45 protein-coding genes (1 of these 45 only partly in view) are annotated in these 57,671 nt (G+C 43.7%); 25 read left to right on the forward strand and 20 right to left on the reverse strand.

The annotated features are described in order from the left end of the window. Positions 1-55 precede the first annotated feature (55 nt). The 3 genes from F6J99_RS03760 to F6J99_RS03770 all read right to left on the reverse strand — a co-directional run bounded on the left by F6J99_RS03760 (position 56) and on the right by F6J99_RS03770 (position 5,015). Entirely contained in the window at positions 56-1,636 is a 1,581-nt protein-coding gene (locus F6J99_RS03760; protein ID WP_293111763.1) for a CheR family methyltransferase, read from the reverse strand. A 388-nt stretch (positions 1,637-2,024) separates the two neighbouring features. After that, entirely contained in the window at positions 2,025-3,503 is a 1,479-nt protein-coding gene (locus F6J99_RS03765) for a hypothetical protein (RefSeq protein WP_293111764.1), read from the reverse strand. Between the two features lie 108 nt (positions 3,504-3,611). Next, on the reverse strand, positions 3,612-5,015 hold the full coding sequence (locus F6J99_RS03770; protein WP_293111765.1) for a transposase: 1,404 nt from the start codon (positions 5,013-5,015) through the stop codon (positions 3,612-3,614). Between the two features lie 351 nt (positions 5,016-5,366). Here F6J99_RS03770 and F6J99_RS03775 point away from each other — a divergent pair, with 351 nt between their 5' ends. After that, positions 5,367-5,501 (forward strand): hypothetical protein, encoded by a 135-nt coding sequence (locus tag F6J99_RS03775; protein WP_267876340.1) that lies wholly within the window; start codon positions 5,367-5,369, stop codon positions 5,499-5,501. Between the two features lie 38 nt (positions 5,502-5,539). Next, on the forward strand, positions 5,540-6,835 hold the full coding sequence (gene purB, locus F6J99_RS03780) for an adenylosuccinate lyase (protein WP_293111802.1): 1,296 nt from the start codon (positions 5,540-5,542) through the stop codon (positions 6,833-6,835). A gap of 454 nt (positions 6,836-7,289) precedes the next feature. On the opposite strand, the gene F6J99_RS03785 is transcribed toward purB, so the two are convergent. Further along, the gene (locus tag F6J99_RS03785; protein ID WP_293082906.1) at positions 7,290-7,490 is read right to left on the reverse strand and encodes a hypothetical protein; all 201 of its coding nucleotides are present in this window, start codon (positions 7,488-7,490) and stop codon (positions 7,290-7,292) included. Between the two features lie 469 nt (positions 7,491-7,959). On the opposite strand from F6J99_RS03785, the gene F6J99_RS03790 reads away from it, so the two are divergent. Both F6J99_RS03790 and F6J99_RS03795 read left to right on the forward strand, forming a co-directional pair. Beyond that, positions 7,960-8,847, forward strand: a complete 888-nt coding sequence (locus F6J99_RS03790) for an Rpn family recombination-promoting nuclease/putative transposase (RefSeq protein WP_293111766.1) — start codon at positions 7,960-7,962, stop codon at positions 8,845-8,847. Further along, positions 8,829-9,077, forward strand: coding sequence for a hypothetical protein (locus F6J99_RS03795; RefSeq protein ID WP_293111767.1), 249 nt, complete (start codon positions 8,829-8,831; stop codon positions 9,075-9,077). The genes F6J99_RS03790 and F6J99_RS03795 overlap by 19 nt, the downstream gene beginning before the upstream one ends. Before the next feature lie 160 nt (positions 9,078-9,237). On the opposite strand, the gene F6J99_RS03800 is transcribed toward F6J99_RS03795, so the two are convergent. After that, positions 9,238-9,429: a DUF2281 domain-containing protein gene (locus F6J99_RS03800; RefSeq protein WP_365972551.1), complete on the reverse strand. Its 192-nt coding sequence runs from the start codon at positions 9,427-9,429 to the stop codon at positions 9,238-9,240. Positions 9,430-9,807: 378 nt separating this feature from the next. Here F6J99_RS03800 and F6J99_RS03805 point away from each other — a divergent pair, with 378 nt between their 5' ends. From F6J99_RS03805 to F6J99_RS03825, 5 genes are all read left to right on the forward strand, one after another. Then, positions 9,808-13,674, forward strand: a complete 3,867-nt coding sequence (locus F6J99_RS03805; protein WP_293111768.1) for a CHAT domain-containing tetratricopeptide repeat protein — start codon at positions 9,808-9,810, stop codon at positions 13,672-13,674. Positions 13,675-13,685: 11 nt separating this feature from the next. Next, positions 13,686-14,042 (forward strand): hypothetical protein, encoded by a 357-nt coding sequence (locus F6J99_RS03810; RefSeq protein ID WP_293108577.1) that lies wholly within the window; start codon positions 13,686-13,688, stop codon positions 14,040-14,042. Then, positions 14,042-15,412: a hypothetical protein gene (locus F6J99_RS03815; RefSeq protein ID WP_293111769.1), complete on the forward strand. Its 1,371-nt coding sequence runs from the start codon at positions 14,042-14,044 to the stop codon at positions 15,410-15,412. Before F6J99_RS03810 ends, F6J99_RS03815 begins: the two co-directional genes overlap by 1 nt. A gap of 387 nt (positions 15,413-15,799) precedes the next feature. Then, positions 15,800-16,666 (forward strand): DNA alkylation repair protein, encoded by an 867-nt coding sequence (locus F6J99_RS03820; protein ID WP_293111770.1) that lies wholly within the window; start codon positions 15,800-15,802, stop codon positions 16,664-16,666. A gap of 568 nt (positions 16,667-17,234) precedes the next feature. Further along, on the forward strand, positions 17,235-18,176 hold the full coding sequence (locus F6J99_RS03825) for a sulfite exporter TauE/SafE family protein (protein WP_293111771.1): 942 nt from the start codon (positions 17,235-17,237) through the stop codon (positions 18,174-18,176). Between the two features lie 39 nt (positions 18,177-18,215). On the opposite strand, the gene F6J99_RS03830 is transcribed toward F6J99_RS03825, so the two are convergent. After that, positions 18,216-18,788 (reverse strand): Uma2 family endonuclease, encoded by a 573-nt coding sequence (locus F6J99_RS03830; RefSeq protein ID WP_293111772.1) that lies wholly within the window; start codon positions 18,786-18,788, stop codon positions 18,216-18,218. 571 nt (positions 18,789-19,359) lie between these two features. Here F6J99_RS03830 and F6J99_RS03835 point away from each other — a divergent pair. The 3 genes from F6J99_RS03835 (at position 19,360) to F6J99_RS03845 (ending at position 22,103) form a co-directional block, all read left to right on the forward strand. Next, the gene (locus F6J99_RS03835) at positions 19,360-21,555 is read left to right on the forward strand and encodes a transglycosylase SLT domain-containing protein (RefSeq protein ID WP_293111773.1); all 2,196 of its coding nucleotides are present in this window, start codon (positions 19,360-19,362) and stop codon (positions 21,553-21,555) included. A 63-nt stretch (positions 21,556-21,618) separates the two neighbouring features. Further along, entirely contained in the window at positions 21,619-21,753 is a 135-nt protein-coding gene (locus F6J99_RS03840; protein ID WP_293111774.1) for a hypothetical protein, read from the forward strand. Then, positions 21,708-22,103 carry a PPC domain-containing DNA-binding protein gene (locus tag F6J99_RS03845; RefSeq protein WP_293111775.1) on the forward strand — a complete coding sequence of 132 codons (396 nt, stop codon included), beginning with the start codon at positions 21,708-21,710 and terminating at the stop codon, positions 22,101-22,103. The genes F6J99_RS03840 and F6J99_RS03845 overlap by 46 nt, the downstream gene beginning before the upstream one ends. A gap of 644 nt (positions 22,104-22,747) precedes the next feature. On the opposite strand, the gene F6J99_RS03850 is transcribed toward F6J99_RS03845, so the two are convergent. The 5 genes from F6J99_RS03850 to F6J99_RS03870 all read right to left on the reverse strand — a co-directional run bounded on the left by F6J99_RS03850 (position 22,748) and on the right by F6J99_RS03870 (position 30,179). Next, entirely contained in the window at positions 22,748-23,263 is a 516-nt protein-coding gene (locus F6J99_RS03850; RefSeq protein ID WP_293111776.1) for a hypothetical protein, read from the reverse strand. A 205-nt stretch (positions 23,264-23,468) separates the two neighbouring features. Further along, positions 23,469-23,693: a hypothetical protein gene (locus F6J99_RS03855; protein WP_293111777.1), complete on the reverse strand. Its 225-nt coding sequence runs from the start codon at positions 23,691-23,693 to the stop codon at positions 23,469-23,471. Between the two features lie 42 nt (positions 23,694-23,735). Next, the gene (locus F6J99_RS03860) at positions 23,736-28,583 is read right to left on the reverse strand and encodes a caspase family protein (protein WP_293111778.1); all 4,848 of its coding nucleotides are present in this window, start codon (positions 28,581-28,583) and stop codon (positions 23,736-23,738) included. A gap of 174 nt (positions 28,584-28,757) precedes the next feature. Further along, positions 28,758-29,789, reverse strand: coding sequence for a PfkB family carbohydrate kinase (locus F6J99_RS03865; RefSeq protein WP_293111779.1), 1,032 nt, complete (start codon positions 29,787-29,789; stop codon positions 28,758-28,760). A 150-nt stretch (positions 29,790-29,939) separates the two neighbouring features. Next, a complete protein-coding gene (locus F6J99_RS03870) occupies positions 29,940-30,179 on the reverse strand; it encodes a hypothetical protein (protein ID WP_293111780.1) in 240 nt (79 codons plus the stop codon). Positions 30,180-30,477: 298 nt separating this feature from the next. On the opposite strand from F6J99_RS03870, the gene selD reads away from it, so the two are divergent. Together selD and F6J99_RS03880 are read left to right on the forward strand one after the other, a co-directional pair. Beyond that, the gene (selD, locus tag F6J99_RS03875) at positions 30,478-32,811 is read left to right on the forward strand and encodes a selenide, water dikinase SelD (RefSeq protein WP_293111781.1); all 2,334 of its coding nucleotides are present in this window, start codon (positions 30,478-30,480) and stop codon (positions 32,809-32,811) included. Between the two features lie 405 nt (positions 32,812-33,216). Beyond that, complete coding sequence (locus tag F6J99_RS03880) at positions 33,217-33,789, forward strand: Uma2 family endonuclease (protein WP_293111804.1); 573 nt, start codon at positions 33,217-33,219, stop codon at positions 33,787-33,789. A 139-nt stretch (positions 33,790-33,928) separates the two neighbouring features. Here the strand turns inward: F6J99_RS03880 and F6J99_RS03885 are convergent, their stop codons facing one another. Then, positions 33,929-35,116 carry a transposase gene (locus F6J99_RS03885; RefSeq protein WP_293111782.1) on the reverse strand — a complete coding sequence of 396 codons (1,188 nt, stop codon included), beginning with the start codon at positions 35,114-35,116 and terminating at the stop codon, positions 33,929-33,931. Positions 35,117-35,142: 26 nt separating this feature from the next. Between F6J99_RS03885 and glmM the strand changes: the two genes are divergently transcribed. The 6 genes from glmM (at position 35,143) to hpsO (ending at position 42,290) form a co-directional block, all read left to right on the forward strand. Continuing rightward, entirely contained in the window at positions 35,143-36,405 is a 1,263-nt protein-coding gene (gene glmM / locus F6J99_RS03890; RefSeq protein ID WP_293111783.1) for a phosphoglucosamine mutase, read from the forward strand. A gap of 497 nt (positions 36,406-36,902) precedes the next feature. Beyond that, a complete protein-coding gene (locus F6J99_RS03895) occupies positions 36,903-37,355 on the forward strand; it encodes a hypothetical protein (protein ID WP_293111784.1) in 453 nt (150 codons plus the stop codon). A 159-nt stretch (positions 37,356-37,514) separates the two neighbouring features. After that, the gene (locus F6J99_RS03900; RefSeq protein ID WP_293111785.1) at positions 37,515-37,808 is read left to right on the forward strand and encodes a hypothetical protein; all 294 of its coding nucleotides are present in this window, start codon (positions 37,515-37,517) and stop codon (positions 37,806-37,808) included. An 18-nt stretch (positions 37,809-37,826) separates the two neighbouring features. Further along, positions 37,827-39,653 (forward strand): hormogonium polysaccharide biosynthesis protein HpsL, encoded by a 1,827-nt coding sequence (gene hpsL / locus F6J99_RS03905; protein ID WP_365972543.1) that lies wholly within the window; start codon positions 37,827-37,829, stop codon positions 39,651-39,653. A gap of 167 nt (positions 39,654-39,820) precedes the next feature. Continuing rightward, complete coding sequence (hpsN, locus tag F6J99_RS03910) at positions 39,821-40,816, forward strand: hormogonium polysaccharide biosynthesis glycosyltransferase HpsN (protein ID WP_293111786.1); 996 nt, start codon at positions 39,821-39,823, stop codon at positions 40,814-40,816. Positions 40,817-41,117: 301 nt separating this feature from the next. Further along, positions 41,118-42,290 carry a hormogonium polysaccharide biosynthesis glycosyltransferase HpsO gene (gene hpsO, locus F6J99_RS03915; protein WP_293111787.1) on the forward strand — a complete coding sequence of 391 codons (1,173 nt, stop codon included), beginning with the start codon at positions 41,118-41,120 and terminating at the stop codon, positions 42,288-42,290. A gap of 155 nt (positions 42,291-42,445) precedes the next feature. On the opposite strand, the gene F6J99_RS03920 is transcribed toward hpsO, so the two are convergent. The 4 genes from F6J99_RS03920 to F6J99_RS03935 all read right to left on the reverse strand — a co-directional run bounded on the left by F6J99_RS03920 (position 42,446) and on the right by F6J99_RS03935 (position 48,653). Beyond that, a complete protein-coding gene (locus tag F6J99_RS03920; protein ID WP_293111788.1) occupies positions 42,446-43,852 on the reverse strand; it encodes a glycosyltransferase family 2 protein in 1,407 nt (468 codons plus the stop codon). Between the two features lie 241 nt (positions 43,853-44,093). Beyond that, a complete protein-coding gene (locus F6J99_RS03925; protein ID WP_293111789.1) occupies positions 44,094-45,872 on the reverse strand; it encodes a fatty acyl-AMP ligase in 1,779 nt (592 codons plus the stop codon). Between the two features lie 239 nt (positions 45,873-46,111). Beyond that, positions 46,112-46,888 (reverse strand): SDR family NAD(P)-dependent oxidoreductase, encoded by a 777-nt coding sequence (locus F6J99_RS03930; RefSeq protein ID WP_293111790.1) that lies wholly within the window; start codon positions 46,886-46,888, stop codon positions 46,112-46,114. Position 46,889: 1 nt separating this feature from the next. Beyond that, a complete protein-coding gene (locus tag F6J99_RS03935; protein ID WP_293111791.1) occupies positions 46,890-48,653 on the reverse strand; it encodes a GMC family oxidoreductase in 1,764 nt (587 codons plus the stop codon). Here F6J99_RS03935 and F6J99_RS03940 point away from each other — a divergent pair. Next, complete coding sequence (locus F6J99_RS03940; protein WP_293111792.1) at positions 48,648-48,806, forward strand: hypothetical protein; 159 nt, start codon at positions 48,648-48,650, stop codon at positions 48,804-48,806. The genes F6J99_RS03935 and F6J99_RS03940 overlap by 6 nt on opposite strands. Here the strand turns inward: F6J99_RS03940 and F6J99_RS03945 are convergent. Next, complete coding sequence (locus tag F6J99_RS03945; RefSeq protein ID WP_293111793.1) at positions 48,758-49,528, reverse strand: aspartyl/asparaginyl beta-hydroxylase domain-containing protein; 771 nt, start codon at positions 49,526-49,528, stop codon at positions 48,758-48,760. The two genes, F6J99_RS03940 and F6J99_RS03945, sit on opposite strands and share 49 nt — an antisense overlap. A 163-nt stretch (positions 49,529-49,691) precedes the next feature. Next, positions 49,692-51,512: a fatty acyl-AMP ligase gene (locus F6J99_RS03950; protein WP_293111806.1), complete on the reverse strand. Its 1,821-nt coding sequence runs from the start codon at positions 51,510-51,512 to the stop codon at positions 49,692-49,694. Between the two features lie 430 nt (positions 51,513-51,942). Between F6J99_RS03950 and F6J99_RS03955 the strand changes: the two genes are divergently transcribed. The 4 genes from F6J99_RS03955 to F6J99_RS03970 all read left to right on the forward strand — a co-directional run bounded on the left by F6J99_RS03955 (position 51,943) and on the right by F6J99_RS03970 (position 57,138). Continuing rightward, positions 51,943-53,658 (forward strand): aminotransferase class I/II-fold pyridoxal phosphate-dependent enzyme, encoded by a 1,716-nt coding sequence (locus F6J99_RS03955; protein ID WP_293111794.1) that lies wholly within the window; start codon positions 51,943-51,945, stop codon positions 53,656-53,658. A gap of 492 nt (positions 53,659-54,150) precedes the next feature. After that, positions 54,151-55,740, forward strand: a complete 1,590-nt coding sequence (locus tag F6J99_RS03960) for a B12-binding domain-containing radical SAM protein (protein WP_293111795.1) — start codon at positions 54,151-54,153, stop codon at positions 55,738-55,740. Between the two features lie 107 nt (positions 55,741-55,847). Continuing rightward, the gene (locus F6J99_RS03965) at positions 55,848-56,309 is read left to right on the forward strand and encodes a hypothetical protein (protein WP_293111796.1); all 462 of its coding nucleotides are present in this window, start codon (positions 55,848-55,850) and stop codon (positions 56,307-56,309) included. After that, a complete protein-coding gene (locus tag F6J99_RS03970; RefSeq protein ID WP_293111797.1) occupies positions 56,242-57,138 on the forward strand; it encodes an SDR family oxidoreductase in 897 nt (298 codons plus the stop codon). The genes F6J99_RS03965 and F6J99_RS03970 overlap by 68 nt, the downstream gene beginning before the upstream one ends. Here F6J99_RS03970 and F6J99_RS03975 read toward each other — a convergent pair. Then, positions 57,135-57,260, reverse strand: coding sequence for a hypothetical protein (locus F6J99_RS03975; protein WP_293111798.1), 126 nt, complete (start codon positions 57,258-57,260; stop codon positions 57,135-57,137). The genes F6J99_RS03970 and F6J99_RS03975 overlap by 4 nt on opposite strands. 7 nt (positions 57,261-57,267) lie before the next feature. Next, positions 57,268-57,671, reverse strand: partial view of a D-alanyl-D-alanine carboxypeptidase/D-alanyl-D-alanine-endopeptidase gene (gene dacB / locus F6J99_RS03980; RefSeq protein ID WP_293111799.1) — the 3' end only. Its footprint extends 535 nt past the window's final position; the window shows 404 of its 939 coding nt (coding positions 536-939); its start codon lies beyond the right edge, outside the window — the gene reads right to left on this strand; it ends in the stop codon at positions 57,268-57,270.

Below are 57,671 nucleotides of genomic sequence, written 5' to 3' on the forward strand. Positions count from 1 at the left end.
CCCGGTTCTCTGTTCCCTGTTCCCTGTTCCCTGCTCCCTGCTCCCTTTGCTATAGTTAATAATCGTTTAATTCTGTTTCCATTTTGATTATTAGTTCAGCAGCCGTCAGATTATCATAGTCTTTTATTATAGTTTTGGGAGATAATTGCTTGAGGATATTAATAACTGCTTGCTTCATTTTTCTGGTTTGTTTTTGATTTCTTTCCTTCTGATAAATATGGCTCAGATATAAGTAAGGCTTAATAGAAGAGGGTTCAAGATAAATAATTTTTTTAAAAATCCGTTTGGCTTCTACTAGATTTCCTTGCTCTTCAGCAATTTGTGCTAACAAGTAATAGGTATTAACAGAAAGGTAATCTATATCTAAAGCTTTTTTACAATAGTTAATTGCTTCTTCATATTTACCGATATTGGCGTGAATTTGAGCCATCAGGTAATAAGCCTGAAAATTATTAGGATGTATTTTTAGCAAGTTTTTTAATTGTTTAATGGCTAAATCATAAGCCTCTTTTTGTAAAAGTATTTCTACTTCTATGATCACCTCCTGAGCAGTTTTTTGTAACTTTGTATTTTCTTGAGACTTGATTAGGTTGATAGGGGTATCATCAACCGACCATATATCTCTTGCAACATTAGTTTTTTGTGTATTACTAAATTCTGCTGTTATCGGTTGCCGTTCCGAAGGTGGTGACTTCTGCAAGACCTCTAATGATAAGTTTTTTACTTGAGGAGACTTTTCCTCACTGCTGAGGGATACCAGAGGAGGTGTTTTAAGGATTAAATTATCGGCTCTACGTTGATAGACTAGGGATTCTGGAAATACTTTTGTCTGAAACTTGCTTAAATTATGACCATATAGTTCAGCATGACCTGTGAGGAGATATCCTAAGGGTTTGAGGGTATCATAAAATTTCTCTAAAACTTTGGCTTTAGCTGAATCTTCAAAGTAAATGAAAACATTACGGCAAATAAGTAAATCAAGGTCTTTTAGATCATAGTTTTGCTTATTAAATGAATCTTTGACTAAATTAACCGTTTTAAACGTGACCATTTTTTTGATACGATTATCGATGTGATAGGAATTGTTAATGATCCGAAAATAGTCACGCTTTATGTCTGGATGGATATTTCTAAATGACCAAGAACTGTAAATTCCTTTTTTTGCAGTTTCTAGGGCATAGTTATTAATGTCTATCCCAAAAATTTTAACCTTCCATTTTTCTAAGTCAGGAATAATTTTATGGAGTAGAATGGCCAGAGAATAAGGTTCTTCTCCAGTTGAACATCCTGCACTACAAATCCGAATTATTTTATGGTTATTTTGCTGTTCAATTATTTCTGGTATAATGTCATATTTTAACGTTTTAAACTGGCCTTTGTCTCGCCAAAAATACGTTTCAGTATTAGTAATTAATATAACCAGCTTTTGCCATTCTTGATTACTTTCTATAGTGGGAGATCTTAAGAGTTGATAGTAACTTTCTGGGGAACCAAATTTGAGAAATTTCATTCTCACAAGGATGGTTTCAATTAAATTGTCTTGGTCTGCTTCTTTAATAACTAATCCTGTCTGCTTGGCAATTAATCGAAGAAAAGCTTGTTTTAACTCAACACTTAACGATTCTGTGTTTGACACGTTAATCCTGATTGACTGACAAATCCAATGTGGTTACAGTTATATAGTTCCCAGTCAATTTGCCCAAGTAACACTAATTTAACAACCTATTGCTACCTATTAATTGAAGTCCTTATGTTCGGTTGTTCGCCTTTGGCGAACAACCTGCTAACCTTCAACCTGCTAACCTTGGCCAATAGGCCACGCTACGCGAACAACCTGCTAACCTGGTAACCTGCTAACCTGGTAACCTGCTAACCTTGGCCAATAGGCCACGCTACGCGAACAACCTGCTAACCTGGTAACCTGCTAACCTTGGCCAATAGGCCACGCTACGCGAACAACCTGCTAACCTTCAACCTCTAACCTTAAACCTGTTAACCTTAAACCTGCTAACCTGATCGAGTGATTATGTCAATCCTGGTAAGTCCAAATTTGCCACGACTTTTGCAATGGCATCCCGACTGGCTTCGGCACCAAACCCCCAAGCCAGGAGGACTCCATAGTCACCCCAGAGGTTAGCGCCAAAGGTGGATTTATAGGTGTATAGCTCAATGAAGCCACTACCAGCAAGCAGGACGATTGCGATCGCATAACTGATTGCAGAGAAAATCCAAAGGCGAATTTTTGCTAGTCTTGGCTCTTGGATAACTATCCGTGGTGTATCGATCCCTGGTGCTCTCTGCAATAAATCAGGTTGGCTGATCAGGAAGCCTAACTTAGTGGAGTTAGGTGGTATTTGTTTGACTAGTAGAGTGATCGCTTTTTCGATTTGACCATTCAACTCCTGAGCAGCTTTTTTATCGGTAGGTTCGAGATTATTCAACTTATTGCGCAAATTCTTTTCCTGACGTTGCCAAGTCTGTAACTCTTGTGTTGATATTGTGGTTTCCACCAGCAGGTTGTCCAAGTCGCTGAGTTTAGCATCCAGTTGCAGGTATTGATTAATCTGTTTTGCCAACTCATCTAACTGCTCATACAAGTCTTGAGGATTTTGCTCAGGTGCCTCTCGGATTGCCTGTTGCAAATTACGGCGTACTGACTGTAGATAACGGGGGTCAAGATCCGGAGTGCTGGGTATTTTTTCTTCCAGGGTCTGAGCATAATTCAGGAGTGCTAGCCAGTCCTCACGACCTTTGCGCCATTTCAGCCACACTGACTCGGCTTGGGTAATTGCCTGATTACCATCGTTCCAACGTTCCCCCTGCAAAGCCATCTCGACATCTAGCAGATGGCCTTCAATTCGGGTCTTGAAGGGATTTGGTATAGAGTCGAATTGATCGGCTAGTGATGTATTAGCTAACTGGGGGTCACTGCGTAGTTGGGTACGCAATTGACCAACCCGCACCAGAATTTTGTCCCGTAGTTTCCCTCGGCTACGGTAGCCGGACACAGCTATGCTCAATATAACCCCAATGGATATGATTACCAGAGGTATGGGGAAGGGGTCTTTAATTCGGACTGTTAATGGTACGCTTAGTTCAGTTTCTGAGAACTTAATCAGTAATTCACCACTAAATTCTCCACTTTTGGGGGCATTGTTTAATTGAAACTCGATCGGGAGAGATAGGATACTATTGTCCTCAATCTCCTCGACTGATAAAGTAGGCTGAATCAAGTTGGCGGGGAAAATTTCTTGGCCATCCTGAGTATTCAGGTCTAGGGAGATTATTTGTAAATCCTTAACGGCGTTAGTCGTGCGCAAGAGTAAGCTGCGGGTGGTACTAGAACCCCTGGTACCTGCCACAGTCATACTTTTAGGGGTGATCGTGAGATCAGCTTGGGCAAGGGCTGGTGGGGCCGATAGGAGTATTAAAATTGGGATTATTAAAGCAATTAGAGCCCGTTTAGCCCATTTTAGGTGTTTAATCATACCTGTATTAGTCAAGTGTGACCTCCGATTGTTGATCTGGTACTAAAGCTTAATTTGACATCTCCGCGCTTTAAAAAACGGGGATTCTACAAGGTTGTTACGTGGCGGGTTGAAACCGTGCCACTATCGGCTTTCGCCGACGCTTTCGGCTTTCGCCGACGCTACGCGAACGCGAACACTTCTTGTGCGATATGATTTACTCAGTGAGGTGAACAGATCATATCGCTTTGGGAGTGCCAAAGCTCCCCTACCCACCTTGGTCAGGTTTAGACCTAACTGTGTGGCTACTTTTCGGGCTATGTTTGCAGCGCCGTTACAGTCTGCATTGATCAGCCATCCTTCAGAAGTTTTATACAGTCCACGCTTAACCCGTTTGCCCGACGGTATCCATCCTTTGGGTTTTTCACCATGTTTTGGGAGGCTGTCGTCGTCAAGGTAAGACGCTTTACTCGTGTACGCTTCCTCGGTAATTGTTAATTTAATCCCGTACTCATAGCAAAGTTGTTTTAACCGTTCGATCAATCTTCCGGTGGGGATAACTGCGAAGTTCTGATTACCACGCTTGCCCATATTGGAACGATTCTTCTGCCCTTCGTTCCAACCAATTACCAGATTCCCAATGCAATCATTCAAACAGCGATTAATAATCAACCTAGCTGCTTTATTGATCGCATCTCTGATTTGGTTGTTGCGTTTCCGTTGTACCCGGTCAAGGTTAGAATCCCAGTAAAACTCTGGCTTGCCCTGTTTGTACTTGGCTACCAGACGACAATAACCTTGGTTCATTGACTTAAGCTTACGACCATCAATAATCAAGCTTTTCCCACAGGTTGAAACTCCAGTCAACCAGTTGGTTCCACCGTGATCAAAGCTCCAGGCTTGAGTGTAGTCAAGGTTTGGGTTGCTAGCAATCGCTTCTTTCCCGTTGTCGATCACCCAATCAATCCATAGCTCTCCTAAATACGGGCGAACAGTAACCTCTTTCACCCAGTCGGGATCTATAAAATCTGGTGGTTCTAATGCGATTTCAGTTATTAAATGAGGCTTAGTTTCTTTGCTTATTGACGGATAAAACAAGCCTTTTTTGTAGTTGAGTGCTTGTCGGGGAAAAGTTACAGCAGCCAATCCCCCTTTTTTTCTGTACCTAAGCAGTCTTGGTCTGTCAACTTTGCCCTTGTAATAAAGACTTACTAATTGGTTGTAACTGGCAATGGACTCACCTACTGTCTTTAGGGTCTGTTGAGCCGACTGGGCAGCCATTGCTTTGTAATGGGGAGTTAACTTTAAAGTTTTATCTAGTTCTGGGTACTTTGTACTGCACTTATAGGTCTTCCCGCCATACCTAAGCTCATCATCCTTCCAGTAAGTAGTGAATGATTCTTCTTGCTGTTCAAGCCAACTGTAGTGTTTTTGTTTGGTGTAATAAATTGCACAATTAATCAAGCTATTTGCTTGCTCACACTGAAAGACCCAAAAAGCTTTATCTTCATCAGTAAATGACGCTTTAACTGGAATTGTTCTATACAACTTTCTATCACCTCCTATCCTTTATTATAGACACGGCGGGTTAAAACCCGTCGTGTCCGTTTCATCCCCTCCTTAAAAGAGAGGGGTTCTCACGTTCCCGGATATTTGGATAGACCCAGCATTGAGAGGAAAATTGGTCATGGTAGGTGACAATAGGCATGCTAGCAATAGGCAATAGGTAGGCAATAGGCAATAGGTAGGCAATAGGCATGCTAGCAATAGGCAATAGGTAGGCAATAGGCATGCTAGCAATAGGCAATAGGGGATTTGAGGAATGATTAATCAATTATATAGCGTTTATCCTCATGATGCCCTAGATTCAATACCTTGTAAGCCTTGTGCAGAAACACTTTGACCACGCTACCTCCCGACTCCCGACTCCCTCGGTGCGCTTTCCGTAGGCGAATTAAATTCGCCACGGGTCGCACCGCTCCCGACTCCCGACTCCCTAAAACCCAAAACGAAAGTCCCTCATCCGATTCATAACTGCTACAATAGTAAGGTTGTGTTCTGCGATATTGGAATTGATTGAGCGCTACACCCTACCCGAGATGGGGGAATTGTGGACAGACACCTACAAGCTCAAAACCTGGCTTCAGGTGGAAATAGCTGTTTGTGAAGCACAAGCGGAACTGGGTAAGATTCCTGGTGAAGCAGTAGAGGAAATTAAGGCAAAGGCGAATTTTGACCTCAAGCGGGTGCAAGAGATTGAGCAAGAAGTCCGCCATGACATGATTGCCTTTCTGACTAATGTGAATGAGTATGTAGGGGATGTGGGACGCTACATTCACTTAGGCTTGACTAGTTCGGATGTTTTAGACACTGCCTTGGCACTGCAACTGGTTGCTAGTCTAAATATTATCCTCGAACATATCGAGAAGCTTGCTCAAGCAATTCGCTACCAGGCACAACAACATCGCTACACGGTGATGATTGGTCGTTCTCATGGAATTCATGCTGAACCAATTACTTTTGGTTTTAAGCTGGCCGGTTGGTTAGCAGAAGTTTGCCGCCATCGCGATCGCTTAGTGGCTCTGCGTGAAAACATATCTGTGGGCAAGATTTCTGGTGCTGTGGGAACCTATGCGAATATTGACCCTCAAGTGGAAGCGATCGCATGTCGAAACCTGTCACTGCAACCTGATACTGCTTCAACCCAAATTATTTCTCGCGATCGCCATGGTGAGTTTGTCCAGCAGTTAGCTCTGTTAGGGGCAACCATTGAACGGTTTGCTGTCGAAATTCGCAATCTCCAAAAAACCGATGTCCTAGAAGTAGAAGAATTCTTTTCTAAAGGACAGAAAGGTTCTTCTGCTATGCCACACAAACGTAATCCAATTCGTTCTGAACGGCTAAGCGGGATGGCACGAATCCTGCGGGGTCATGCGGTAGCTGCTTTAGAAAATGTTGCCCTATGGCATGAGCGGGATATTTCTCATTCTTCTGTAGAACGAGTCATTCTGCCAGATGTGTGTATTTTAACTCACTTCATGTTAGTGGAAATCACAGATTTAGTGAAACACTTGTTGGTTTATCCAGAAAACATGAAGCGGAATATGAATGTTTATGGCGGTGTAGTCTTTAGCCAAAAGGTGTTGTTAGCCTTAGTAGAAAAGGGCATGAATCGGGAAGATGCCTACAGTATTGTTCAGTCTTGTGCCCATCAAGCCTGGAATCAACCTGAGGGAGACTTCTACAATTTGATTACTAAGGATCCTGATGTTACGAGTAAGCTAACCCCTTCTGAAATAGAGGAATGTTTTAATCCCGAGCAGCATTTGCAACATTTGGACGAGGTTTATCAACGGTTGGGAATCTAGCTGTTATTTATAGCAGTTCTCAGAGGTTGTCTGAGAAGTCTCATTTGCTACATTCAAGCCCCCTAAATCCCCCGAGCGAGCAATCCCTCGCTCGGGGGACTTTTAGCAATAAATGGATTCTTGTTCCCCCCAGAATTGGGGGGCTAGGGGGGCAAAACCATACCCAGAATCAGCAACGCCATATAGTTAGTCTTTGCCCTGAATAGGAGTAGAGTGGGCATCCTGCCCGCCCGGAAATATATTGAAACTGGCAAGATGCCAGTTCCACTCCCGATTCCCGATTCCCGATTCCCGATTCCCGATTCCCGATTCTAAATTCTTAATTCTTAATTCTTAATTCTTAATTACCAAAAAAAATAGCCGTAGAAATACTATCCACGGCTATTTCAATCACATATGTCAGAAATTTCCGAAACCCAAGGCCGGGGGGAAACCCCCCCAGAATTTTAAGGTGTTATGGCAACAACCAATACTTGGTCATAGTAGTAATTACTTCTCCTGGAATCTCAGTCGGTTCTAGAGGAGTCCACTCAGCTATTTCTGCATAACCTAGGGAATACAGCATATGCATACTATTGATTACTGATTCACGAGGTCCTTTGAGAGTGTGCTGAGTGGGTTTTTTCTTGAAATTGCGAGTAAATTTGTCTGACATTGTGAAAAAGTTCAACTTGGTTTATATATATAATAATAATGATTATATTTTTGTTTGTCAAGGGTTTTTAAAAGTTTTTTTTGGGGTTTTAGAGTTCGTTAAAGAAAGTTATTGCATAGAATTAATCAATCAGATATTATAGTTTATTTAATTTCTAATATTTTCAAATAAAATGTTAAAAATATTAACTATATCTCGATTATTTATTAGTTATAAATGTGTTATTATTGAATAATAATACCCAACAATAGCAATCATTTTATATGGGTTTTATACCCCGATATACCGTTAATGATTGTCGGGGTTTACTGGGAATTTCAAGAGTTAGTTAAGTGGCTAATATTTCCGACATACCTTCCCATGGATTTATTGAAGATGATTTGGGATAGGTTCGAGTGGTCGAATTTGTGGCTCTTAACCCTCTTTTCAATTAGTTAACCAGAATTGACTTAGTTGTCTTTTATATGTAATGACTTACGATAGTACTCTAAAATATCTTGTTGAACAATATCCCCAAGCCTTTACTCGTTGGTTGTTTAACCAAGAATCAGCAGAGGATATCGAAATTCTAAACACCGAATTAAGCACAGAACCAATTCGGGCAGATGCCTTGTTTTTTGTGCGAGTTGCTGATGCTATTTTGCATTTGGAATTTCAAACTCTACCCCAATCTGAACCTCCCTTACCCCTGCGGATGCTGGATTATTGGGTCAGGTTATATCGGCAGTATCGTTGTGATATTGAACAGGTAATAATTTTTCTGAAACCAACCCGATTAGCCGGAGTATTTGTAAATCAATTTACCGAGAGGAACCTATCCTTCCGCTACCGGGTGATTCGGATTTGGGAATGTGATCCACAACCATTACTTACCACCCCAGGGTTACTACCCTTGGCAGTATTAGCACAAGCGGAAGTGCCAGAAAACCTGCTATCCCAGGTAGCAGCCAAAATCGATATGATTGAAGATAGACAACAGCAGCGTAACCTATCTGCTTGCGTGCAACTGTTGGCTGGGGTGAAATTTGATGAGCAGTTAATTCAAGCCTATTTTAGGGAGGATATGATGCAAGAGTCAGTAGTTTATCAACGAATTATTCGCCAAGGATTAGAGCAAGGATTAGAACAGGGATTAGAACAAGGATTAGAACAAGGATTAGAACGGGGATTAGAACAAGGCAAGCGCAATGAGCTTAATTTAATTAAGCGTCTACTTAACCGTCGCCTAGGTGAAATAAATCCCCAATTACAAAATCAAATTGAGCAGTTATCCTTTGACCAGTTGGAGGATTTAGGAGAAGCGTTGTTAGATTTTGAAACCGAAGTGGATTTGACCAATTGGTTGAATCAGTTATAGCGCTACGGGCAAGGGCAAGAGGCAAGCTAGCATGCCTCTTACCTACTCCCTGCTCCCTGCTCCCTGCTCCCTATTGCCTATTGCCATGTGATCAAATAGTAGTCCTTAATAACAAACCGGTACTAGTTACTGAGAAACGAGTACTGGTATGTGAGAAACGGGTACTAGTTAACCAGAAACGGGTACCCGTTTGTTATACAAAATTACTAGTTAAGGCAAAGGAGTACTAGTTTATGAAAAATTAGTACTTCTTTGTTATACAATAGTACATGTTTAACATACAACAGTACTAGTTTTCGGTTAATGGGTACTCGTGTCTTAGATGTTATTACAGTACTACCCACTTCAGACTTCAGACTTCTAACTTCAGACTTCCCTGCTTCCTGCTCCCTACATGTATTCCTTAAAATCTTCTAAGGGTTCATCACAATCATCAGGCAAAGGTAGAACAAAGGTTCCTTTTAAGATACCTGAACGGCGCTTCTTAACACCATGCTCCTGTGGGGAAACATCTTGGGAGTAGTTTTCCATTAGATACTTGGCATAATGCAGCAGTTCTTGTTTTAGAACTGTTTGTAAAATTTATGTGTCAATAGTCATGGGTTTTACTAGTTTACTTTTTGTCCAATAATTTTGATTATAATTTATAAAGAATTATAGCATTTTTATTTTATTTGTGAATACAGCCTGGATCGAAACAGGGAGCAGGGAGCAGTGTCAAGATATCGGAGTCGTGTTTGGTGTTACGATAAATTAAGATTGCTTGTCATAATTTATTGATAAATGCTATAAGTTACTAACTCTTGCCTCTTGCCTCTTGCCTCTCCCTAAGAGAGAGATGGTAGCAGACAATCCTGGCAGTTGCGGAAGATTGGTGAATCTAGGGCGATTTAGAGTAGTTTAATTTTTCAATGAATAGTGTAGAGCGGTTGTTGATTTTTTTATATAGTGGAGGGGTTGATGGCAATCGCTGACAATATATCTGATGTCCAACTTGACTTTCTATCACAGGTACTGGAAGCAACCGCAGACAGTAATGGTGACGCCCAGGTAGTTTACCCATTACTGGAAGAAAATATAGATAAACTGGATGATAGATTAGCAGAACTATTGCGGGTTTTAGCAACAACTATCCTGGCGGAAGCGGAAGCATATGAAGCGGAATACTTAGCAGTAGATATTGTTAACTTTAGCCATCTAATTCAGCAATTCCCTTTGGGTGACAAAGCCAGCAATATAGAAATTGCCATCACTGGCTCTGAAGTCGCCCTAAGTGTTTTCACCCGTGAAGCATTTCCTGAAAATTGGGCAATTACACAAAATAATCTCGGTATAGCTTACATTTACCGAATCGAAGGTGAGAAAGCACAAAACCTCGAAAATGCCATCGCTTGCTTCCAATTGGCTTTAGAAGTAAGCACCCGTGAGAGGTTTCCTTTTGATTGGGCAACGAATCAAAACAATCTCGGTAATGCTTACCGTAACAGAATCGAAGGAGAGAAAGCACAAAACATAGAAGATGCGATCGCTTGCTTCCAATTGGCTTTAGAAGTACGCACCCGTGAGGCGTTTCCTATTGATTGGGCAATGACTCAAAACAATCTCGGTATAGCTTACTTATACAGAATCGAAGGTGAGAAAGCACAAAACATAGAAGATGCGATCGCTTGCTTGCAATTGGCTTTAGAAGTACGCACCCGTGAGAGGTTTCCTATTGATTGGGCAAGGACACAAATTAATCTCGGTAGTGCTTACTCTGACAGAATCGAAGGTGAGAAAGCACAAAACCTAGAAGTTGCCATCGCTTGCTTGCAATTGGCTTTAGAAGTACGCACCCGTGAGAGGTTTCCTATTGATTGGGCAACGAATCAAAACAATCTCGGTAATGCTTACTTAGAGAGAATCACAGGTGAGAAAGCACAAAACCTAGAAGATGCCATCGCTTGCTTGCAATTGGCTTTAGAAGTACGCACCCGTGAGGCGTTTCCTATTGATTGGGCAATGACTCAAAACAATCTCGGTAGTACTTACCGTGAAAGAATCACAGGTCAGAAAGCACAAAACCTAGAAGATGCCATCGCTTGCTTCCAATTGGCTTTAGAAGTACGCACCCGTGAGAGGTTTCCTATTGATTGGGCAACGACTCAAAACAATCTCGGTATTGCTTACTCTGACAGAATCGAAGGTGAGAAAGCACAAAACCTCGAAAATGCCATCGCTTGCTTCCAATTGGCTTTAGAAGTACGCACCCGTGAGAGGTTTCCTTTTGATTGGGCAACGACTCAAAACAATCTCGGTAATGCTTACCTTAACAGAATCGAAGGTGAGAAAGCACAAAACCTAGAAGATGCCATCGCTTGCTTCCAATTGGCTTTAGAAGTAAGCACCCGTGAGGCGTTTCCTATTGATTGGGCAACGACTCAAAACAATCTCGGTAATGCTTACTTAGAGAGAATCACAGGTGAGAAAGCACAAAACCTAGAAGATGCGATCGCTTGCTACCAATTGGCTTTAGAAGTACGCACCCGTGAGAGCTTTCCTATTGATTGGGCAACGACTCAAAACAATCTCGGTAATGCTTACCTTAACAGAATCGAAGGTGAGAAAGCACAAAACCTAGAAGATGCCATCGCTTGCTACCAATTGGCTTTAGAAGTACGCACCCGTGAGGCGTTTCCTATTGATTGGGCAATGACTCAAAACAATCTCGGTATTGCTTACCGTAACAGAATCGAAGGTGAGAAAGCACAAAACCTAGAAGATGCCATCGCTTGCTACCAATTGGCTTTAGAAGTACGCACCCGTGAGGCGTTTCCTTTTGATTGGGCAATGACTCAAAACAATCTCGGTCTTGCTTACTCTGACAGAATCGAAGGTCAGAAAGCACAAAACCTAGAAGATGCCATCGCTTGCTACCAATTGGCTTTAGAAGTACGCACCCGTGAGAGGTTTCCTATTGATTGGGCAACGACTCAAAACAATCTCGGTATTGCTTACCGTAACAGAATCACAGGTCAGAAAGCACAAAACCTAGAAGATGCCATCGCTTGCTTCCAATTGGCTTTAGAAGTACGCACCCGTGAAGCTTTTCCCCGAGACTATCTAGAGACTAAATATAACCTTGGTTTGGCTTACCAAGATGCTCAAAATTTCCGGGAAGCTTACAAAGCTTTTGATGCTGCCATTAAAACCGTAGAATTCCTGCGAGATGAAATTATTTCTGGTTCTGGAGTAGAAGAATACAAGACTAAACTAGCTGAAAAGTACAACCGAAGCTATCGAGGCATGGTGGAAGTCTGTTTAGAGTTAAATAAGATCACCGAAGCCATTGAATATGTTGAACGGAGCAAAACCGGCAATTTAGTTGAAGAGATTCTCCGCCGTGACCTGAAAACTATCTTTCTCCCAGATGTTGCTACTAAACTAGAAGAATACAGGGATAAAATAGCAGCAGGTCAGGAGCAAATCCAACAGGGCAAAGCTGACAATCCAAAAGCCCTAGCACAACGTCTTAAAGAATTGCGACAGCACCGCAATTATTTACAAGACCAATATTTACCTATTGGTTCTAGCTTTAAGTTTGAGCAATTTAAGAACAATTTAGATGACCACACTGCTATTGTAGAGTTTTACATTACATGGTATAAGCTGTTCACCTTCATCTTTATCCAGCAAACTCAACAGCCAATAATTTTGCAATCTGAGCCACAAGACTTTCAAAAATTGCTAACTTGTAAAAATAATTATTTACGAGATTACAAAGCTTCTAGAATCAATAAATATAAGTGGCAAAAGAACTTGAGTAACCGCCTAGATGAGCTAGCTGATATTCTATCCATTGATGACATCATTAAGCAGATTCCTGAAACGTGCGATCGCTTAATTTTAATCCCCCATCAGTATTTACATTTGTTACCCCTTCATGCTTTACCTATCAACAGTCAGCAGGGAGAAGGTAAATCTGAAATTCTGATGGATCGCTTTCCAGCAGGGGTAAGTTATGCTCCTAGCTGTCAGCTACTTCAACTTGCTAAAACCAGAGAACGCCGGGACTTTACCCACCTGTTTGCGGTTCAAAACCCTACTGATGATTTGGATTACACTAACCTAGAAGTGGAAGTGATTAAATCATTTTTCCAGGCTGCTGAAGTCTTAGCCAGTCAAGACGCAAAGGAAGCTGCTGTCAAAGTGAATCAGAACTTGACAACAGCCCACTGTTGCCACTTTTCCTGTCATGGCTATTTCAACCCAGAATCACCTGTAGAATCAGCACTCCTTTTAGCGGAAGTTAAAACAAAACAGATAGTCCAAGACAAAACTACAGAAGATGGATTTCTGACTTTAGGGGAAATCTTTGGCCTCAAATTAGAACAATGTCGCCTTGTCACTCTTTCGGCTTGTGAAACAGGATTAATCGACTTCAAGAATAGCAGCGATGAATACATTGGTTTACCCAGTGCTTTCCTAGTTGCGGGTAGTCCAGCGGTGGTTTGTAGCCTGTGGACAGTAGACGATTTATCCACAGCGTTGTTGATGATTAAATTTTATGATAATCTGCTAAACTACCAGATGTCCTTAGCAGTTGCCCTTAATAAAGCGCAACTCTGGCTGCGGGATGTGACTAAGGAAAATTTATTGCTCTGGATTAAGAGGTTATCTATAAAGGGTTATCAAAAGCTGTTTTTGAGTGCTCCGCTTTTGAAGAATGATGATTTTCGGGATCTAAGCCTCAGCGAGGAGCCTTTTGAAGAACCCTATCTAAGCCCCAGCGATAAGCCTTTTGAAGAACCCTACCATTGGGCAGCATTTTGTGCAATTGGTCAATAGGAGTTAAGACTATGAACACTGAGATTCAAGCAATAGGAAATTTCATCAAGCTAATCAACACGCAACCAGATCTTTTTTCTGAACAGGATCGCAATGAACTGGAAGCGATAATTACTCCCCTATCTAATCATGATGTGGAGGGATTAGCAGATGAGATTGATAACTGGTGTACATCTGATCCAGTTATTGACGATGCTCTAGATGTTCTACTTGCTAGCCAAGCAATCGGTGAACTCGGACCTGGAGGCACTTTCCCCACTGATAAAACTAAAGCCGAAGACGAAAAAAACCTAGGGGAAACCTTGATGAATGCCCTCCGCAAGAGTTCTACTGAAGACACCCAAAAACCCAACACTCCCAAAGGCTGATGCCTGATTCTGCCTTGCCCATCAAAAACCCCAGCGTCACCCTTTATGCTTTCCATCTCTGCCAAGACTTAAGTCAAGAACCGGGACAGTTGGGACAGGATGCGGATCAGTTGTGGCAAAACTGTGCTCAGCTCAGTGAACCCTTTGGGATCCCAGAGCTGAAATCTTTACCGGAAAAATTACAATCCTCTCGAAGCCAAACAGCAATCACAAGCCGTTACATAAAACTATTACCTGATAATGGTCGCTTAACCTATACGCCACCACTGCAAATAGAAGGCTCTGCCCTGACAGTAGAGGTCTATCCGGTTCAAATTCATGACACTTATGCCATTGATATAACTCTGTATTACCAAAATGTCACTGTTCCAGCCAGTCAATTTAGTCGGTTAAATCCCCAAGGGTGCCTCCTAGCCAGCAACATTCAAGCTTCCTTGGGACAAACCTTAGTGCTCTATGGGGAACCCGTGGGCACTCCCGAGGAAGATAGAAAGTTAGCCGATGCCTGTGTGGATGCTTTTTTCCAGGGAAGCGACCAAAAACCCCAATTTAGGGCATCTGGGCAGTTATTTGGTAGCCCAATTTTTGCCTATGACAAGGGTAAAGAGAAACCTACGGAGCAATGTCACCTTCTGGTCTGGTTAAACCGTCACCCAGAAACCTTAAACCTGGCAAAAAAGACTTACCGTTCATTTTTCAATCTGTTGTGCTGTCGCAGTAAAATCCTGTTTGCTTATCATGAAGCCCGTTGGTGTTATCGCCAAACTAGAGAGCTCTATGGGCAATTGGAACAAGAGGTTAAAGGCTTCAAGGAATTGCCAACGGAGCCAGAAACAAGGCTAGAGCAACTGAAGCAAAAACTGACGGAGATGCCATCCCAGACCTTTGAGTATGCTGGTCATCTGCGAGACCTGGAGGATCATAAAACTGCGATCGCTACCAATGCCACCAACTATGACTACTGGCTGGAAAAAATCCGTGAATCTAGTCTCGAAGACGATAATATCGAGTTTTTAGAAGACTTCCTAAACCAAAGAACCGAGCTGTTTAAACGTCAGATTCAAACCAACCTGAATTATCTCAAACCCGGTCAGCAACTATTTGACCAGATGCTTGGTAGTATCCGAGGCATCGTAGAGACTGAACAAGCACAACAAGAGAAACGATTAGAACGTTGGATTGCCTCGGTGGGTATTGGTTTAGGGGTCAGTGGTATTTCTTCCCAAACCGCTGCTAAACCGGTAGAGTCTATTATCACCCAACTATACCCCAAACAATCCTTAGATTGCCCCAAGGCTGGTGTTACACCTTGCTTGACTTACAGTGTCGTGTTTGTGCTATTTCATGTTGGCTTTGGTGCGTTCGCGTAGCGTGACCTACGGTCAATCGCTGCGTTAATTGTGGATCGAATTATCAATCGGGGAGGAAAATGAGCTTTTTTGGTGGGCAAAAACTGTTGGCTTCTTTTCATAGTTCTAGATCATAACATTTTGCCCACCCTACTACGTTCTAGTATCGCATTATTTATCGGCGATCAAAATGATAAGGTTGTAGGGTGGGCAAAAACTGTTGGCTTCTTTTCATAGTTCTAGATCATAACATTTTGCCCACCCTACGTTCTATATACTTTTTTGGTGGGCAAAAACTGTTGGCTTCTTTTCATAGTTCTAGATCATAACATTTTGCCCACCCTACGTTCTGTCAGTTAAAATAGTTTCAATAATCTTGTGGTGCAAAATGTCAAAAAAAGCAACTTTATGCACACAGTTGAACTTGAAAGGCTAAAAGCTAGAAAAGGAGCAAGGAAGCGTTCTGAAATTCCTAATGACGTCTTATGGGCACTCAATCACGGAAAAATTGAAACCGTCAATCTTGTCGAATGGTTAGCGATTGATATGCCTTTTCTGCTTCGGACTAGTCTTACCGAAATAGGTTGGAAAGAAAAAATTGATAACTTGTATGATCAGAGCTTGAAACTTCAAGACCAAGGCATTACCAAAGGACTCAAAGGCATTGGCACAATACTCTTTCAGGCTCTAGAAGAAGAGGAAAACCGAACGGAAATTTTTGAAACGTTGGCTAGTCATACGTCAGACATGGTGAGAGCTTGGGCTGCTTTTAGTATAGCCGCTGACCAGACTTTCTCCTTACCCGAGAGGTTAGAAATCATGCGTAGGTTCGCGGCTGATGCTAGTTTCTCTGTCAGAGAATGCGCTTGGGATGCCCTTAGAAGCTATCTTGTAGAGGATTTAGCTTATAGCTTCGAGTTACTAACAGAGTGGGTTAAAGATGAAGACCCCAATATTCGACGCTGTGCGGTAGAAGCTACTCGTCCTCGTGGCGTTTGGTGTCAACATATTCCGACTTTGAAGAAAAACCCCGATCCAGGTTTGACCATATTAGAATTTGTTCGTTCAGACCCCAGTAATTATGTGCAGCGTTCGGTTGGTAACTGGTTGAATGATGCGAGCAAATCTAGTCCAGATTGGGTAATCAATACCTGTTTGCGGTGGAGAAAAGAATCTCCAACCAAGGAAACAAGTTGGATTATTAAACACGCTCTTAGGACTCTCAAAAAGCAGAATATTTTATCCCAGGAGCTTGAAGGAATAGCAATTAATTAGTTAACTTTAAACCTAAGTGGCCAGTTGTCAACCCCTTAGTATCAAGTAGAAATAGGTCATGAATTTATTGCCAAAATACATTTCTACTTCAGAATTAATAGACATATTTAACTCTCGTTTTAATCAGATTATTCAAGAGTCATTACAATAATATCTACCATAAATTGAAACTGAATTAATTGCAAATATTGCTGAAAAAGAGTCTACACTAATTATCAAAACCTTAACTGAATCAATAGAAGATGTTATCAATCAAAAAAATAATAATATTTTGTCCCAAAGAGTGGGATGGTAATTGTAAAATCATTGAATCAATGATTTTACTAATTTAAAAAATTGAATTTTAAAAATTATTTGATGTAAAATAGTTTGATAAGTACCTGGACAAAAATAAACCTTACTTTATTAACTTTTGTAAAGTTCCCAAAAGTCCCTATGCTCCCTGCTCCCTGCTCCCTGCTCCCTATTTCAACAGTTAAATTTACTTTTGTCCGACTACTTATATCGACAATATAATTATCACAATTTTATGAAAAATATAAACTTTAAATCCCATCAAATAGCTCCAATGGCAGCAATTTTTACTGTCTGGCTAACCTATATGGTACATACCAATCAATGGGATTTATTTATCCACAATTGGTTCATGTCTGTGACCATGATGTTTGCCTCTTTTATCGCTGGAGCTACAGCAGAGGGAGGTGGGGCTGTTGCTTTCCCCATTATGACCCTAATTTTTCAGATTGAACCAGAAGTAGCCCGTAATTTCAGTTTGGGGATTCAAAGTATTGGCATGACCTCAGCCGCATATCTGATTTTGACGAGAAAAATACCCATTGAAAAAAACTATTTATTATTATGTAGTTGGGGAGGAGTTGGGGGAGTTATTTTAGGAAGTTACTATATTGCTCCTCTGATTTCCCCTCCCTATGCCAAAATGTTCTTTGTCTCTCTATGGTTAAGTTTTGGCATAGCTCTTTTTTATTTAAATATGAATAGATATCGTTCAGTTTTCGATACACTTCCGCCTCTTTCATCAGGAGAAATAAAACTTTTTATTTTTTTGGGATTCGTAGGGGGAATAGTAGTTTCAATTGTGGGAAGTGGAATTGACATTTTAACTTTTTCAGTGGTGACAATTCGATATCGCCTTTCAGAAAAAGTTGCTACTCCTACAAGCGTCTGCCTCATGGCGGGAAATACTATTGTCGGATTTATTTGGCATCTTTTCTTTCTTCAGGATTTTGGAATTCAGGAATTTAACTACTGGTTAGTTGGCATCACTGTGGTGATTTTAGGTGCTCCCCTAGGAGCATATTTCATTAGCAATCGCTCTCGAAATTTTATTACTAATGTTCTCTATTTTATTTTGCTAGCTCAATTTGTTGGAGCCTTATTAGTTATCCAACCAACTGGTGGGTTGGCTTGGTTTACTCTGAGTATTTTGATTAGTGGGTTAATAGTATTCCTTAGTTTGGCTGTATTGGCTGAAAAAAATAGCATCACATAATGGCAATATAATTAAATAGGATAGGGTAATTTAGGATAGTCACAAAAACACAATCTGGAGCTGTAACTCAAAACCAGGAAGCAAATGCGATCGCAGTATATCTCCAGGAAACAGAGTCTCGACTAAGGTAAGCTTGGCAGTTTGTCGCCGATAAACCTCAAGTTTAGTGGTGCGCCAATCCACAATCCAGTATTCCCGAACCCCCCGCACTGAATAGAGTTTCAATTTGACTTCTCGGTCACGACGCTCGTTTTGACTTCCTGCTGATAAAGATTCTATGATCAGGTCTGGCGCTTCAGTTAAATGACCTGCTTGATCCAGCATCTGTGGCAAGCGATTCTTGTCGGAAACCCAGACAGCATCAGGTTCCACAGCATTCTCCTGGTCAAAAACAATCCCTGGAACTAGGACAGCTTCACCATAGCCCTTATCACTTAAAGACCACGAATCAAGGGCACTATATAGTCTTCCCACCACCTTGTTGTGGTTCCAATGGGGGGATCTGGTCACAAACAGGTCTCCATCGATAACTTCATATCTATTACCGTCCTCTGGTAACAGATCTAGGTCCGCAGTGGTGAATCGAATCTTATCAACGGTGGTTTCAGTCATGACTTGTTTTCAAGTTCACTCTTGTGAACAACGGGTGCATCTCATTAAAGCTGTTTGACCTGGTGGTGCGTTACGGGACGGGCTGTCCCAGACGTGAAGAGGCGGAAAATCAGGGTGAGCCCGTCCCTAACGCACCCTACGCAACTAATGAATTGTGATAATTTTTGACTCTATATTCCCGACTCCCGACTCCCGACTCCCGACTCCCTGTTCCCTTCGCTAAATAACAAAATTATAGGCAAATTTACCATAAATCGTCACAATTTCAAGGTAACCTAGTTCTAAGATATGGAATGGGGCGCGCTAAGGGTGGCAAAAATGTGCTTCATCAGGGTGATAAAAATATAGTTATCATAATACTTATTATAGTTATTATAGTTATCTAGTTATTGCTGGCTTCGTGCTCTGTTAACTCTGACCAAATTTGACCAAGTTTGACTAAATCCGGTTCGAGGTTCTTAGCCAAGAACTTTATATTATGGTTTATAACTCAAGAGGGAAACCAGATGACCCTGATCATGGGTCATATGCTAAGAGACTTTCAACTGCTGACCGTGTTGGGTAAGGATTTATGTTAAAAGAGCGTAGACAGCAATTTCTTTTATTGGCTGGAGCCATAGTGTTATTGGTATCAGTGTCCCTGGGAGCAGTATTCTTAGGTGTCACCGTAGCCAATCAACTAGAGGAAAAAGAGGAAAACAAGACTGCCAGCCAAGGGTTAACGGAGTCAACAGGCAAATCCGCTGTAGCACGGCTGGTTTCTCTGCCACCTCAACAACGAGCAACTAACCTAGATGCTTTTGCCTCAGGTCCGAAGTCTCGGGAACAGTATCGCGCCCGTTATCTGTTGGCATCGGATTTAATTCAACAAAATCAGCCAGAACAAGCCCTAAACCATCTCGAAGGGCTTGAGTCAGATTATCCGGTTTTAGCATCCCACGTTGTCCTCAAACGTGCTCAAGCTTACCAAGCCATGGGGGATAGCGCTAAGGCTACAGCAGCCTGGGGTACTATCCTGAAAAAGTACCCCAACCAAGCAGTGGCAGCAGAAGCCCTTTATCATCTAGGAAAATCTAATCCTAAGCACTGGGACGATGCGATCGCAAAATTTCCCAGCCATCCCCGTACTCTAGAAATTGTCCGACAGCGCCTCAAAGCCAATCCCAACCAACTCCCATTACTATTACTCTTAGCCAAGCACACTCCTAAAGCCTTAGGAATGCAGGAGATCCGAGACCGCATCGTTGACAAGTATGCTGAGCAACTCACCCCCGAAGACTGGGAAATGATTGGCAATGGTTACTGGGAAACCTGGAAATATGGCAAAGCGGGTAAAGCCTACGCCCAAGCTCCCCGCACTCCCCGCAATCTCTACCGTGCAGGTCGAGGGCTTCATTTAGATACAAAAGCCAGCAAAGGCAAAATCTTTTATGAACAGTTGATCAGCGCCTATCCCAATGCCAAAGAAACCGGATTAGCCTTGAGGCGTCTTGCTAGTATCTCTAAGCGAACAGAAGCCTTAGCTTATCTGGATCAGGTCATCCAGAATTATCCCGATGAAGCTCCTCAAGCCTTGCTCGACAAAGCCAAAATCCTAGAAAAGCTCAACAGCAAAGTTTCTGCTGGCCAAGCTCGTAAGTCGGTATTGACCCAATATGCTAGTTCTGATGCTGCGGCTAATTATCGTTGGCAAATGGCTCAAAAAAAAGCAGCAAAAGGCCAGCTACAACAAGCATGGCAATGGGCGCAACCGATTACCACCAACAATCCCGATAGTGACATCGCTGCCCAAGCTGGGTTCTGGGTAGGTCGATGGGCAAGTAAGCTGGGGCGTCCTAATGATGCTAAAGCTGCCTTTGAGCATGTACTGGCTCGTTATCCAGAATCCTACTATGCATGGCGGTCGGCCAACTATTTAGGCTGGAATGTAGGGGACTTCACCTCCGTGCGCTACTTAATGCCAAAAGTGGTCAGACCCCAAGCTAGACCTTTACTAACCGACGGTTCTGCAACCCTCAAAGAACTGTACAAGCTTGGTCAAGATCAGGAGGCTTGGGCTCTGTGGCAAGTGGAATTAGGAGACCGTAAGGAACTCAGTGTCTCAGAGCAATTTAGTGATGGTTTATTGCGGCTAGGGATTGGGGATAATCTCAAAGGCATTAACCAAGTCTGGAGCCTAAAACGACGAGAGACTCCCCAAGAACAAGCCGAATGGGCAGCACTGCGTGACGACCCAAAATACTGGCATGCTCTATTTCCCTTCCCTTTCCTAAATTCAATTGTTAACTGGTCTGGTCAACGGGAGCTTAATCCCTTACTCGTAACTGCCCTAATTCGCCAAGAGTCTAGATTTGAACCAGAAATCCGTTCCGTTGCTGGTGCCATGGGTTTAATGCAAGTCATGCCAGCAACAGGTAGTTGGGTTGCCCAAAAAATCCAGTTGAAAGAATACAATCTTAAAAACCCTGATGACAACATTAAATTAGGGACATGGTATCTAAGCTTTACCCACCAACAGAACAGTAACAACTCTTTATTAGCCGTTGCCAGTTACAATGCCGGTCCCGGTAATGTATCTAAATGGGTGAATAGATACGGTTTTAGTGACCCCGACGCCTTTATTGAAAAAATCCCCTTTCGAGAAACCAAAGGTTACGTGAAAACAGTGTTTGGTAATTATTGGAATTATTTGCGACTCTATAATCCTGATATTTCCCGGATGGTAGAAGCTCACGCTGCTAATAAATCCGTAGCATCATCTAATTAATTTTAGGGAGTAGGGAGTAGGGAGTAGGGAGTAGGGAGTAGGGAAGTGTGGGGAGATGGGGAGATGGGGAGATGGGGAGATGGGGAGATTAGGACATTGATAGAAGCAGCAAAAGCTTTTGTAGTAAACTTTTGCCTCTTGCCTCTTGCCTCTTGCCTATTCTCTGTTCCCTGTTCCCTATTCCCTATTCCCTCTTAATCAATGTTGTCAAACAAAACACTATTCAATCCGGTTTTATCCTGACAGCTGTTGGCAGTCTCAAACAAGCTAACCTTCGATTCGCTAATCAAAATACTAACCAATTATTGATCGAAAAATTCGAGATAGTGTCTTTAGTTGGAACTCTATCCATCCACAGTGTCCATTTACACATTTCCCTTGCCGATAAAAATGGTAACGTTATCGGTGGTCACCTAGCTGAAGATTGTATCATCTATACAACAGCCGAGATAGTCATCGGAACCAGTGAAGAATTTAGTTTTCTGAGGACACTCGATCAAAAAACTGGCTACAAAGAACTGGAAGTTCGGCATAAAAATGTAGTGTGATTGTAAGCTATCAGCTATTAGCTCTGAGCTATCAGCTTATGTGCTACGCACACGCGTGCGCGTTCAGCTATCAGTTATCAGCTATCAGCTCTGAGCTATCAGTTATCAGCTTTCAGGCATTGGCCAAGCTACACCGAATAGCTTTTGAATAAAATAAACTGATGGCTGACCACTGACCGCTGACCACTGACCGCTGACGGCTGACCGCTGACTGCACCTCAAGTAGCGTGCGCGTAGCGCATATGCTTACCAAAAAAAATGGGTTTAAAGCCCCGTCCTAGAAGGACGGCTTTTATTTTAATCTCTGACTTGACAGTTTTCACAGAGCGTGTTAGTATAAAAATATAACAAATAACTAAAAACAATAAGGATAGACACTATCTTAGAATAAGTAGACAATGTAAAAAACAAGCTAATAGATAAGCATGTTGCATAATCCAATCTAACGATTTGGTCGTCTATGAAAATCTAAGATTAAAAAAAATATTTAAAATCATTGTCTATCTAAATCCTTAATAATTTAGGTACGGTGGGGCACACCGAAACCTAGGTCATAGACCAAACACGCTCATGGAGAATTGTCCTCTACCTTTCCTGGCTCCGGCCTGGTTAGGCAAGACAGCTCGTTGAAGTGAGAATCCCCGTCATTCTAGGGCGGGGAGTGTCAAATCTATACCATTGGCATCAATTGCAGACGTAACGGTAACTGCTAAGTCAGGCAATCCATCATTCTTAAACCCAGGGAGTACTTGATAAGTTGTCCCAGATATTTCTAGGGTAGAGTTTGGAGAAACTCCAATTGAATCACTACGTTGAAAAAGTGCTGTCGGTATCCCCAAGGGTGGATTTTCTACTGGGCTCCCGCTAAAGTCTGAAAAAGCAGCTATATCTGCATCTGTCCTAAATACGTCTAGAGTAAGAAGCTCAGTAGGATCTTGTTGTAAAAGAAGGTCCAATGACTGTAAATTAGCGGTGAGACCGCTAGTATCTAACACGAAAGAGAAATCAATGGTGTCACCAACATTGACTTCAAGGTCATTGATGGCATCTTGGTCTAATTGTGACCCAGTCGGAGTAAATGATACCGAGGCTCCATAAGCTGGAGTAACTGCGATCGCTCCCAGGAATACTAAAGAAGCGCTAATGTGAGTTATTTTCATATGTATTGATATAAAAAACTACTATCAATAGTTAATCAAACATTCCTGGATTTGATTATGAAGAGTAAGTAAACTTAGCTAAAAGATTAAATGATGAAAGAAAAAACTAATGATGAAAGAAAAAACTAACCCTAAATGCGATTGACCTTGGCCTTTGGGCCACGCTTCGCGAACGCATCTGAATATATAGCAGTCGCCAGGGCAGTTAGGACATGACAAAAGTCTCAAACCTAAGTAAGCGCAAGAGTTTGACTTCTGACTTCTGACTTCTGACTTCTGACTTCTGACTTCTGCTATATTTGAGGCTGATTCCCTGTCTTGATGCAGCGCAAAGTAGCCGATAATCTATTGAAGATTTCGGCTGTAATGGTAATCTATTTGGTTGGTAGGCACCCGATGAGGCGTTCGCGTAGCGTGGCCTAAAGGCCATGGCTTGAGCACCTACTTCATTTTTATGTGGACAGGCATGTGATTATTTCGAGTCTGGGGCTAACTGTTGCGCTACTGTTTTGGGGTCTTTATCTATTTCCTTTGTATTTGGGTTGAGGTCGATGTCAGAATTTAGTTTTTGTGCTTTTTTAAATTTTTTAACAGCATTTTTTACATTTGGCTCTTTTTGTAAAATAGCCCTACCTTGTCTCACCAGAAATTCTGCTTTGGTTTTATCCTCCCAACTGGCATGCTTAAGACAAGCTTCTCCTGCTTTATTATTTTTAGGTGCAACGAGGTCAGGATGAAATTGCAGCTGATTACATCCCTCTTTTAACAAATTTCGCCAATCTAAACCCAGCCACAAACGCACTGTTCCGTCATAACTGCCACTGAGAATCTGTTTGCCATCTCGACTAATTGCGATATCAGTGACAGAAGCTTTATGACCTTGTAATGTATAGAGAGGTTGACCGGTTTCTGTGTCCCACAAACGCACTGTGTTGTCCCAACTGCCACTGAGAATCTGTTTGCCATCTCGACTAAAAGCGATCGCACTGACCCAACCTGTATGACCTTGTAAGGTATGGAGAGTAAGACCGGTTTCTGTGTCCCACAAACGCACTGTTCCGTCATAACTGCCACTGAGAATCTGTTTGCCATCTCGACTAAAAGCGATATCAGTGACAGGACCTGTATGACCTTCTAGTTGATGGATTAGTTGACCGGATTCGGTGTCCCACAAACGCACTGTGTTGTCGGCACTGCCACTGAGAATCTGTTTGCCATCTGGACTAAAAGCGATATCAGTGACACGACCTGTATGACCTTCTAGTTGATGGATTAGTTGACCGGATTCGGTGTCCCACAAACGCACTGTGTTGTCATAACTGCTACTGAGAATCTGTTTGCCATCTCGACTAAAAGCGATATCATCGACCAAACTAGTATGACCTTCTAGTTGATGGATTAGTTGACCGGTTTCTGTGTCCCACAACCGCACAGTGTTGTCATCACTGCCACTGAGAAGCTGTTTGCCATCTCGACTAAAAGCGATATCAGTGACATAATCTGTATGACCTTCTAGTTGATGGATTAGTTGACCGGATTCGGTGTCCCACAAACGCACTGTTTTGTCATAACTGCTACTGAGAATCTGTTTGCCATCTCGACTAAAAGCGATATCAGTGACAAAACTTGTATGACCTTCAAAGGTATGGAGAAGTTGACCGGATTCGGTGTCCCACAACCGCACTGTGTTGTCCCAACTGTCACTGAGAAGCTGTTTGCCATCTCGACTAAAAGCGATATCATCGACCAAACTAGTATGACCTTCTAGTTGATAGATTAGTTGACCGGATTCGGTGTCCCACAACCGCACTGTTTTGTCATAACTGTTACTGAGAATCTGTTTGCCATCTCGACTAAAAGCGATATCAGTGACATAATCTGTATGACCTTCTAGTTGATGGATTAGTTGACCGGATTCGGTGTCCCACAAACGCACTGTGCTGTCGGAACTGGCACTGATAATCTGTTTGCCATCTCGACTAAAAGCGATATCAGTGACATAATCTGTATGACCTTCTAATGTATGGAGAGGAAGACCGGTTTCTGTGTCCCACAAACGCATTGTGTTGTCGTGACTGCTACTGATAATCTGTTTACCATCTGGACTAAAAGCGACCTCCCGGAAAATAGCTGTATGACCTTCTAATGTATGGAGAGGAAGACCGGTTTCTGTGTCCCACAAACGCACTGTGCTGTCTTTACTGGCACTGATAATCTGTTTGCCATCTCGACTAAAAGCGATATCAGTGACAGAATCTTTATGACCTTCTAATGTATGGAGAGTAAGACCGGATTCGGTGTCCCACAACCGCACTGTGTTGTCCCAACTGCCACTGAAAATCTGTTTGCCATCTCGACTAAAAGCGATATCAGAGACCAAACTAGTATGACCTTCTAATGTATGGAGAGTAAGACCGGTTTCTGTGTCCCACAAACGCACTGTGTTGTCGGAACTGCCACTGAGAATCTGTTTGCCATCTGGGCTAAAAGCGATATCAGTGACAGAATCTTTATGACCTTCTAATGTATGGATTAGAAGACCTGTTTCTGTGTCCCATAAACGCACTGTTCCGTCGTCACTGCCACTGATAATCTGTTTGCCATCTGGACTAAAGGCGATATCAGTGACAGAATCTTTATGACCTTCTAATGTATGGATTAGTTGACCGGTTTCTGTGTCCCACAAACGTAATTTGCTGTCCAAACTGCCACTGAGAATCTGTTTGCCATCTGGGCTAAAAGCGATATTAGTGACCGATTCTGTATTACCTTGTAAACGGTTCCTTTCTCGTACGTTATCTAAAGCTGTCAATAAGCTAGAATTAATTTCATTGATCACTGTTGGTTGTAAGGATTTTTGGTAATCTTGAATTTTAGCGGTTGATTCAATAGCTTGGAGCAATTCTTCTGTAGTAGGTTTTACTGATAGAGAATACTTGATATTGGCAGCTTGTGCACGTAAGTCTGAGTTAATTGCCCGTTTACGAGATTGTAAGCCAAAATAAGTCGATAATACTAAACCTGTACCTAACCCCAGCATAACTGCGATCGCAACACCCCAATTCCGACGAGTATTGATGCTTTTTTGCCTGACGCTACGCTGCACAAACTCAACTTCTACTTGGTTCAGCCAGTTATTATCAGAATTGAGTACCTTTTTCAACAAATCAAGACGAGGGTTAGCATTCCAAAGAAACTTTGCCTGTTGCTGGCTTTTCCACTCCACCGCCGCAGGAGTCAACCGCCGTTGTAGAAGTAAATTTTCCTCGTCTAAATGTTTCCACTCCAGCAACCTTTGCCAACCCCGCACCAAAGCATCATGGGCTGGTTCCACATAGGCATTGCGATCAGCATCAACTCCATTAACCAATAACCGTACGTTAGTAAAGCGCCCAATTACTTCGTTCACTAAACCATCTTTCTGACCCGGATATTTCAATTCTGATAACGATACGCGCCTACGGGCTAATTCTCCTCCACCTAGTGCCACCATCCGTAACATTACATGACGGATTACTTGCTCATAAGCGGGATTTTCAAGAACGAGCAAATGATACTCTTTATCTGCCCTTTGAGTTAGCGATCGCATTACTCCCCCCAATTCACTATAATCGGCTTGAGTCAAGGCTCGGTCAATAGTAATACCCCTGTATTGTGCCTCCCGTTGCCGCCTTAAATACTTGAGGAATAATTCACTCAAGGCAAAAGACAGTAGGGGTAATGCTCCGGGCATATCCGCCACTTCATCAATTAATTTTTCTACTAATTCGTGGGGTTGAAAATACATTACTCGTGCTTGAGCCGGTTTTTCTATCGCTTCGTTGAGTTCCCCTCGTGTCATCGCCGGTACAATAAATCGTCCACTTTGCCAAAGATTTATCAGTACCGTGGTTCCCAATTGATTTAGTACTTCCGGTGCCAACTTTAAGCCCAAATCTGTGATTTGGGGTTCAAAATCAGACCGTAGGGTTAATACTACCCGTAATTGATCCCCATGGGCATTTATGGCTGTGAGTATCTGTTGGAAAAACGCCTTACGCTCATCTAAGTTTTGACAGAGTGTAATAATTTCTTCGCTTTGGTCAATAAACAGTAATAACTTAGAGTTGGGGTGATTTTTCGCCCAAACATCAATGCTCATTGCCAGGTTCTGCTGTGGGGTTTGGGCTGCTACCTCTGGTAACTTAGCATTACATAGCACATTATTTAATACTTCCAAGGGAGTCTCACCAGGACGGATGGGTGGCAAAATACACCATTTCTCAGTATTATCTTGCCGTAGTTTGGGAATTAATCCTGCCTTTACCAAGCTAGATTTACCCGAACCGGAAGCACCCAACACCACTGTTAGGGGATTAGCTTTGACAAAATCCTGTAACTTTTCTACTAGTAATGTTCTACCGAAAAACAGTGAACTGTGTTTCTCGTCAAAGGACTTTAAACCGCGATAGGGATTTTGTGACTCATCTAATGGTGGTGCGGGGGGTAAATTAAGTTCATGTCCGGGAGAAAGAAAGATATATTCTCCCTTATCGTGCTTATTTAAACACCAAATACCAGGGGTTTGTCGTATCCGGCATTTTTCTGTGGAAATTTCGACTCGATTCCGTAAATATAAATATAATTCTGTGGCTGTAATTACCCCATCTCCCGCCGGTTTACCATTGGTAGCAGGAGGATAGATATCTGCTCCACCTTCGAGGGCTTCTAATAATGCACTAGCAAAAGGGGAATGATTACCGACTTGACTGCGTTCCCTATCTAAATTAAAGTTATCTAAGGCTTTTTGGTCAGAAGCTGAGGAGGTAATGATTTGCCAGGCTGGGTCAGTAATAAAACGGTCATAACGCTCTTGGTGAATTACTTCTGGCGATGTGAGTAAATCCCTAGTACTCGACCATTTAAAAGCACCAGCAAAACAGCAGTCGAGGATACCCAAGAAATGACGACAGGGTAATTGACTTAAAGCATCGTGTAACTTGGTCATGGGCAGATAACTATTAGTATCCCCCAGGGATGCATCTTGAGGAATTAAGTAACCAGCCGGGCCATCATCCCCATTGAGAGCGACTCCATGACCAGCAAAGTAAAATAATAAGCGGTCATTTTCAGTGACGAGTTCGGGTAAGGTATGAAATAAAAATTTGTGGAAGTTAGACAGAGTTGCCACTTCGTCTAGGAAATCCCAGACTTTGTAATCATGCTTCTCGCGGAGAATTTCCACTAGTTTTTTGGCATCGTTTACGGCAGTGTTGAGGGGAGAAATGCCGTTGGTGTAGTTATTGATACCGATGATAAAGGCGAGATTGCGAGAAAACATGTTATGCTAAAAACACTGATAAAGATCACTTGAATACCCTTGATTGGCAGCATCAAAACTGGGATGCTCCCTATTTATTCCTCAAGATAATCTGTTGACTTTATGCAGAAATTATTTTTTTCGTAATAAATATTTACCTATTGAGGAAAGCATCGAACAGAGAATTGCTATAGTTTATGCTTCAACCTCCAACAATCCCCGTAAAGCCTCTTTCATCTCATCCTGACTAGTGGTTGCTGTCCCAAACTGACGCACCACAATGCTAGCGGCCAAATTCCCCAAAACCGCTGCTTCCCAGTAGGAAGCCCCTAGACACAAGCTCAAGGTCAGGGCTGCGACCACCGTATCCCCAGCACCAGTGACATCAAATACATCGGTGCGATTAAACGCTGGGATATGCTCAACCTTACCATCACGACCAAACAAACTCATCCCCTGTTCACCACGAGTAATCAGAATTTCTTCCCCTTGAGTCAGTGCCAACAAATCTCTACCAGCTCTCAACAAATCCTCAAAACTCTTAATCCCATAGCCCACTGCTCGCTCCGCTTCTGGCAGATTAGGAGTAAAAACTCTAGCGCCATGATAACGGTCCAGATCCTTCTGAGTATCTACAATGGTGCGGTCGTGAGACAAAACCGCTTCAATCACTGGTGGTGTAAACACACCATCTCCGTAATCAGAACAAACTACAGCATCCACCTCACCTAAATGCTGTCGTATTTGTGCTGCCAACTCTAACTGCTTATCCCGGTCGGGCAATTCATCTGACTTGCGGTCTATTCGTACAATCTGCTGAGTCACCGACTGACGGGCATGACCAGCAATCCGGCTTTTGGTCACAGTTGGTCGGTCTGGATCAATCACGATCGCATTAGTATCAATCCCCACCTCCTCAAACATCGTCCGCAGCACTTGCCCTTGAGGATCTTTACTCAAAAACCCAGCTACCTTAACTTCTGCTCCTAGCTTAGCCAGATTATAAACAGCATTTGCCCCACCACCAGGAGTTTGACGAGTGGTTTCATGACGTATTATTAATACTGGAGCCTCTCGTGAAATTCGTTCCACTTCACCTGTGAGAAACTCATCAAGAGTTAAATCACCAACCACGAGCACCTTGGATTGCTTAAAACCATCAATGAGCTCAAACAAACGGGGAGCTGAAGCAGCTAGTTGAGTTTTGAAAGATGCAAATTCAGTCATATAGCAAAGAGAGTAGGGAGTAGGGAGTAGGGAGTAGGGAGTAGGGAGTAGGGAGTAGGGAGTAGGGAGTAGGGAGTAGGGAGTAGGGAGTAGGGATAATAAAATTTAATTTACCTGATAACTGTGATAAATGCTATAGTTTGGTATTCATTAGTTTCTCCTTACTGTTACTTTAAATACCAGCCCTAACATCTCTAAATCTTCCCCAGTTAACATACTGCTCTTAGTGCGCCCAGTCAAAATAGGCCGAGAGGGCAGGATTGCTCCAGTGGTAAAAGATTGCACCTGAGCCCCATTTCCAGACGAGGATGTAGAATCGGAGCTAGGGGAACAGGCAGTAACCGGTAGTAATAGGACTAAAAGAAAACCTAGTAAGATTTTTTTGTTCATTGTTTTTTTTCTTGATCATCAAACTGTGAAGATTATACTTTGGCTAAGGGAAAAATTTAATTTTTTTATCCCAGATTCCGCCGATCAAGTTGTAGTATTAAAGTAATACGCTAATAATTCTGTGTAGCTTGGCGATTTTTTTTACCTATAAATAGTTAATTTGGCGCTATCGGTGTTTGATCAGCCACAGATAAAGCGTGATTATTACGTATTACACTGTCAAGTCTAGAATGTGGGTTTTATTGAAGCAAAATTAGATAAACTGAAGACAGCTTTTTCAATTTTTTCAACGGGTCTCATGCAGCCAGCTCCTCAAGCGATCACCACAGATTTAGTCTTAGTTGGCGGTGGTCACAGCCATGCGATCGCTCTCAAAAAGTTTGCCATGAAACCTCTGCCTGGTGTCCGTATAACCCTGATTACCGACAATGCCCACACCCCCTATTCGGGAATGCTACCAGGTCATGTTGCCGGTTTTTACAGCTACGATGAAGCTCACATCGACTTGCGTCGTCTGGCGGTGTTTTCCAAAGCCCAATTATATTTAGACCAAGCGATTGGTCTGGAGTTAACTGAAAAGAAAGTCATTTGTGCCAATCATCCCCCTGTTGCCTTTGATTATTTATCCATTGATATAGGCAGTACGCCAGCAACGGTTGGAACACCTGGTGCAGCTAAGTATGCGATTCCTGCAAAACCGGTTCCCCTGTTTTTGGCAGCCTGGGAGCAAATCGCTGCCCAGGTCGAACACAATCCCATGGGTCCTCTCACCTTGGGTATTGTTGGGGGTGGAGCTGGTGGAGTAGAACTGGCTCTCAACATGCAAGCAAAATTGCATAAAATTTTAACCGATGCTGGTCAACCGACGGAGAAGTTACAAATTTATTTATTCCATCGAGGCACACAACTGTTACCCCAGCACAATCGTTGGATCCGGGGTCACTTAGAAAAAATTTTATTCCAACGAGGAATTAGAATCCATTTAAGGGAAGAAGTGAGTCAAATATCTGCTGATGCCGATCAATCCCAACCCCTCAAGGTGATCTGTGACTCTGGCTTAAAAATCGAATGCCACCATGTCTTTTGGGTGACTCAAGCCTCGGCTCCCAGTTGGATTAAAGCCTCAGGACTGGCCACCGATGAGCGAGGGTTCGTTCTCGTTGCCGATACCTTACAGTCGATTTCCCATCCCCATGTCTTTGCTACTGGAGATATTGCCACCATGCAAAACTACCAGCGGCCTAAAGCTGGGGTATTTGCTGTTCGTCAGGGAAAGCCATTATTTGAAAACCTGCGACGGATTGTCTTAGGGCAAAAACTGCTCCCTTACCATCCCCAGGCTCGATATTTAAGTTTAATTGGCACCGGGGACAAACAAGCGATCGCTTCTTGGTCATTTTTGGAGTGGCGCTCACCGCTGCTGTGGCTATGGAAAGACCAAATTGACCGCAAATTCATGGATAAGTTTGACGATTTACCGTCAATGGAAGCGGAAGAACCAAGCAGTAGGGGAGATCAAGAGTCCCAAAGACAAGAAGACAATCTCTCCAGTTCCCTGTTGCCATCACCGATTAGCAAACCCAAAATGCACTGTGCAGGCTGTGGTTCAAAGGTGGGTAGTACAACCCTAGAAAAGGTGATCAAACGGCTGCCGATCATGGGAGGAGCCGATATTATGATTGGATTGGGGGACCCAGATGACGCAGCTGTTTTGCAAGTGCCAGCCGGTCAACTGCTGGTACAGACAGTCGATTATTTTCGTAGCTTGATCGATGACCCCTATATCTTCGGTCAAGTTGCCAGCAATCACTGTTTGAGTGACATTTTTGCCATGGGAGCAACCCCTCAAAGTGCCTTAGCCATCGTTACCATTCCCTACGGGACAGACGAAAAGATCGAGGAAACCCTCTATCAATTGATGTCGGGAGCCAATAAAATCCTCCAAGACTGTCAGAGTCCCTTAATTGGTGGTCATACCACTGAAGGCGCGGAATTAGCCTTTGGTCTGTCCTGCAACGGGCTAGTTCATCCCGACCAACTTTTGCGCAAAAGTGGGATGAAACCTGGGCAAGTGTTGATTCTAACCAAAGCTATTGGTACAGGAACACTGTTTGCAGCTGATATGCGCTACCAAGCTAAAGGTCGCTGGATTGAGCAAGCCCTTGAATCCATGTTGCTCTCCAATCAAACCGCTGCCCAAGTCCTTCTTGAATCCGGCGCAACAGCCTGCACTGACATTACTGGATTTGGGCTGTTCGGACACCTGTTCGAGATGGTAAAAGCCTCCCAAGTGGGAGTTGAATTAGACTTAGATACTATACCGATTTTGCCAGGAGCCATAGAAACCGTGCAAGCAGGAATTACCAGTTCCCTACACCCTCAAAATTTACGACTAGCCATCTACATCAATAATGCTACCCAGGCTAGTGATTTAGCCAAATACCAGTTGTTATTTGACCCTCAAACCTCTGGTGGACTCCTGGCTGCTATTCCAGCTGAAAACGTTGATGAATGTATCAAGAAGTTGAAAACATTTGGCCACAAGCAAAGCTCCTTGATTGGTAGGGTTATTCCTGCTCCGGAAACTATGCCAATTACCCTGAGGAATGTAGAATTGAGAATTGAGAATTGAGAATTGAGAATTGAGAATTGAGAATGCAGTATTGGGCATCTTGCCTGTCCTTAGTCATATCATGTCCGTCTAATCGCTTACGATAAAAATTATCCGCGTCCCCGCGTCCCCGCGTCTGGAGCGTCAGCCTTAATGATAAGTATTCAACCGGACATGATATCACTCTTAATTGCAGAAAAACCACAAAGGCACAAAGTTCTCAAAGGTTGATCAGGGACTGTTGCAGCTATCTTCATTATCTCGTGGAACAGGCATCTTGCCTGTCATTAATATTGTTGACACTCCCCGCGTCTTTAGACCGGGGAGTGTCAAATGGAAGCAGCAACGATAAACGCTTCCCGATTCCCGATTCCCGATTCCCGATTCCCGATTCCCGATTCCCGATTCCCGATTCCCTATTCCCTCATGACAATTAGCAAAAGCCATACCTACTTTACACCGGAAGAGTACTTGGAAATTGAACGGGTTAGTCCCATCAAGCATGAATATCTTCAGGCTCAAATTGTTGCTATGGCAGGTGCGAGTAAAGCCCATGTCATTATCACAGGAAATCTCTCGGCTTTACTAGTAAAGCATTTACGTGGTAAAGGTTGCATCTCTTATGCAACTGACATGAAGGTTCGCTTGCCCTCCTTAAATCTCTTCTATTACCCCGATTTAGCTGTAACCTTTGACGACAGGGATCGCTACTCCAATGAAGACTTTATTATGCACCCCAAACTGATTATTGAAGTGTTATCAGACTCCACCGAAGCATTTGATCGAGGTGAGAAATTTGCCGACTACAAGACAATCGCAGAATTTGAGGAGTATGTGCTACTCCACCAAAAACAAATTCTAGTGGAGCAATTCCAGCGTAAGTCAAACAATCTGTGGGTTCCCCAGATCTATCGAGCCGGAGACACAATCAAGTTTACCAGCATTGGCTTTTCTTGTGCGATCGCCAAGCTCTACGAAAATATTGAGCAGCTGTTATAAGGCTTTTCCTAAGTCTTCGCCGAGCTCATCATCATCAAGCTCACCATCATCATCATGATTCCCATCATCATCATCCGTACCAATATGCTGTTGAATAGTTTTGTCACTCAACCAGAATCTTAATTGACACTCCCCACGGTTAGAAACCGGGGGATTCTTGGTTCAACGAGGTTACTTGCTCTCCCAGGCCGGAGCCAAGAAGAGTAGAGGTATCCTCTCCCCAAGCGTTGATTAAAGTTCCGGTGTGCCCCACCGTACCCAAGGCTCTTGTAAGAATATTTTTAGCGGCGTTGTGGTCTCTGTCTAGTTGACAACCACACTTACAAGTATGGGTTCGAGTCGATAACGACTTTCTCACCACCTCACCGCAGCTGGAACAATTTTGGCTGGTGTACGCCGGATTTACTGCAACAGTTATCCGGCCAAACTTTTTTCCAAAATATTCCAACCATTCCCGGAATTGGTACCAACCTGCATCATTAATAGACTTGGCAAGACAATGGTTTTTCACCAAGTTTTTGACCCTTAAATCTTCATAGGCGACCAGGTCGTTAGACCGGATTACGCAACGTGCCGGAGACGAAACCTTAGATAGTGGAGCCTTTATGGGTGTTCGGCTTTGCATAAAAGGGTTAAATCTTTTGTAATAAGGCTCCACTATCTTACGGTAACTTCTAACCAGTCTCTTGGCGTGTTCTTTACGTTGCCTACTTATCTTAAGGTGAGTTTTGCCCAACCTATTAATCGCTTTCTTACGGTTAGCAGAGCCTTTCTTTTTTCGGGAAACCCGACGCTGATAAAACTTTAGACGTTTTTCGCCTTTTCTGTAAAACCTAGGATTAGGTTCGGTGTGACCATAAGAGTCTGTGTAAAATTCTTTTAGTCCCACGTCCAATCCAACCGTAAAACCAGTCGCTTCTAGTTGTTCGTGATTATCTACTTTGACGCAAAATTGAACATAGTAGCCATCCGCTCTCTGGACTATTCTGACCCGCTTGATTAGTTTTTGGTCGAAGCGCCACAAGTCCCATTTACCTTTGAGCTTGACTTTGCCAATACCTTTTTTGTCGGTAAATTTTATGGACTTTTTGTCTGGGGATAATTTCCATCCAGATTGCTTATATTCCACTGAGCGAGAATGCTTTTTGAAACGGGGATAGCCTTTCTTTCCAGGTACCTGATTTTTGCAGTTATCGAAAAATTTTTTTATCCCCCGTTCTACATTTTGTTGAACTAAGTCGAAGAGTCGCCTCTTCTGACTCGTCTTCAAAACCGTACGTGACACTTTCGCATCATACGGCTCCTCATTATAGTACTTTAAATCCATGACATTGGCTCCTCTTAGAATGGGNTGTGTTACAGGAATACTCAGCTGTGCCAGGACCGGTGATTTTGGGGCAGGATTCGCGCAATTCTAGTGATATGTTGGCCACAGCTTTAGCTAAGGGGCTGACTACAGCAGGTTTAGAGGTGTGGCACCTGGGATTATGTCCCACTCCTGGTGTTGCCTACCTGTGTAGTGCTACAAGTGCCATCGGGGGTGTGATGATTTCCGCTAGTCATAATCCTCCAGAAGACAATGGGATTAAGTTTTTTAGCGGGAAAGGCACTAAGCTATCTCAGGAGCTGCAAAAGCATATAGAAGCTGGATTGAGGGGTTTTACTGATCAGGGTGTAGTGAGTAAAACCCAAGGGAAGTATCACTATCGCCCAGGGTTGGTCACCGATTATGCCGCAGCACTTCATTGTCCTCTGAAAGGAGTGACGAATTTACAAGGGATGAAGATTGTGCTGGATTTGGCTTGGGGGGCAGCAGTGCGACTCTCAGGACAAGTGTTTGAGCAGTTGGGGGCACAAGTGATCTGTTTGCATGACCAGGCAGATGGCGATCGCATTAATGTCAATTGTGGCTCGACTCACCTCGAACCCCTCAAAGCTGCGGTAAAAGAATACCAAGCAGATCTTGGGTTTGCGTTTGATGGTGATGCAGACCGATTGATGGCAGTAGATGCCCAGGGTCGGGAGATCAATGGAGATTACATCCTCTATTTTTGGGGTCAAACCTTACGTGCTGCCCAAAAGCTTCCAGAAGACCTAATGGTAGCAACGGTAATGGCAAATTTAGGATTTGAACGAGCCTGGAAGCAGTTGGGGGGTAAATTCCTACGGACAGCAGTCGGAGATCAGCATGTCCAAGCTAAAATGCTCCAAACTGGAGCTATGCTAGGGGGTGAGCAATCGGGACATATCATCTGTCACCATTATGGTTTGACTGGGGATGGCATGTTAACTGCTTTACATATAGCTTCTTTGGTGCATGAATCTGGGATGACCTTAGGGGAGTTAGTAGACCAAAGTTTCCAGACTTACCCCCAACTGCTGCGTAATGTCAGGGTAGAAGACCGAGAACGCCGACGTGGATGGCAAGAGTGTGAGGCCATCACGAATGCGATCGCAAAAGGGGAAGCAGCCATGGGAGACCAAGGTCGAATTCTGGTTCGTGCTTCTGGTACTGAACCCCTGATCCGGGTGATGGTCGAAGCCGCCAATTCTCAACTTGCTCACCACTGGACATCAGAGTTAGTTAATGTCGTTGAGCGATATTTAGCTAACTGATTAGTTAACTGATTCACAAAAATGCTTCCAGCAACTGCTCAGCATATCACTGGCATAGTTAACTTATATCTTTGTTGACTCAGATCGTTTCAGTGATCGGGTTGTGTTGACGGTTTATGGTTGACGGTTTATGGTTGACGGTAAATCATCAACCCTGATCTGAGTCTCTCTTCAGGAGAACTCCTTGCCCATCTACGGTCAAAAACCAAATCGGTGGAAAGCATCAGGAAAAAGGGTTTTTAACCCTGAACTTAATATTTTATAGGGGTGCATAGGAAACTATTGGCAGTATTTTCGTTAGTTGATAGCTGACGAAATGCTTGGTTGTTTGCAAGGTTCCAATAACGCCATGGCTACCTCACCCTAACATTAAAACTCCCGTTACTTTGGCTAAATTAGTCAAAGTCATGGGAGTTTTTTAGCTTGTTTTTCTATCAATAAAGGTTAATCATGCTAGTTTTCGTAATTCCACTCAAGAGTCGAAATATTTCCAAATCTTGGAAGTATCTAAATTATTTGAACGCTGTGTCAAATCAGTATGTTATCAAACATCATCGGAATTTAGAGTAATCGTTGTTTGTAATGAAAAGCCAGAGATTACATTCAGTCACCCCCATATAATTTATCTTGAGGTTGATTATCCTACTCCCAAAGAACAAAACCCCATAGCTAGAGGTTTGACAGACAAAGGACGTAAGGTTTTGAGAGGATTAACCTATGCTCGTCGATTTGACCCAACTCATGCTATGAATGTCGATGCCGATGATTGTGTTAGCAAACAGTTAGCGGAATTTGTTAGGAAAACTCCTCAGGGAAATGGCTGGTTTATTAATAGAGGTTATAAGTATCGAGATGGGGAAGATTGTTTATATTTAAAACGAAAACAATTCTATCGAATGGTAAGCATTCAGCAATCAGTGGTCAGCCGTCAGCTAATCAACGGGATGTAGTAAACAAGCTTACGGGCTAGTACGGCTGGTTGAAAATCCTTGCTTGTTTTGCTCATCTGACCCCGTGCAGTTAAAGCGCCTGCTAGTTGATAGTTGATAGTTGATAGTTGATAGCTGATAGCTGATAGCTGATAGCTGAGGGCTGAATGCTTACATCGAATGTCGGGGACAGCGAACATTCTTAGATGGGATTTATTAGAGTTACCTGAAAAACCTGAATACAATCGGGGTTATGGCTACTACAAGTTCTATATTGATCATGAGAAAGTAAAAGGTATTCTTGCTAACAAGGGAACCCCTCTAGAACCATTACCCTTTTCCGGTAGTGTTTATATCCTTGGTACTGGTGAGAATATATCAGCAAATGAAGACAGATTATCCTTTAACATCTTCAATCGAAAGGCGTTGAGCAAATCAATTTGTGATGACTTTGGCTTATACAAGCTCCCTTGACCATCGCGCAAACACCAATTGAAACTTGAACATGCCAAATTAGAAAATAATAACATCGATAGACAATGGGACGGTTCTGCCATGGTCAAAGGTCGGTCAAAATCTAAGGCATCAAAGAAAGGGAAAACGCCATCTGAGACCACAACCTTAAATCTGAAGCAACAGTTAGCTCAAAAACGGCGAGCGCAACGGGAGCGTAGAGAAGTCATCCAAATCATCACTATGACAGCAGCTTTTGGAGCGATTATCGGGGTGTTGCTGGCTCTGGTGGTTGATCCTAAAGCTGGTGCAGCTGCAGTAGCTGGTCTGCCTTGTCTGGTTCTGTCCTATAAATATCCTCGCAAAGCACTTTGGGCATTCCTGATCTATATGCCTTTTAGTGGCACAATCATTTACTCCATTGGCAATAGTCCACTGCTCCAGCTGGCTAAAGATGGTATCTATATCCCTGCTTTGATTGGTCTAATACAAGAGTGTAAGCAGCAAAGAAAACCGATCATAGTAGCCAAGTCCCTAATGGTACCCTTAGGCATTTTGTGCGCATCAAGTTTGCTGACACTCTTGTTTGCTAATGGTGCCCAGCAACTACTTCCCCCCTGTTCAGATTTACCAGGGATGCGTAGAGGTGTAACCTGCGACGATGGACAGCCGATACTAATGGGAATTTTGGGTTTGAAAGTTTTTTTGGGATACATTCCCTTAATCTTTTGTGCCTACTACCTGATCCGTAGCAAGAAAGAATTACTCTTCCTCTCAAGGATGTTCACAGTTCTGGCTATTATCTGCTGTAGCCTTGCCTTTATTCAGTACATGATGCTGAAAACTGGTAGATGCGCTGGAACCCAATTCAGAGAAGGGGCTGCCTTATTCAAAGCTTCCCTAGATGCTAGATGTTTTGTGGGTGGGTCTTTACTGTATAGTCCTCAAGTGGGACAAATCCGCTTACCGGGAACTTTTGTTGCCCCTTGGCAGTGGGGCTGGTTCCTGATTTCTAATGCCTTTTTTACCTTTGCTACTGCTTTCAGCGACCCCTCAGCTCGTTGGCGAAGTGTTGGTTTAGGTGCCATGGCATCGGTTTTTGTTCTGGCAGTAGTCTCTGGTCAGCGGATTGCTCTGGCTTTGGTGCCAACCGTAACTGTAATCTTGCTGGTTTTAACGGGTCAAGTCACTAACCTTAAACGGTTTTTACCTATTCTGGGGGGATTAGGACTTTTATTGGGAATTGCCGCAACTGCTTTTCCTGAAGTAGTTCAGGAACGGATAGATAGTTTTATCGGTCGTTGGCAAGCTGCACCAGCGGATGATTTTATCCTTCATCAATTTGCTTTTACCTGGCATAGACTCAGAGGCTCATTAATTGGTCTGGGATTAGGACGAGCGACCAACTCTGCTCGTGTTTTCGGTAAAACTAGTTTGGTAGAAACTTGGTTTCCCAAAGTGATGCATGAAGTTGGTCCGCTGGGGCTGCTGGCTTTTCTAATATTTGTAACTGGTATTACTGTACTTACCTTCAAGGCTTACCGCTCAGTGAAAAACAAGGATTTGCGGAGTATCGGTGCCAGCTATTGGGTACTTATTTTGTTTATTAGCTACCAAACCTATTACTATCCCTTGGATGTAGATCCAGTGGCAATCTATTATTGGTTGATGACTGGTGTTATCCTCAAGTTGCCCGAAATAAATCGCCAAGAACAAGAGGAACTACAGAAACTAGAGGCAGAACAGACAAACGATCCTAAACGTAAAAAGAAACGAGGTATCAAGACATCGAAAAAGGGAACAGGGAAACGGCAAAAGGGAAAAGGCAAAAGGCAAACGGTTTTTTCTACAGGTCTGCACGGATAACTGTTCCGTGTACTAAGCTGGTATTGGTTTTACCTCTTAGCTTGAGAATTCTCGAACTTTCCATAAAACCACGGATGTCCAAAGATAGCATGTTAGTTAAACTGTTATCGATTGTCGGCATTATCAGCAGTTAAATGCTTAAGGACAAAGTACTCACAACAACGACAATGATTTCTGTAATTATCCCTACTTACGGACGGGAAGACCCTTTGCGGGATACCCTAGAAGATGTCCTGAAGCAAGACTACCCTGCTTTTGAAGTACTGGTTGTCGATCAAACTCGAAACCACAAACCAGAGATTCAATCCTATTTAGAGCAGCTGGCTAATGCTGGTAAGATTCGCTGGTTCCGGGTTGATTGGGCGAGTTTACCTGGGGCAAGAAATTATGGGGTAAGGCGGGCATCCGGGGACATTATTGTGTTTATCGATGATGATATCAAGATGCCACCGGGGTATTTAACTGCTCATGCTCGTAACTATGAACAATCCCCAGAGATTGGGGCAGTAGCAGGACGAGTATTTGACCGGATGAAGCTAGCGGAGAAAGGAGCAGCAGCAGATTCCCCCACTCCCTCTTACACGATTGAGGACTTGCCTAAGGAGGCCATGGACCCTGGGATTGCATGGTATTACATAGACTTAGTCCATACGGTGAAGCCTCAACGGGTGATCTCAGCCCGAGGCTGCAATATGTCTTTCCGCCGGGAAATTTTTACGAAGTATGGGCTGCACTTTGATGAACAGTTCCGGGGGAGTGCGGTTCGTGAGGAGTCGGATTTTTGTTTGCGATTTAGGCGCACTGGTTATCAAATTTGGTATGACCCAGATGCTTATTTAGTCCATTTAGGAGAAGAAACTGGGGGGTGTCATGATATTAGTACGCGATCGCTTGAGTATCAGTTGACCTTTTATCACAACCATTTCCTGATGGGGATGAAAAATCTTACCCTTAGTGAACAGCTACGGCTGTTTGGTCGTCTATTTGATTGCCACGTCTTAGGGAATCCTCCTTGTAATAAAAGTGGTTCCCCGATTAAAATTATTAGCCGCGCTGGTTTCTACATGTTGGGCTTTTTAAAAGCACTTGGTACACGCATCAAATCTATCTGGGATGATGGTCAAATTTATAGTCGGCTAGACCGTTATAAGGTTGAAGGTTAGTTGGTTGAAGGTTACAAGGTTTAAGGTTACAAGGTTGAAGCTTGTTCGCGTAGCGTGGCCTTTTGGCCAAGGTTACAAGGTTGAAGCCAGTTTTTAAAACTTAAAACTACGATTAAGTAAACCTAATAAGCTCTTGCATCTTTAATTAAAAGCTTTAAAATTTATGATTAATAATTCAGGGTAGTGGTACACAAGTAGTGATTTTAGCACCCGAAACCTTGATCAGACCGTAGCCAAATCACTACATCTTTACCACTACCCAACCTTTAACCTGCCACCGTTAACTGTCAAAAAATTACCCATGAAAATACTAGTTGCTAGCCACTCCTATATTGTTGACCTTAACTGCGAGAAGTTACGAACACTCGCTCAGTTAGAACCTAATATTGAGGTAACTGTGGTGGTTCCCCGGCGCTGGCGTCCTGGTGGTGTCCAAAATCGCATCATTGAAACCCAACCCCGTGAGGAAGGTTCATTTCGGGTGGTACCAGTGTCTAACTTTAGTGAAAATCATCAGGGGCTGCTGACCTTTGGCCTAGATATTATCCCTTTATTGAAACAGTTTCGCCCCGACATTATTCAAGTGGAACAGGGAGCTAAGGCATTAGGTTATGCTCAATTTATTACCCTAAATAAGCTATTGGGACTGAAGGCAAAAAACCTATTTTTAACTTTTTGGAATCTGCCCTACCAAGTGAAATTTCCGGTCTCTGTGTTGGAAGGGTATAACCTGCGCCATACCGATGGACTGATTTGTGGGAATCAGGATGGGGTAGAAATCCTGCGACAACATGGTTATAACGGACCAGCTAAAGTAATGCCCCAATTGGGGGTAGATGAAAGCCTGTTTCGTCCCCAAGCTCAACCAGATTTAAAACAGCAGTTGGGAATTCAACCCGATGACTTTGTGGTGGGATTTGTGGGACGGTTTGTAGAGGAGAAGGGATTACTGACTTTAGGTAAAGCCCTAGCTGGGTTATCTGGGATGCAGTGGAAGTTGCTGCTACTAGGGCGTGGTCCCCTCAAGCCGATATTGATGGAAAAGGCGGCAGAATGGGGAATTAAAGACAAATTAATTTGGATTGAGAGTGTTCCCCATGATGAGGTACCTCGTTATATTAATGTGATGAATACTCTGGTGCTACCATCAGAGACTAATTATAAGTTTAAAACCTTAACTAGTGTAGGTTGGAAGGAACAGTTTGGTCATGTGCTGATTGAGGCTATGGCATCTAAAGTACCAGTAATTGGTTCGGATTCTGGAGAAATTCCCTATGTGATTGGGGATGCTGGGTTGGTGTTTCCTGAAAAAGATGAGTCCGAGTTACGACATTGTTTACAGCAGCTAATCAAGCAACCAGAGTTGGCTGAGAAATTAGGAGATTTGGGTTATGCACGGGCAATGGAGCAGTATACCAATAAGGCGCTAGCTAAACAGCTATTGGATTTTTATGAGGAATTAATGCAGAATTAATAATTTAGAATTAATAATTTAGAATTAATAATTTAGAATTTAGAATTTAGAATGTAGAACTTAGAATTTAGAATTCACAATTTTAGAATGTAGAACTTAGAATTTGGAATTCTGCATTCTTAATTCTGCATTCTTAATTATGCATTCTACATTCTTCATTCTTCGCTACCACCTCTATGGACTGTTTTCACCCATTTCAAGCGTTTAGGACGCACAGACATCCGAGCGGTAGTAGCGGCCATCACTAGCATCCAGTGCAATAGATAAAGGTTTCCCCTCAAGGTCTGCAAGAGAGGAACCAACAGGTTAGAAACACGTAATCGTCGATTTTGATTGGTGCGGCGCAGCCCGACCAACATCCCAATCACTGATACGGTGACAGTTAGACCAGTAATGGGGCTAAAAATAGGTAGACGGTTACGGGCAATAGCCATCAAACAGTCTGGTACAGCAGCAGTGGGCAAAAAGTACTGGATGATCAAGTAGGTAAATAAATCTATAGTTTTCCGCAAACCTAGGCGGTTACTTACAATTAAACGCCAGTAATCTAGATAGCGCTGGTACCCCCCTTCTGCCCAACGGTTCCGTTGATGCCAGAGTGCGATCGCACTGGTGACTCCTTCTTCTTCTACTGGCGGGTAATTGAGAAAGCCAATATCCCACTGATCGAGGTGTAGGCGAATGGTTAAATCTAAGTCGTCGGTGATAGTTTCTTCATTCCAGGCACCGCAACGCTGTAGTGCGGAACGCCGGACAAACTGACCATTGCCCCGCAATTCAGCAATCCCACCCACTGCTATACGTTGCTGTTGGAAATAGCTGTCTAGAGCCATTTCTGCCATTTGCCCTCGTGTCCAGAAATTCAGTGCTGCATTTGCGATCGCTTTTCTGACCTGCACTGCTCCCACTCGCGGGTTATTAAATAAGGGCAACACCCGCCTTAGCATATCTTTGGGAACTTTAGCATCTGCATCAAATACTGCTACAATCTCCCCTTTCGTTAAACCCAGTACCTGATTGAGTGCTCCTGATTTCCCTCCCCCGGCATTAGCACTCCGGTGCAGTACCTTCAACTGGTCGTATGTTGCTGCTAACTTATCTAAGATTTCTGGTGTTTGGTCAGTACTGTAATCGTCAATTACCCACAGTTCATACTGATTTTTGGGGTAGTCTAATTGACACAGAGACTGAACTAAATTACTGATGACACTTTCTTCATTTTTTGCTGCTACTAGCAGAGACACAAAGGGAAAATCGTCTTTCTCCTCATCTAAACAGGGTTGAGGGGTTTTTAACGGTTGAGCCAGCAATAATCGTAGGGAATGAATTCCTACGATCGTTGTTAAGCTCAAGCTCACCCAGATCCCCCAAGACACCAAATGCAGTGCTATTGTCATGCACCACACTATGGTTAACACTAAAGCTGCTTTGCGTCGGCGTCCTTCTAGTCCCTGGAAAAATAAGGTAGTTTCAAACTCTTCCTCTGACAAGTTAGACAGCATAGAGCCAAGTTGGTTCAGCTCTTGGCTTGGCGCTTTTTCTGACCAGGAATTCTCCGACATAAGTTATGTACTGCAACTACCAACGAAGGCCACTAATGCCTTATTCTATCCGAAAGTGTTACAAAATTGTTAATTTCTATCAAGGAAGGTATAGTTTAGGACATAAAATCTGATCTGGGGTGTCAAGGGAATAGGGAATAGAAACATTTGTTAACCTTTACTTGGATTGCTATCGACTACTATCAATAGGGTTATCTTTTAGGTTAAGTCTGCCTCAAGCCTGAATCCTCAATCCTCAAGGCTAATCCCTATCATTTATAACAGCCAGAGTTCCCGCTAGAAAACTCTGGCGACAGGCATGACGCTGAATCTTACCACTAGATGTCTTGGGAATAGTACCTGGTTTGAGTAACAGAGCAGTATGAACCTGCAAATCGTGATGTTGTAATACTGCTCGTCGGATTAACCGGATTAACTCTTTGGTATCAAGGGCATGGTCTTTCGCCCCATTACCAGGATCAGAAGTAGCTAGCCGAGTAGATTTCCAATAGCTACGTTCTACCTCAGCAATCACCACTAACTGTTCCTCACCAGCAATATTAACTGAAAATCCTGCCGAACACGTCGGTCTGAGCAAGGAGTGGGTCTTTTCTACGGTCCATTCAATATCTTGGGGATAGTGGTTACGACCATTGATAATGATCAGATCCTTCAGACGACCAGTAATAAATAATTCACCATCGACCATGAATCCCAAGTCACCGGTACGCATAAATGACTCCTCCCCCATCGATGCTAGAGTTACGCGAAAGTTGCCTTCTGTTGCTGCCGGTTGATTCCAGTAACCTTGGGCAATGCTTGGTCCTGATACCGAGATTTCTCCGACTTGTCCTGGGTCACATGGGGTTAAGGTTTCAGGATGGATAATTACAATCTGCTGGTCTGGCAGACTTTGACCACAGCCTACTAGGGTAAGGGTACCTTCTTGCTCAACAGTAGCTGGCACAACTTTATTTTGCTCTAATGCTGCCCCTTCAACTGTTTTTAAGACAATTGGAGCGCTTTTGAGACCACCAGAAACCATTAAGGTGGCTTCAGCCATGCCATAGCAAGGGTAGAATGCTTCTCGGCGGAAGCCACAGGACTCAAACTTTGTGGCAAACCGCTCCAAGATGGCGGAGTTAATTGGCTCAGCTCCGTTAAAGGCAATATCCCAACTACTCAAATCCAAGTTTGTTAGTTGTTCCGGCTTGATTTTGCGTACGCATAAGTCGTAAGCAAAGTTTGGTCCGCCACTGCTGGTAGCTCGATAGTGGGAAATCGCTTTTAACCAGCGGATTGGACTTTGCAAAAACATCAACGGGGACATAAGCGTAGCTGGAAAGCCGCCGTATAGAGGTTGGAGTATGCCACCAATCAGACCCATGTCATGGTACATCGGTAACCAACTCACCACACTGCTGTGGTCGGTGTGCTCAAAATACTGATAGATAGCAGCTGAATTATGGACTAGGTTGCTGTGGCTAATCATCACTCCCTTCGGCTGAGCGGTTGAACCAGAGGTGTATTGGAGAAAAGCCATGGTGCTAGCATCTATAGCTGGTTGCTGCCATGATTGAGCTAAGTTGCTGTTGATGTTTTCTGTGGCTACCCACTGCAGTGTCTTCAGTTCTGGAGCCTGAGTAAACCTGCGCTCTAAATTAGACAGGATTGCTTGGGTAGTTAGGGCTACCCTTGCCTGGGAATCTTTGACAATTCCCTGAACACGGACAAGGGAGCGGTTGGGTCTGGGAGGATAAGCGGGGACAGCTACAACCCCAGCGTACAGACACCCAAAAAATGCACAAATATAGTCTAGACCAGGAGGATAAAGGAGTAGGGCAGTTTCTCCTGGGGAATATATTGATTGCAGGTGAAACGCGATCGCTTGGGCTTGTTGCTCCAACTGTTGGTAAGTCAGAGTGACCTGTTCGGTTTCTCCATCCACCAAAAAGGTATATGCGATCGCATCTGGCTGGTTAACTGCTCTGTAGCGCAGGATATCAACTAACGTTGCTGCTTGGAGAATAGTTTCTGACACCTTTTACCCCTGCACTCAAAAACTGACATAAACAAAACTTACACAAAACATTTCAAACCATTACTTTAGCCTAATTACCCCATCACCAACTATGCTCCTATTTAGAAGTTTTAGGCTAATAGCTTCGAGTAGTAATAATTTATTTTCCTGGATTTTTTAACATAAATTGCCGAAATAATCCAGCAATTATTAAAAATATCCCCCTTCTCACACTCTTACCGAAATTACCTATTTCCTAGTTACACGAATTTGCTGCCCCGAGGCCATCCAAACAACTGTAGTTTGTAAAAGAAATTGGGGAACAAAGCAAAGAGGTATTTGAATATTTTAAAGCTAAAAGGCTCATCATAAGTTCCCACCCATTCTTTGTTTTTCTCAATCCAGCTGGCGATTGTATTAGCCACTTTTTCAGCAGGAGGAGCAGAATTGACTCGGTTGGCTCGGATTTTATAACCTTTTTCATTGAGACGGTTCACTGGTGCCCAAGCCAAGGGACCGCTGATCACACCAGGACGGTAAAGCCTCATGCGAATTTGATGATTGCTGGCGTGGTAAACGATTGGTCCAACACCTGACCAGTAATAGTGCAAAGCGATTTTACCAGAATGATAGACTGGACCAAAACAAGAAGGGCTACCATCTGCAATCGAACCAATAGCAACCACATCCAGGGGTCGCTCGCGCTTTAGCTTGGCTGCTTCCAGGGCTACCAATGCTGGCCAACTGTAGTTAACACGGTTCATTGATTCTACTATCTCAACCAGTGGCACTCCTCCATCCCCTACTTCAGTTTCGATTTGTCCTGCATTCAGGATAATCACATCGGGGTCATACTCAAGCAACTTTTGGGCATCCTCAAGGGTTTGTTGTTGAGACACACACAATGTATTGAAATAGTCACCTTCGAGGGTTTCTTGACGGGTGACACCAACTACTTGCCAACCACGATTGATGTACTCTTGACCTAACGCACTGCCGAGGGTGCCGGAAATTCCTGTGATTACAACAGTTTTCATGCTAACAAGTCTCCTTAATATAATCTGCCACTCGCAGTGCATTAGCTACAATGGTTAAAGCAGGACTAACCCCCAACGAGGTTGGCATAAATCCACCATCCACAACAAATACATTGTCATGATCGTGCAAACGGCAGTATGGGTCAAGCACTGATGTTTTGGGATCGGTACCAAAACGTGTGGTGCCCACTTGATGGGCTGTATGGCGATCATCTTTATCCCCGGTGGCACCAAACATAAATACTACCCCAGCATGGCGCATCACTTTCTTGAGCTGGCGCATATAGTAACGGGAGCGGTAAATATCGTAAGGATGAAATTTGTGGACTAGACGGATCGCTCCTGTGTTGGTAACTTCTACCCTATTTTCGGCTTGGGGCAAGTCTTCGACAAAACCTGTCATCGCCAGTATCCGTTTGAGTAGGAATTTTGCGATCGCATCTGGAATCGGTACTGGTAAATTTTCTTGTATGCTCAGATGCCCAGGGATTGGCACAGTTTGGGAATACCCGAGCTTATGGGGAAAATCCCCTGAACCAAAATAAAGATCGGTGAAGCCTAACTGCTTGATGAAGGTATCTGCGCCACCGGTAGGTTGACTAAACAACCCAGCCGCCAAAGCACCGCAATGGTACATATAATTTCTGCCCACCTGACCACTACGACCAGTTAACCCAGATTTGATCAGGATTACTGGGCTACCGATGGCTCCAGCTGCTATAATATAAGTTTTAGCTTTTATGGTTTCGATGGTACCAGTATCGCGCCAGCGAAGTTTTACACCAACCACCTTACCTTGAGCGTTGGTAACCAAGCACTCTGCTTCTGTATTAGTTTTTAGCTGGAGATGATAATTGCGGACTGCCCCATCAATAGCACATACCAAGGTCGAAGCACGAGAGTCATTGGGGCAGTAGTAGCCTGGACATTTGGGACAGCGAAGGCAACGGTTAAAGTCTATGCCAAGGGGTAAGTGGAAGGGAGTAAATCCCGCTTTTTCAATCCCCCGCTCCAATTTCTGATTGATCGGCTCAAGGGGAGGAGTCTTGGCCGGATAGCTGTGGGCTGGTGTCTCTACATGGATGATTTTCTTAGGATCATCTCCAGCAACATGGAATAATGACTCGGCCTGATCGAAATAGGGGGAGAGCTGATCATAAGTAATTGGCCAATCCCAGAGGTGACGTGGTAGCCATTCACTATAGTACTTGCCAGGATGGAAATCATTGCGGCTCGGACGCATCAACACTCCACCATAGAGGGAGGTACCACCACCAAGAATTCCGCCAATAAACAATCGGGTATTACGCCCATTAACCTCGATGGTGCGGTCATCAAAAGCTGCCATGTCGATCAGCATTCGTTGCTCGTCCTGGTAAGGTTCACTGTCAATGAATCGGGAGCCACGCTCAACCAGTAAAACCTGCTTACCAGCTTTAGCTAGCGCCAACGCAACAGTTCCTCCACCAGCTCCGCTACCAATGATGATGGCATCAAAATCGTTTGTCATATAGTAAAGGGAACAGGGAATAGGGAATAGGGAATAGGGAGTAGGGAGTAGGGAGTAGGGAGTAGGGATTAGGGAGTAGGGAGTAGGGAGCAGGAATAAGTAAAGACATAAGATGTAGGAGATCAAAGGTAAGAGGGTAAAAAACCTGTGTACCTCGTAGGGAGCAGGAAAGAAAGAAAAGGTAACAAAGAAAAGGTAAAAAATTCTTTGTACCTCTGCAGTCTTGATGCAGCAAGTACGATAATAGCGATGCATCGCTATTCCCTATTTCCTATTCCCGATTCCCGATTCCCGATTCCCGATTCCCGATTCCCGATTCCCGATTCCCGATTCCCGATTCCCTATTGCTTCCTATTGCTTCATTGTCGAACAAACACCTTATCTAAACGTTTTTCCCATTTCTTCTGATTAGCCATAGCATCTTGAACGAAGGGTGACCAAGCAATCAGTTGAATGAATAATTGATTAATCCATGAAACAGGAAAACGTAGCGGTCTGACAATATCTAGAAATAAAACCACCCGCATCCCATCGGTTTCATTCCATACCTCATGGGGGAAGCTATCATCAAACATCATTGTTTTTCCTTCTTCCCAATAGCGAATGTCGTTACCAACACGAATCCGACAATTTTCCTTCGGTTCAGGAACAATTAATCCTAGATGATATCGGATAACCCCTTTATAGGGTCCCCGATGTTTAGGGATATGCTTACCTGGTAATAGGATTGAAAAAAATGCCGTTTTCATGCCAGGAATTTTTTCAATCATACGAGTGGTTTCCGGACATTTTTCACAATTCTGTTTAACTTTGATTCCATAGGCATAAAGGCCATAGGTTTTCCACAGATTATCCGTGCTGACATACTCGGCCTGGTCTGGGGAAAGATCGTGGAAGTTAGGTATAATATCTCTATATTTCAGGATTTGATCTAGCTCTTGGCGAATCGTCATCCATTTGGGTTCTAACTCGGCTACCCAATCAAATTGAGAAGGATCAACGAAAGTTGAATTAGCAATTAATGAGTAATCAGTAATTAGCTTTTCAAACTTGAGGATAAGTGGTCTACCAATACCATAGATCAGGAAATCCCTAGCTTTTCCCCTAAGAGCGTCTAAAGAACGTTTCATGATTAATAAAATTAGCTGCGCTTAGAGGGATATGTTACCATACCTAATTATTTTTTTTACTAGTTGCTAAAAAAAATTATAAATTCCTAGTGATGGTCGTAATTAGTCACTGGGAATTAGTAATCTTGAACACATTTAGCTATCAGCTGATCCAATAACAACCTTAGGATTCTGATCCAGCAACATTCAACTGACTCAACAGATCGGTAATACTACGCTGTTGAAGTTGACTCTGTCGCCATTGACCTACTGCCTCTAAAGTGCCATCAAGAAATCGCAGCCGACATTCCCGACGTTTAATCTTACCACTAGAGGTCTTGGGAATACTTCCGGTCTTCAGCAGCACAATCCCATAAACATCAGCAATATGCTCTTGGGCTACTGCTTGACGAATGGCTGCCACTACTTCATCAACTACTAAGTGTCTCAGGTAACTCCGCTTGATCTCTTGAGCAATAACTAATCGTTCTTCTCCTTCTAAATCTACAGAAAACGCTGCACTAGCATTGGGTCGTAGGGCTGGATGACTCTTCTCAACCGTTGCTTCAATATGCTGGGGATAGCGGTTGTTGCCCCAGAGGATCATCAATTCTTTGAGGCGACCGGTGATAAACAGTTCCCCATCTTTTAGAAATCCTAAGTCTCCGGTGCGCAGAAATGGTCCAGTGCCGGTGTCTTTGATATAGGCACCAAATGTGCGTTCTGTTTCCTCTGGTTGATTCCAATAGCCCTTGCCGACACCATTACCAGATACCCAAATTTCCCCGACTTTATTTTCTGGGCACTCTATTAAGGTTTCCGGGTCAACAATTACCACGTGATCACCTAACCAGGGCTGACCACAGCTGACAATCCCTTGTGCTCCCTTTTGGTCTTTAGTCGCAGCTACCACCTGATTTTCTCCTAGGGCACCTTGCTCAACATACTTAATCACCAGAGGGTTAGCTTTCAATCCCCCGGAAATAAATAATGTAGTTTCAGCCATACCGTAGCAGGGATAAAATGCTTCTGCTCTAAACCCACAAGGGGCAAAGGTCTTGGCAAACCGTTCTAGGGTTTCGGCTCGAATCGGTTCAGCACCTGAAAACGCTACTTCCCAACTACTAAGGTCTAGAGTTTCCATCTGTTCCGGAGTGACCTGACGACACAATAAGTCATAGGCAAAATTGGGACCACCACTGGTGGTGGCTTGATAGCGGGAAATCCCTTGCAGCCAGCAAACTGGTTTCTGTATCAAGGCTACTGGTGACATGAGTGTAACGGGAAATCTCCCATAGATGGGCTGGATCACACCACCGATCAAACCCATATCATGAAACAAAGGTAACCAGATCACTCCTTGACTTTTAAGGGTATGCTCGAAGCACTGATAGATCAAGGCTGAATTGTGCAGGATATTGCCATGGGTCACCATTACCCCTTTTGGCTTACCGGTAGACCCTGAGGTGTACTGTAAAAACGCTAAGCTATCGTGATCTGGGCGCTCGGTTTCAATCCAGTCTGATGCTAGAGACGGGGAAATTTTATTGCTTTCTATCCAAGACAGTTGAGTTAAGCTTGGGGCTAATTCTGGATTGGAGGCACACTGCTGCTGGATTCTTTTCCATAAGTCTGTGGTAGTAAGCGCTACTGTGGCTTGGGCAGAAATTACCCGCTGCTGTAATTGGGCAATAGCCTGTTTAGACCGGGGGGGATTAGCGGTGACTGCTACAACCGAGGCATACAGACATCCAAAGAAAGCAGCAATGAACTCTAACCCAGCGGTATAGGGGTAGACTAATAAGGCACGGGAACCCCTGGCAACTAGAGACTGTAGCTGAGCAGCAATGGCTCTGGCCTGTTGATCTAACTGTTGATAGGTTAGATGTCCAGATTCTGTTTCCCCGTCTGCTAGGAAAGTGTAAGCAATTTGGTTAGGTTGGTTTATCGCTCTATCGACCACGAGATCGACTAAGTTGGAGTATTTAGCTTTATGGTTTGCCATTATGCGATCGCGAATTATCCCTGCTTTGTTTCCCCTCATACCAAGCTTAGACGCGAGGTTACCAGACCCAATCAACAAAATCTGTTTCGTAAGATGCAGATTTTTCGATGCAGAATAGCTTACCTGTCAAACGCTATCGACGCAAGAGGGTAGACTTGACATGATTGATAGAATTTTTCACAAGTTTTGGTAGTTCATGGCAAAATAACCATCAAGTCAACCCCGAAAATAGCAATTCATTGGCTTCAACAGTGGCAACTAACGCTAAATGGAGCGATAATCTCTGTTTAGAACATTATTAGCTGAGATTGAAGGTTCACAACTAGGCTCAATGATCGAAAAGTCATGGAGGGGTAAGGCCAGACGATCACCCAGTGCCAGTAACTGGAGTTGGGTGATTTAATCTTTTAGTGTGGTGAAGGAGTGCAACATGGAATTGTTGAACCAGGTCTGGAACGGGAAAGAAAGGTCACCGGCTACTGTAGTTACCAGTGATCACAAATCTACCGTCAGTTCCCCAAAATTATCTCAAGAAGCATCAAGCATTGCCACTTGGTTAGTGTCCAAGCTAGCAGACGTACTTGAACTGGATGCCCAAGAAATCGATATTCATCGGGATTTTACCGATTATGGTTTAAATTCTATTGAAGCTGTTAACTTATCCGGAGAACTGGAGAATTTCCTCGGACATCGGCTTTCCCCAACGCTTTTATGGGATCACGACAATATTGAGGCATTGGCTGAGTATTTGGCGGAATACGTTGCTAAACAACCAAAAGACAGCTCGCAAGCTAACCATGAAACTTCATCGGCGAGGTCAATACCTGAAACGAATGGTCATATATCGGCCAAAAACGGGCTAATCCCAAATCAAGATGCAGAAAAGCTAGACAATCGAGATATCCCACCGGAATACCACAATTTCCACCTATACCCAGAATACCGCAAACTGCAATTGCAACAGGAGGAAATTAAAGCTCTCGGGGTTAACAATCCTTTCTTTACCCCCCAAGAACGGGTAGTCAACAACACCACCCAGATTGGTGGTCGGGAACTGATTAATTATGCCACTTATAACTATCTGGGCATGTGTGGTGACCCAGTGATCTCTCAAGCAGCAAAGGATGCCATAGATCGTTATGGTACCTCCGCCTGTGCTAGCCGTCTGTTGTCAGGGGAAAAACCCTTACATCGAGAGCTAGAAAAAGAAATTGCTGACTTTATTGGTACTGAGGATAGTATCGTCTATGTGGGCGGTCATGCTACTAACGTAACTACTATTAGTCACCTATTTGGCAAAAACGACCTAATCTTACATGATTCTCTGAGCCACAACAGCATTCTACAGGGATGCATCCTGTCGGGAGCGAGCATTATTGCTTTTCCTCATAATGACTGTCAGGCATTGGATAAAATACTCCAGGAGCGTCGTCACCAGTATCAACGGGTACTGATTGTGATCGAAGGGGTTTACAGTACTGATGGTGACATTCCCGATTTGCCTGAGTTCATTGCAGTCAAGAAACGCCACAAAGCTTTCCTGATGGTAGATGAAGCTCACTCCATCGGGGTACTAGGCAAACACGGTCGAGGGGTTGGTGAGTTCTGTGGGGTTGATCCCGCTGATGTAGATTTGTGGATGGGTACCCTCAGCAAGTCGTTTGCGAGCTGCGGTGGCTATATTGCTGGTTGCGCTGCTGTGGTAGAATACCTCAAGTATACCTCCCCGGGATTTGTCTATAGTGTTGGCATAGCTCCTCCTAATGCAGCCTCCGTGCTGGCTTCCATAAGGCTACTCAAGGCAGAACCAGATCGAGTTGCACTGTTGCACCAGCGAGCTAAACTTTTCCTGGAATTAGCCCAGAAACAGGGACTCAACACAGGGACGAGTAAAGACTCTCCAGTGATTCCAATTATTGTGGGGGATGCGTTGAAGTCGGTGCAACTGTCTCAGAATCTCTTTAAGCGTGGCATCAATGTCCCGTTTATGTTCTACCCATCGGTGCCGCAAAATGCTGCCCGCCTGCGCTTCTTTATCACCTGTAACCATACGGAGGAGCAAATTCGCTTTACGGTGAACACCCTGGCTCAAGAAGTAGCAAAGCAACAGCCGGACGATAGTACCCAGACATCACCCTTAGAGTAACTAAGATTAACTATCTTCATAGTAACTATACTGCACAGGGTCATAACCTGAGCTAATTGATGATCCCCCCCATCCACCCTTAATAAGGGGGGGGAAGCTAATTGAAGATTCCACCTTTAACAAAGGGGGAGATGATCCCCCCCATCCCCCCTTAATAAGGGGGGGGAAGAAATGTAACGCTCAGTTTAAGCTGGTGCTAAGTATAACTACTGAGAACTCAATCTAAGGGAAAACTGGCAACTTACAGATTACAAACCCCGTTGGCGGATTGAGTGGAAATTAACTCGGGGATCAGACTATATATATTAGCAAACCTTAGCAACTAACTAACTGGGGAAAAGTATCCCACCCCGTTACCTAATAGTTAGTGGCTGACAGGTAATCCGCCAAGGACATCTTTCCAACTCGGGTTTTGTTAAGCCAGCTGTGATCAATTGATACATTCTGATAAATCAATTCCGGAAAACCTAACTATCGTTTCAGGTGCCACTTATGCGAGTTTTATTGCTATATCCTCTGTTTCCGAAAAGTTTCTGGTCAATGGAGAAAACCATTGAGTTGGTTAATCGCAAGGCACTGATGCCACCCCTAGGTTTGGTGACAGTAGCAGCGATATTACCTCAGACATGGTCCTTTAAACTGGTTGACCGCAATGTATCTGAGGTAACGGAGGCAGAATGGGATTGGGCTGAGATGGTGATTCTCTCAGGTATGATCGTCCAGAAAAAAGATTTTCTTGAGCTAATTCAGGAAGCTAAGCGCCGTGGGAAAAAGGTAGCTGTCGGTGGTCCTTACCCGACTACCTCACCCCACGAACCTGAAGCGGCTGGGGCAGATTACTTGATTTTGGATGAAGGGGAAATTACCCTACCGATGTTTGTCTCAGCGATTGAACGGGGCGAGAGTCAAGGGGTTTTCCGTGCTAATGGTGAGAAGCCGGATGTTACGGAAACCCCAATCCCCCGCTTTGATCTTCTGGACCTGGAAGCCTATGACACTATGGCAATCCAGTTCTCTCGGGGTTGTCCATTTCAGTGCGAATTCTGCGATATTATTGTCCTCTACGGTCGCAAACCCCGTACTAAAGCTCCCGAGCAGTTGTTAGCTGAACTAGAACGCCTCTTAGAACTGAATTTCCAAGGGGGGATTTTTCTAGTCGATGACAACTTTATTGGCAATAAGCGCAATGTCAAGATTCTGCTGAAAGCCATGAAGGTCTGGATGGCTGAACATGAGTATCCTTTTAGCTTTATCACAGAAGCTTCAGTGGATTTGGCTCAAGACCAAGAACTGATGGACCTGATGGTCGATTGTAATTTTAAAGTGGTCTTTTTGGGCATTGAAACTCCTGATGAAGACAGCCTTACCCTGACTAAAAAGTTCCAAAATACTCGGGATTCTCTGAGTGAATCGGTGGATGCGATTACCAATGCCGGTCTGAGGGTGATGGCTGGGTTTATCATGGGCTTTGATGGGGAAAAACCAGGCGCAGGCGATCGCATTGTCCAGTTTATTGAGAAAACCTCGATTCCTATTGCCTTGTTTAGTATGTTGCAGGCATTGCCTAATACTGCTCTGTGGCATCGCCTTGAAAAAGAAGGACGACTTCTCGATGGTGGGGCTAATATTAACCAAACCACTTTGATCAATTTTGTTCCAACTCGGCCAGTGGAAGAAATTGCTCGTGAATATGTCGAGGCGTTTTGGACTCTGTATGATCCAGAGCGATTTTTAAACCGCACCTACAACCACTTTATGAAGCTTGGTCTACCGAGGCATGCTGTACCTCGTCGGATCGATTGGATAACTATCCGGGCGCTACTAACTCTATGCTGGCGACAAGGGGTTGTCCGTAAGACCCGCTGGACCTTCTGGAATAGTCTGTTTAAGCTGATCCAGCAGAAACCGAAAGTGGTGGGCTCTTTCTTTGTGGTTTGTGCCTACGCGGAACACTTCCTCGAATATCGCCAAATTGTCCGTGACCAAATTGAGGCTCAGCTGGCTGAATTTATGACTAATAAACCATCACCTTTACCGGCTAAGAATGAGGAAGCACCGGTAAGCGAATCCGCGATCGCATAATTCATTCTTTAGGGAACAGGGAATAGGGAGTAGGGAGTAGGGAGTAGGGAGTAGGGGGTGTTGCTTAATAATGGAATGATTTTAAGAGTCAGGTAGAATGGGCATCTGTGGAATGGGCATCTTGCCCGTTATCTATGGAATGGGCATCTGTGGAATGGGCATCTTGCCCGTTATCTATGGAATGGGCATCTGTGGAATGGGCATCTTGCCCGTTATCTATGGAATGGTCATCTGTGGAATGGGCATCTTGCCCGTTATCTATGGAATGGTCATCTGTGGAATGGGCATCTTGCCCGTTATCTATGGAATGGTCATCTGTGGAATGGGCATCTTGCCCGTTTCGTCCTTATTTTCGCGCGGGCAGGATGCCCACTCTACTTCTATTCATTCCAAGACTGACCCAACGCCCCCGATTCCCGATTCCCGATTCCCGATTCCCGATTCCCGACTCCCGACTCCCTGTTCCCTGTTCCCGACTCCCTGTTCCCTATAGATTCAACCATGACCTTCAATCAACAGCACGCCATTATCACAGGGGGCTCCAGTGGGATTGGCAAAGCCACTGCTAAATTATTAGCCCAGAAGGGAGCTAATCTGACTTTGATTGCTAGGGATACAGCTAAGCTAGAGCAGGCTAAAGTCGAGATTGAAGGGATGCGATGTTCCTTTGGAACCGCTTTGCGATCGCATCCGCAACCAAAAATTCTCACTATTTCTGCTGATGTTTCCCAGCAGATACAGGTAGAAGCAGCCATTGAGCAAGCAATTAACCAAATCGGTCCTGCTGACCTATTAATCACTAGCGCTGGTATTGCTCATCCCGGTTACTTCCAAGAGCTGCCCATAGAGGTATTTGAACAAACCATGGCAGTTAACTATTTTGGTTCCCTCTATGCTATTAAAGCAGTACTACCTAGCATGGTAAAGCAACACAAGGGTCATATTGTACTGCTATCTTCCGGTGCTGGACTGATTGGTATTTATGGCTATACCCCTTACAGTCCCAGTAAATTTGCCCTGCGGGGTTTAGCGGAATCCTTGCGCGGTGAGTTAAAGCCCCAAGGTATTCATGTTTCTATTGTCTATCCTCCCGATACCGATACCCCACAACTGGAAGCCGAAAATAAAACCAAGCCCCTGGAAACTAAGATGATTACTGGCAGTGCCCAGATGTGGAGTGCAACTGCCGTAGCTGATCAGATTGTACGAGGTATTGAGAAAAAGCAGTTTGGGATCATGCCAGGATTCGAGATGAGATTACTAGGCCGGTTCCATAGTTTGCTCGCTCCGGTATTGAATTGGTATTTTGATCGGATTGTTACAGGGAATCGGGAATCGGGAATCGGGAATCGGGAGTCGGGAATCGGGAATCGGGGGAAGACTAGTTTGAAGGATTAGACAGTCGGGAGTCGGGAGTCGGGAGCCGGATAATTACCCTTGATAAAAATCTCCCCATCTCCCCATCTCCCCATCTCCCCATCTCCCCATCTCCCCATCTCCCCATCTCCCCATCTCCCCACAAACTCTCTATGAATTACAAGGCATCAGCTGAGTTAAGCGCAGAACAATCTCATCAATTCCTTTTTCTAAGACTTTTCCTGACTGGGATGGTTGATTAACCATGATGCTAAACACGATAGTGCCGTAATCGGGATGTTCGAGATATCCAGACAAAGCTTTAACTCCTCTGAGGGTGCCGGTTTTGGCTTGAACTTTAGTTTGTGTAGAGGGATGACGCAACCGATTTTTGAGAGTACCGCTCACTCCCGCCACCGGTAAAGAGGCTAGGAAAACTTGGTTATTATTGGCATCACTCATCCCTTTGAGAGTGGTTATAAATGCCTCCGGAGTCGCTAAATTTTTCCGGGATAAGCCAGACCCATCTACCAGTCGATAACTATTAGGGTCAACTCCCAATTCTGCCAAAGCAT

The organism is Moorena sp. SIO4G3 (assembly GCF_010692305.1).
Taxonomy (GTDB): domain Bacteria; phylum Cyanobacteriota; class Cyanobacteriia; order Cyanobacteriales; family Coleofasciculaceae; genus Moorena; species Moorena producens_A.

What these genes read in the sequence shown, in the direction of transcription:
- F6J99_RS03850 (WP_293111776.1), bottom strand. Translation starts at nt 23,263, where the DNA reads ATGAAAATAACTCACATTAGCGCTTCTTTAGTATTCCTGGGAGCGATC.
- F6J99_RS03920 (WP_293111788.1), bottom strand. Translation starts at nt 43,852, where the DNA reads ATGTCGGAGAATTCCTGGTCAGAAAAAGCGCCAAGCCAAGAGCTGAAC.
- F6J99_RS03870 (WP_293111780.1), bottom strand. Translation starts at nt 30,179, where the DNA reads ATGAACAAAAAAATCTTACTAGGTTTTCTTTTAGTCCTATTACTACCG.
- hpsO (WP_293111787.1), top strand. Translation starts at nt 41,118, where the DNA reads ATGAAAATACTAGTTGCTAGCCACTCCTATATTGTTGACCTTAACTGC.
- F6J99_RS03820 (WP_293111770.1), top strand. Translation starts at nt 15,800, where the DNA reads ATGCACACAGTTGAACTTGAAAGGCTAAAAGCTAGAAAAGGAGCAAGG.
- F6J99_RS03950 (WP_293111806.1), bottom strand. Translation starts at nt 51,512, where the DNA reads ATGGCAAACCATAAAGCTAAATACTCCAACTTAGTCGATCTCGTGGTC.
- F6J99_RS03865 (WP_293111779.1), bottom strand. Translation starts at nt 29,789, where the DNA reads ATGACTGAATTTGCATCTTTCAAAACTCAACTAGCTGCTTCAGCTCCC.
- F6J99_RS03825 (WP_293111771.1), top strand. Translation starts at nt 17,235, where the DNA reads ATGGCAGCAATTTTTACTGTCTGGCTAACCTATATGGTACATACCAAT.
- F6J99_RS03805 (WP_293111768.1), top strand. Translation starts at nt 9,808, where the DNA reads ATGGCAATCGCTGACAATATATCTGATGTCCAACTTGACTTTCTATCA.
- F6J99_RS03830 (WP_293111772.1), bottom strand. Translation starts at nt 18,788, where the DNA reads ATGACTGAAACCACCGTTGATAAGATTCGATTCACCACTGCGGACCTA.
- F6J99_RS03855 (WP_293111777.1), bottom strand. Translation starts at nt 23,693, where the DNA reads ATGGCCTTTAGGCCACGCTACGCGAACGCCTCATCGGGTGCCTACCAA.
- selD (WP_293111781.1), top strand. Translation starts at nt 30,478, where the DNA reads ATGCAGCCAGCTCCTCAAGCGATCACCACAGATTTAGTCTTAGTTGGC.
- F6J99_RS03970 (WP_293111797.1), top strand. Translation starts at nt 56,242, where the DNA reads ATGACCTTCAATCAACAGCACGCCATTATCACAGGGGGCTCCAGTGGG.
- F6J99_RS03935 (WP_293111791.1), bottom strand. Translation starts at nt 48,653, where the DNA reads ATGCATCGCTATTATCGTACTTGCTGCATCAAGACTGCAGAGGTACAA.
- F6J99_RS03955 (WP_293111794.1), top strand. Translation starts at nt 51,943, where the DNA reads ATGGAATTGTTGAACCAGGTCTGGAACGGGAAAGAAAGGTCACCGGCT.
- F6J99_RS03885 (WP_293111782.1), bottom strand. Translation starts at nt 35,116, where the DNA reads ATGGATTTAAAGTACTATAATGAGGAGCCGTATGATGCGAAAGTGTCA.
- F6J99_RS03880 (WP_293111804.1), top strand. Translation starts at nt 33,217, where the DNA reads ATGACAATTAGCAAAAGCCATACCTACTTTACACCGGAAGAGTACTTG.
- F6J99_RS03860 (WP_293111778.1), bottom strand. Translation starts at nt 28,583, where the DNA reads ATGTTTTCTCGCAATCTCGCCTTTATCATCGGTATCAATAACTACACC.
- F6J99_RS03960 (WP_293111795.1), top strand. Translation starts at nt 54,151, where the DNA reads ATGCGAGTTTTATTGCTATATCCTCTGTTTCCGAAAAGTTTCTGGTCA.
- F6J99_RS03930 (WP_293111790.1), bottom strand. Translation starts at nt 46,888, where the DNA reads ATGAAAACTGTTGTAATCACAGGAATTTCCGGCACCCTCGGCAGTGCG.
- F6J99_RS03815 (WP_293111769.1), top strand. Translation starts at nt 14,042, where the DNA reads ATGCCTGATTCTGCCTTGCCCATCAAAAACCCCAGCGTCACCCTTTAT.
- F6J99_RS03900 (WP_293111785.1), top strand. Translation starts at nt 37,515, where the DNA reads ATGTCGGGGACAGCGAACATTCTTAGATGGGATTTATTAGAGTTACCT.
- F6J99_RS03810 (WP_293108577.1), top strand. Translation starts at nt 13,686, where the DNA reads ATGAACACTGAGATTCAAGCAATAGGAAATTTCATCAAGCTAATCAAC.
- F6J99_RS03785 (WP_293082906.1), bottom strand. Translation starts at nt 7,490, where the DNA reads ATGTCAGACAAATTTACTCGCAATTTCAAGAAAAAACCCACTCAGCAC.
- F6J99_RS03840 (WP_293111774.1), top strand. Translation starts at nt 21,619, where the DNA reads ATGGGGAGATGGGGAGATGGGGAGATTAGGACATTGATAGAAGCAGCA.
- F6J99_RS03790 (WP_293111766.1), top strand. Translation starts at nt 7,960, where the DNA reads ATGACTTACGATAGTACTCTAAAATATCTTGTTGAACAATATCCCCAA.
- F6J99_RS03835 (WP_293111773.1), top strand. Translation starts at nt 19,360, where the DNA reads ATGTTAAAAGAGCGTAGACAGCAATTTCTTTTATTGGCTGGAGCCATA.
- F6J99_RS03945 (WP_293111793.1), bottom strand. Translation starts at nt 49,528, where the DNA reads ATGAAACGTTCTTTAGACGCTCTTAGGGGAAAAGCTAGGGATTTCCTG.
- hpsN (WP_293111786.1), top strand. Translation starts at nt 39,821, where the DNA reads ATGATTTCTGTAATTATCCCTACTTACGGACGGGAAGACCCTTTGCGG.
- F6J99_RS03940 (WP_293111792.1), top strand. Translation starts at nt 48,648, where the DNA reads ATGCATCGCTATTCCCTATTTCCTATTCCCGATTCCCGATTCCCGATT.